The following is a 53,614-nucleotide window of genomic DNA, read 5'->3' on the forward strand; positions in this document are numbered from 1 at the left end:
GGCATGCGCACGGTCGCGCTGGCCGCGCTCGGCTTCGGGGTGACGGTCGGCTTCGTCGAGGTCGCGGTGCCCGCGGCCGCCACGAACGCCGGCCAGGCGCCGCTCGGCGGGCTCATGCTCGCAGGCTGGTCGCTCACCTCGGTCGTGTTCGGCATCTACTACACGATCCGCCCGTGGCCGCGGCCGATGCACCTGCGTCTGCCCGCGATGCTCGGCCTGTTCGCCCTGCTCATCGCGCCGCTGTCGCTGCTCACCGGCCTGCTCGCGCTCACCATCGGGCTGCTCGTGGCCGGCATCTGGATCACCCCGCAGTCGACGGCCCACTCGACGGCGATCGAGCTCGTCGCCCCGCGCGGCACCGCGACCGAGGCGTTCGGCTGGGTCATCACGGCCGTGACGCTGGGGCTGGCGGCCGGGCAGTCGATCAGCGGCTACCTCGTCGAGCACGTCAGCATCGGCGCGTCGTTCCTCGCCTCGAGCGCCGCCGGGCTGGTGCTGGCGGCCGTCGTGTGGGCGCGGCGCGGGACGGTCACCGAGTACCGGCCGGCTCGCGAGCTCGTCTCGGCCTAGGGCGCGTCTGGCGGATCTTGGTCGATGCGATTCGTGATCCAGCCGGTTCCCGGCAAGGCGGAGCGATGGCCTCGTACTGGGCGTACTCGGCCATCGCGACAACGCGGCCAGGGGTCGGCTGGGCGCGAATCGCGCGGCCGGAGATCCGTCAGCCGTGCCCTAGCCCAGGAAGATCGGGTTCGTCAGCGCCACCATCGTGTCCGGAGTCGTCGCCGTGGGGACCGGGCGGCGGACCTCGGCGCGGACCCACGTGCTGTAGCGGGACTGCGTCGTCCACCGCACGGTCGCCGAGCCCGACGCGTCCACCGGCTGACTCCACTGTGGACCGTTCTGGTTCAGCAGCCGGACCGACGTGCCGGGCACGCCGGCCACTGTGACCTCGAGCGTCACCTCGATACCGGTGTCCACCCGCAGCCGCTCGCCGATGCCCGCGGTCCGCCGGCCGTCGGTCGCCGTGTAGGTCAGCGACACCGCGGCCGACTCGGCGATCCAGTTGCGGCCGGCGCGGAAGCCGTCCAGCAGCCGGCGGGTGCGCAGACCGTCCGCGAGGACCACGTTGTGCGGCAGCGCGACGACCTGGTCCGGGTTGTGCGCGTCGCTGTTGCCCACGGCGGGGACGAACTTCCCGTTGCGCAGCAGGCCGTCCCACGTGATCACCGCGGCCTCGTCGTCGAGCGTCCACGGGCCGTTCCACACCTCGACCGCGTCCGCGAGCTCGTAGCTGAACTCCCACGAGCAGGCGAAGCACGGGGCGAAGGGGTGCGCGGCGACCACGAGGCCGCCGGCGTCGTGCACGTCGTCGGCGAAGCGGCGGAAGGCGCGCGGGGCGTCGGCCCGGTAGCGCCAGTCGATCCACTTCCCGACGGGCAGGCCCCACGCGGGCCAGTGCCCGCTGCGGGTGGTGACCTCCTCGCCGTTGACGATCAGCAGGTCGTCGCCGGCGTGCTCGCCCCACTGCAGCGACGCGCTGGACGTGTTGTGCTCGGTGGAGATGAAGAAGTCCAGGCCGGCCGCGCGCGCCGCGGCGGCGAGCTCGGCCGGCGTGCGGCGGCCGTCGGAGTGGACGGTGTGCAGGTGGCCGTCGCCGCGGTACCAGGCCTTGCCGCGGTCCTTGGCGGGCGCGCTGTCCGGCGCCGGGTCGGGCTCGAAGGTCGGCCCCGGCTCGCCGAAGCGCAGCGTCACGTCGACCTTGTAGTTCAGTCCCTGCCGGGCGACCGTGTACGGGCCGAGGATGATGTGCCAGCGGCCGCGCTCGACCGGTCCGGGCAGGTAGCCGGGCGTGGCCTCGGTGGCGCTGATCGTGAAGCGGTCGCGGAACCCGCCGGACCAGCCGCGGAAGCCGCGCTCGTTGCCGAGTTGGTGGCCGGCCGGGTCGAAGATCCCGATGTCCAGCGCGTTCCCCTTGGCGCCGGGCGGCACCTGCGGACGGTCGTAGCTGTACACGACCTCGATCTCGCGGACGCCGCGCGGCACGTCGACGGGCAGGTAGTACCAGTCGGGCACGCCCGGCTCGAGCGTGCCGGTGATCGACTTGGTCTGGTCGCCGGTCTGCTTCGCGTCGCCTCCCGGGTCTGGCTTCGGCTCTGGCTCCGGCTCTGCGAAGGCGATGCCGGGCAGTATCGCGCCGGCCGCGCCAACGGCCAACACGCCGGAGCTGGCGAGCAACGTCCTGCGGCTCATCGTCTCGGACACGCCGGCACCTTAGCCTTTTCACCCCACGGTCGGGTGAACATCGGCTGTCGAGCGCGACTGTCAGACCACGCCGCTACCTTGGCCGCATGAACCTCGATCTCACCGTCGCCACCGGCGAGCTGGCCAGTGCAGCCTCCGCTCTGGTCCGGCTCGTGCCGGGCCGGCTCGTCGACCCGGTGCTGTCCGGGCTGCTGGTCACGGCGGCGGAGGACGGCGTCTCGCTCGCGGCCAACGACCGGGAGCGCGCGGCCCGGCTGCGGCGGCCGGCGGTGGTGCACACCGAGGGGCGGGTGCTGGTGCCGGCCAAGCCGCTCGCCGACACGCTGCGTGCGCTGGAGATGCCCGAGGTGCGGCTGGTGGTGGAGGGGTCGCGGCTCGCGATCCGGGCGCCCGGGGCGCGGTTCGCGCTGCCCTTGCTGGACGCGGAGGTGCATCCGGGGGTCGCGGCACCGCCGGATGCGGTGGGTTCGGTCGACGGTGGACTGTTCTCCTCGGCGCTCGCGACGGTGGCGTCGGCCGCGTCGCGCGACGAGGCGCTGCCGATGTTCACCGGCCTGCGCATCCGATCCGAGGGCTCGAGGTTGGTGCTGCTGGCGACGGACCGGTACCAGATGGCGGTGGCCACGCTGGCGTGGGAGCCGGCCGGTGACCTGGACGCGCTCGTGCCGGCCGGGCTGCTGACGGAGATCGCGAAGCAGGTCGACGGGTCGGTGACGCTGCACGCCGACCGGGACCGCTTCGGGCTGGCGTGGTCCCGCTCGACCGCGACGACGGCCGTGCTGGACGGCAGCTTCCTGCACGAGTCGAAGGTGTCGGTGTCCGATGTGGACACCCGAGTCGAGGTGGACGCCGACACGCTGGCCGGTGCTGTGCGGCGGGTCGGCCTGTACACGGACCCGCGAGGAGTCCTGATGCTGGAAATCGGCGACGGCGAGGTTCGCCTGCGCGGGGCGGACCAGCAGGCCGGCGAGGCGGAGGAGTCCGTGAAGGCAACGGTCGATGGCGGGCGGACGCCGCAGGCCTACCAGGCGCGGTTCCTGTCGGATGCGTTGCGGGCCTTCGGAGGGCGGCGGGTTCGGGTGGAGATTCAGCCTGGGATGCGGGCTACTGTGTTCAGTTCTGTAGAGGAGGATTCGTTGGGGCTGCGTTATGTGGTGATGCCTATGTTGCCGCCTCGCGTCTGAGTTTCTGTTCCGGGTCGTTGGGATCCGGGGCGGGGCCGGGTGCGCTGGGGCGGGTGCGGTTGGGTTGGCCGCCCTCGCTCACCATCCCGTTCGTGAGCCTTCCGTGATTTCGCAACACGAATGCGCTCCCCGGAGCGGGTTCGGTCGCGTGGCCCCGGCCACGCCGGCCGCGTTGCGCGACCCGATTGCGCGACCTTGTTGCGGGATCCCGGGTTCCGCGACTCTGGTTCCTCTAGCCCCCGCCGCTCGATCCCAGTTACGCGGCCCCCAGTTGCGCGACCGGTTTCGCGAACTCAGATCCGCTGGCTCCGGCTGTGCGATCCAGGCCGCGTGGCCCGGTTGCGCCATCTCGGCCGCGTGATGCCGTGCGGGGTTGCGGTTTCCGCGAGCCCAATTCCGCCATCCCGCTGCATTGCTAGTTCCGCGGTGCAGTTCCGCAGCCCGCCGCGCTGGTCCGGCGGGCTCGCTGCCTGCCGACCTTCCGTTCGCGGCGGGCTCGTCAGTTTCCGTTGCCGCGTAGGTAGTCCAGCTGTGCCTTGACCGACCACTCGGCCGGGGTCCACAGCGACCTGTCCACATCGGCGTACACGAGTTCCACGATCTGCCTCGGGGTGGCGTCACCGCCCAGGTGCGCCAGCGCGGCGCTGACCTGGTTCAGGCGTTCCACCCGGTGGGCCAGGTACTCCCTCGCGATGCTTGCCACGTCCGGGAGCTCCGGGCCGTGGCCGGTCAGGGCTACCGTGCCTCGGGGTTCCTCGATCAGGCGGCGCAACGTGGTCAGGTACGGGCCAAGGTCCGCGATCACCGTCGTGCCGCGGCCCAGGACCGAGTCGCCGGTCAGCATCGCCGACTTGCCGTTGTAGCCGGCCCGCACGCAAACCGAGTCCTCGGTGTGTCCTGGCGTGTGCAGCACCTGGAAGCTCAGGCCGGCCGCTTCGAAGGTCTCGCCATCGGTCAGGGGTCGGGCGTTCTGGCACAGCGTCGGATCGAGCGCACGAACGGGCGCACCGGTCCGGGCGGCCAGCCACGGCGCCCCCTCCGCGTGGTCGGGATGGTGGTGCGTCAGCAGGATCAGCTCGATCTGACCTACCTCGGCCACCTTCTCCAGGTGCGGCTCGTCCTCGTAGCCGGGATCGACGACCACACAGGACTCAGCGGCCGGCGTCCGCAGCAGCCAGGTGTTGGTGCCCTCGAGCGTCATCGAGCTCGGGTTGTTCTCCAGCACCACCGACGCAACCGGCGTCACGCGCCGAAGCTCGTCGTACGCGGGGTGGCCGGTCATGTCGGATCGCCCGGGGACAGGTGCGCCGCCGCGGTGTCGTAGCCCGGGTCATCGGGCAGCACGAGGCGCAGCACGTCGCCCTCGCGGGTCACCTTGGGCATCAGCTTCTCGATGGTGCGCTCTCTCGTCATCGCATCCTCGACCGAACCGCAGTCCTCCAGCTCCGCCAGCGTGGTCCAGGTCGGTGGCAACAGCCCGACCCGGCCCGCCTTCCACTCGTCGAGCGTATCGGTCGGCCGTCCCCACCTCGTGTCGGCCGCCTCCGTCGTCGCGCCGTCGGCACGCTGACCGACCGGCAGCCGCGCCAGGAAGAACCTCGTGTCGAACCGGCGCTTCTCCTCCGCCGGCGTCACCCAGTTCGCCCACGGCCGCAACAGGTCCGCGCGCAACACCAGCCCCGACTCGGCCAGGAAACCCGCCAGCGACAGCTCACGGTTCACCAACTGCGCCCGCGCCTCCGAGTACGGCCGAACGTCGAACACCACCGAATCCTCCGACGGCCCCGCCAGCAGCACGCCCGACTCCTCGAACGTCTCCCGCACGGCCGCGCACACCAGCGCCCGCGCAAGCCCGACGTCACAAGAGAAGCGGGACGCCCACCACGCCGGCGGCGGGCCGTGCCAGGCCAGCGACGTGTCCGCGTCGCGCCGGTCCACGCCGCCGCCGGGGAACACCGTCATCCCGCCCGCGAACGCCATGCCCGACACGCGGCGCTGCAGGAAGACCTCGATCCCCACATCCGTGTCTCGCACCAGCATGACCGTCGCCGCGTCCTTCGGTGTCGCGGGCGGATCCGGCAGCTCGGGCGGGATCAAGCCCTCCGGCAGAGTCAGTTCCTTCGGCAGCTCACGCACACGCCGAGCCTACGCAGCGCCTCCACCCGCAGCCGGCAGTATGTGACCATGACCGACACACGGCTGCGCATGGGACTGGTCGGCGCGGGACCTTGGGCACGCAAGATCCACGGGCCGGGAGTGGCCGCGCACCCCGGCACCGAGCTGGTCGCGGTGTGGGCGCGCCGCCCGGAGGCCGCGGCCGAGATGGCCGCGCTCGTCGACGCCGCGCCGGTCGCCGACTTCGACGACCTGCTCGCGACCGTCGACGCGATCACCTTCGCCGTGCCGCCCGCGGTGCAGGCGCCGCTCGCGCTCCGGGCCATCGAGGCCGGCAAGCACGTCGTCCTCGAGAAGCCCATCGCCGGCAGCGTCGAGGAGGCCGAAGAGCTCGTCGCCGCGGCCGAGCGGGCGGCCGTCGCCACGCTGATCATGCTCAGTTTCCGTTACGGGGCCGAGACGATCGAGTGGCTGGAGGACGTGCACCGTACCGGCGGCTGGCACGGCGGCAGCGCGCGGTGGATGTCCGCGACGCTGCTCGACACGAAGTACGAGTTCTCCCGCTGGCGCCACGACGGCGGCGCGCTCGCGGACATCGGCCCGCACGTGTTCGACATGCTCGACGCCGCACTCGGACCGATCACCGAGGTGCTCGGCGCGCACTTCGCCGAGACGGGCGCGGTGTGGCACGTCCTGTTCGGCCACGAAGGCGGCGCGACCAGCAGCGCCACCCTCACCATGCACACGCCGGCCACGCCGCCGATCAACGACTTCGCCGTGTTCGGCGCGCACGGGTACAGCCGGCTGGACGGCTCCGGCGACGCGCAGGTCCGCTACGCCGGGCTGCTGGACGACTTCGTCGCGATGGTGCGCGACAACCGCACGACGCACCCGTGCGACGTCCGCCGCGGCCTGCACATCCAGCACCTGATGCGGGCGGTCTCGGACAAGATCGCCGCCGGTCAGCCCACCGGCGGCTGACCACCACGCCCGTCCTGCTGCGGCGGCATCCCGTTGACCACCGTCGGGGCGCCGGACTTGCCGTGCCGGCCGAACCAGGTGGACGAGGACGTGCCGCCCTGATTCTGCTGCTCGCGGCGGGCCAGCTCGTCCTGGAGCTCGCGCAACAGGCTGCGCTCCTGGGTGTTGAGGATGTCGTCGCCGAAGGTGGCGCCCTGGTTGTCCTTGCCGGCCGGGTTCAGCCGCGGTCGCGTGCCGTCCTTCGGCTTCGCCCGGCGGCGCGGCGAGGGACGCGAGTTGGTCGGCGCATCCGCACCCAACGCGGACGGCGGCTGGCTCGACCGGCTGTCGGGCTCCTCGGGCGCTCGCTCCTGCGCGAAGACGGACGGCCCCTCCGGCGCGACCGACTCGGCCGGTTCGACGGAGGAGGGCAGCGAATGCTCACCGCGCGCCCCACCGCTCGGCTCGGCATCCACGCGACGCAGCTCGACTGGCGGCGGCAGGGCAGAGCCGGCGCCCGACTCACCCAGCTCCGCCGGCGGCGGCAGCGTGGATCCGGAACGCGAGTCGCCCGAACCGCGCAGCTCCACCGGCGGCGGCAACGCGGACCCGGTGCCCGAGTCAGCCGGGCCGCGCCGCTCGGCGGGAGGCGGCATCGAGCCGAGTTTCACGGCGCGGTGCTTCTCGGTCGGCGCGTCGGCGTTGCTCGGGCTCGGACGGCGCAGCGGTACCGGCGCCGGAAGGTCGGAACCGGCCGGTTGGTCGGGCCGGTGCGAATCCACCGGGGCCGGCTCCGCGCGGCGCAGCTCGACGGGTGGAGGCAGCGGCGCGGACGTCGCCGTGTCGGGCACGGCGCGGCGCAGCTCGACCGGCGGCGGGGGCTCCACCGCGTGCACCACCTCCGACCGGGCCGCGCCCGCCTGGGGCAGCTCGATCGGCGGCGGAAGCGCCCGCTGCGGCTCGGTCATCGCCTCGCCGGGATGACGAGGTGGCTCTCCCGGAGCGCGAGGCGGCTCCTCGAGGGCATGCGGTGACTGGGGCGGCTCCCCGAACGCACGAGGCGGCACGCCCAGGGTGTGAGTCGCCTCCCCCACGGTGCGAGGTGCCTCGCCCGGAGCCTGAGGCGGCTCCCCGAGTCCGCGAGGTGCCGCACCCAAGACCTGAGGTGACTCCCCATGTGCGCGAGGGGGCTCCCCTGGAAGTTGAGGTTCCCCGAAACCGCGAGGCGGCTCCAGGCGGGGTGGCTCCAACGGCTCCGGCCGCGCGTGGGCCGGGTCGCGCCGCGGTTCGCCGGCGAACGGTTGGGCCGCCACCCTCGGTGGCTCGAACGGCTCCGCCCGGACCGGCTCCACCGGACTCATCCGCGGCCTGTTGCCCGAGTCCGGCTCAGCGAAAGGGACCTGTCGCGCGCAGCGCATCGCCTCCTGGTGGTAGTCGCCCGGCTGGTTGCCGTCCACCAGCACCTCCACCGACGCCCGCATGCCGGCGCGGCGCAGCGCGTACTCCACGCGGTAGGCGGTCGCCGGGGCGAACCCGCCCGGGCCGACCCCGACCAGCACGAGCCGGTGCGGCACCGGGCCGGACGACGGGCCGGCCGGCGTCAGCCGCCACACGCACCACACGGACCGCACGTCCGGCAGCGCGTCCAGCACCGGCCGGATCGCCTCGGCGACACCTCGGTCCGGCTCCCGGCCGTCGACCGCGCCGACGGCGAAGCGGTGCCGGCTGGTGGGCGCCGGATCCCGAACCACGACCCGGTCGATGACCGACGGGTCGAGGAAGGTGTCCGAGAACAGCGACTCGAGCTCGCCGTGCTGCGCCTTCGCCAACACGACCCGCCCGGCCACGACACAGCCGGCGACGAACTCCAGCGACCGGTCCAGCTCGGCCGACGCGAGCATCTGGCGCGCGTCGGCCAGCGCGTCGTCGTCCAGCCGGCCGGCGAGGCTCAGCAGCAGCTCGTGTATTCGAATCGGCAACGCGACACCCGGCCGGCTCCCCCGGGAAACCTGGGTCACGGTCGGCTCCTTCCGCTCGTCTGTCATCGACGGGCAGCGAGGAGCTGCTCAGCCCTGGGGCACGACCGCTCCGGGCAGCAACGGCTCGGATGCCGCGAAGGCCGCCTGGTGATACGGCGGGAGGTCGAAACCCTCAGGCATGACCTCGACACCCGGCTCGTACGTGCCGAGCGCCCGCAGCACCCGCTGCAGCTCCCCGGTCAATCGAGCGCAGCCGGCTGTAGCTGTGACGAGCACGATCCTGGTGGCCGGTCCCAGGCCGGATCGGTGCCGCCGCCAACTCCCACGCACGTCGACCAGCTCGGGCCGACCATGGAGGACCGCCCCGAGCACTACCGCTTCGGAGTCACCCGCGTTCACCCGTTCGGGCGACTCCGATGTGAATGTGTAGTCGACTTCGTCGATTTGGTCCACCCAGGGCACCGCGTGCAGCCGTCCGGCGTCCGCGCCCGCGTCGAGCAACGCGGCGTTGAGCAGGAGAGACTCCCGGGCTGTGATCGCCACCCGCTCCCTCAGAAGGGTTAGGGGCAGGGCCCGGGCCAGCGCGTCGAGCGCGTCGCCGGCGAGCCAGTCGCGCAGCCGCCACAGCTGGCGGTCCGGCAGCCGGCCGGCGAGCCGGAGGAGCAGCTCGTGGCAGGGATCTTCCATGTCCGGCATTCGCTACCTCCCAGGTCAGGACACCTCGGCTCAGGACACCTCGACGACGAGCTCCACCTCGACCGGCACGCCCAGCGGCAGCTCGGCGACCCCGACGGCGGAGCGCGCGTGCCGGCCGGCGTCGCCGAAGATCTCGCCCAGCAATTCGGACGCGCCGTTGACGACCGCCGGCTGGCCGGTGAAGCCCTCGGCCGACGCGACGAAGCCGACGACCTTGACGACCCGCGCGACCGCGTCGACGCCGACCAGGTCGTGCACCGCGGCGAGCGCGTTCAGCGCGCAGGTCCGGGCGTGCCCCTTGGCCTCCTCGGGGCTGACCTCCTGGCCGACCTTGCCGGTGGCCGCGATCGCGCCGTCGACGAACGGCACCTGGCCCGCGGTGAACACCAGGTTCCCGGTGCGCACGGCCGGCACGTAGGCCCCGGCCGGCACGGGCACGTCGGGCAGCGCGATGCCGAGCTCGGAAAGCCGGTCACTCCACGTCACGCCGCCCCCTCGCAGGCTCGGTCGCGGCCCTCCGGGGGCGCCTGTGTCGATGGTTCGCTCGCAAGCTCGCTCACGTCACTCGCCCTTCGGCCGCTTGAGGTAGGCCACCATCTGCTCACCGGTCGGCCCGGGCAGCACGGTCACGAGCTCCCAGCCGTCCTCGCCCCACTGGTCGAGGATCTGCTTGGTCGCGTGGATCAGCAGCGGCACGGTGGCGTACTCCCACTTCGTCATGAACCGGGACTGTAACCGGCCCTACTGTCAAAGCCATGTCCCAGGTGCGCCCCGCGACCCACGACGACATCCCCGACCTCGTCGAGCTCCGCAGCCTGCTGTTCGCGAGCCTGGAGAGCGGCTGGGGACCGCCCCGCGCCGGCGAGGACTGGCGGGACGCGTGCGCCGCCGCGTTCGCCGACCAGCTGGCCGCCGAGGACATGCGGGTCGTGGTGATCGACGGAGACGGCGGCCTCGCCGCGTGCGGGCTGGGCGTCGTCGACCGGCGGCTGCCGAGCCCGTACAACGCGAGCGGGCTCGTCGGGCACGTCTTCGGGATCGTCACGCACCCGGAGTACCGCCGGCGCGGCTACGCACGGGCGGTCCTGACCGAGCTGCTCGGCTGGTTCGACGAGCGCGGGCTGACCAGGGTCGACCTCAACGCCAGCGCCGACGGGCAGGCGCTATACCGCAGCCTCGGCTTCGCGGTCCACGCCGACGCGGAGATGCGCCGCCACCGCTGAACTGGACCTACGCCGGTACGGTTGCCCGGTGGAAGCCTGGCGAGTGTTCGCGACGGTGCTGCTGGCTGTCGCCGGGATCGTGATCGTGCTGCTCACGATGGCCAAGACCCGCGACCGCACGAACGCGACGAGCGGCCTGGTCGCGCTCAACGGGGCGATCAGCTTCACGATCCTCGCCGTGCTGTGCGTGCTGACGCTGACCGTGCTGGCCCCGACCGTCGCCTGGATCGTCGTCGGGGGCGTCGGCGTGACCGTGACCGTGATGCTGCTCGCTAGTTGAGCTCCTGTCCGGCACGGCTCCAACCAGTCCACATACCCTGAACCGGTGACCACTTCCGCACACTGGCCGGAGCCGGTCGCCCGGGCGCGCTTACACGTGGTCACCGGCAAGGGCGGCACCGGCAAGACCACCGTGGCCGCCGCGCTCGCGCTGGCGCTGGCCACCGGCGGCCGGCGGGTGCTGCTGATCGAGGTCGAAGGCCGGCAGGGCATCGCCCAGCTCTTCGACACCCAGCCACTGCCCTACGCCGAGCAGCGGATCGCGTCCGCGCCCGGCCGCGGCGAGATCCGCGCGCTGCACGTGGACGCCGAGGCGGCACTGCTCGAGTACTTCGCGATGTTCTACAACCTCGGCTTCGCCGGGCGCACGCTGCGCCGGATGGGCGCCATCGAGTTCGCCACCACGCTCGCGCCGGGCCTGCGGGACGTGCTGCTGACCGGCAAGGTCAAGGAGACCGTCGGGCGCACCGACGAGCACGGCCGGCACGTGTACGACGCGGTCGTGCTGGACGCGCCGCCGACCGGCCGGATCGTGAAGTTCCTCGACGTCACCAAGGCGATGGCCGACCTCGCGAAGGTCGGGCCGATCAAGGGCCAGAGCGACGGCGTGGTGCGGCTGCTGCACTCGCAGGACACCGCCGTGCACCTGGTCACGCTGCTCGAGGAGATGCCCGTCCGCGAGACCGTCGAGGCGGTCGCCGAGCTGGCCGCCGCGGACCTGCGGCCCGGCGCGGTGTTCGTCAACCGGGTCCGCCCGCCGCGGCTGCCGACCCGCTCGGTGATCCCGGCCGCCGGCGGCCGGGTCGACGCCTCCCGCGTGCGTGCCGGCCTGACCAGCGCGGGCCTGGACCTCGCGCCAGAGGACGTCGAGGGCCTGGTCGACGAGACGGTCGAGCACGCCATCCGGGTGCTCGCCGAGCAGCACGCCCGCGAGCAGCTCGCCGAGATCGACCTGCCGGTGCTCGAGCTGGAGGACAGCACCGACGGCATCGACACCGCCGCCCTGTACGAGCTGGCCGAGGCCCTGGTGGACCAGGGGGTGCGATGACCAGCGGGCTCGACGTCGACACCTTGATCGACAATCCGGACATCCAGGTGATCGTGTGCTGCGGCTCCGGCGGGGTCGGCAAGACCACCACGGCCGCCGCGATCGCGGTACGGGCGGCCGAGCGCGGTCGCAAGACCGTCGTGCTCACCATCGACCCGGCCCGCCGGCTCGCCCAGGCGCTCGGCCTGCGGGAGCTGGGCAACACACCCAAGGAGGTCGAGGTCGACGGCTTCGAGCCGGTCGGCCAGCTCTCCGCGATGATGCTGGACATGCGCCGCACCTTCGACGACATGGTGCTCGCGCACGCAGGCGAGAAGCGGGCCCAGGAGGTGCTCGCGAACCCGTTCTACAAGACGATCTCCAGCTCGTTCTCCGGCACGCAGGAGTACATGGCGATGGAGCGGCTGGGCCAGCTCGCCGGCGAGGGTCGCTGGGACCTGATCGTCGTCGATACCCCGCCGAGCCGCTCCGCGCTGGACTTCCTGGACGCCCCGCAGCGGATGTCCTCCGCGCTCGACGGCCGGATGATCCGGCTGCTGTCCGGGCCGGCCCGCACCGGCGGCTGGGGCGTCCGCAAGGTTGTGAGCGCCGGGATCGTGCTGTTCGCGAAGGCCGTGTCGACGATCGTGGGCGGCCAGCTGCTGGCCGACGCGTCGGCGTTCGTGCAGGCGTTCGACAGTATGTTCGGCGGATTCAAGCAGCGGGCCAGAAAGACGTACGAGCTGCTCCGTTCGGGCGGTACCGCGTTCGTCGTGGTCGCCACACCCGAGCCGGACGCGCTGCGTGAGGCGAGCTACTTCGTGGAGCGGCTGGACTCGGATGACATGCCGCTGTCCGGCCTGGTCATCAACCGAACACACCCCGTGTTGACGAAACTACCCGCCGGTAGAGCGCTCGCCGCTGCCGAAAACCTGGAGCGTGCCGGCGACGCCCCGCTGGCCACGGCGGTACTGCGGCTGCATGCGGACCGGGTGGCCGTGCACCAGCGCGAGCGGCGCCTGCTCGCCCGGTTCACCAAGGCACATCCGACCGTGCCGGTGGTCAGCGTCCCGGCGATGCCTGCCGACGTGCACGACCTGACCGGCCTGCGCGGCATCGGCGAGCGGCTCACCGGCCGCTGAAACCGCAGGTCAGCTCACTCTTACGGCCTCGTCTTCGTCGGAGTGGTTGCGCTTGGCCGTCTGCAGCAGCTCCAGCCAGGACGTGACGTCGGGCCGGCGACGCAGCAGCGCGCGCCGCTCCCGCTCCGTCATGCCGCCCCACACCCCGAACTCGATGCGGTTGTCCAGCGCCTCGGCCAGGCATTCCGTGCGCACCGGACATGCGATACACACGAGCTTGGCCTTGCGCTGCTCCTTGCCCCGGACGAACAGCTCGTCCGGGTTCTCGTCGCGGCATGACGCATTGACTCGCCAGTCCGCCTGCTCGATGTACATAACCCCCGCCCCTACCTACCGTCGTCGCGACCTACTAACCCGGTCCCCTCGTTCTGCCGGGTGCCGATATGTGGAATACGTGTGAAACACGGTTTCCGTTCGGCTGGTGTCGTTGAGACGTTGACGGACTCTAGGGCCAGACGGTTCCCGCCTGTATGGCGGGGTTCACAGTCGTTACGGATTGTCAATAACTCGGTCGGGGTAACAAGAGCTTGATCCCGCGCCGCGTACCCTGGTCGCCGTGCGAGTGGGAGACGGTCTGCTGAAGCTTCTCGGTCTGTGCCTGCTGGCCGGCGTTCTCGTCGCCGGCATGCTGTTCCCCGTGGTAGGGGCGTTGGGGGTGGCATCCAACCGAGCGAGCGACACCATCGACAGCGTGTCCGCGGACCTGGTCGCCACCGACCCGCCGCTCGCCACCACCATCACCGACTCGCAGGGCAGGGCGATCGCCTACCTTTACGATCAGTATCGGGTGCCGGTCACACCCGAACAAATCTCGCCGACGATGAAGGCCGCGCTGATCTCGGTCGAGGACCGCCGGTTCTACGAGCACCACGGCGTGGACTGGAAGGGCACGGTCCGGGCGCTCATCAGCAACCAGAGCGGCGAGGACGTGCAGGGCGCGTCGACGCTCACCCAGCAGTACGTCAAGAACTACCTGATCAACGTGGTGTACCGGGACCAGGTGGGCGCCGACGAGGCCGATCCGGGCAAGAAGATCGAGCGCGAGCGGGCCCAGGAGCAGACCGTGACCCGCAAGCTGCGGGAGGCTCGCCTCGCCATCCAGCTCGAGCAGTCGATGAGCAAGGAGGAGATCCTCGCCGGGTACCTCAACGTCGTCGAGTTCACCGACCGGGTGTTCGGCGTCGGCGCCGCGGCGCGCGCGTACTTCAAGACCTCGCCGGACAAGCTCACGGTGGCCCAGTCCGCGCTGCTCGCGGGCATGGTGAACAACCCGAGCCTGTACAACCCGTGGCGGCGGCCGAAGGAGACCCTGGACCGGCGCAACTTCGTGATCGACAAGATGGTCGAGACGAAGAGCCTGTCGCCGGAGAACGCCGCGGAGGCGAAGAAGGAGCCGCTCGGCCTGCAGGCCAGGCCCAAGAAGCCCGCCGCGAACTGCGTCGGTGCCGGTCCGCAGTACGGCTTCTTCTGCCAGTACGTCGAGGACTACCTGCGCAAGATCGGGTTCTCCCAGGACCAGCTCTACACGGGCGGCTACACCGTCCGGACGACCTTCGACGCGGCCGCCACTCGGACCGCCAAACAGGCCGCGATGGCCCAGGTGCCGAAGAACACGTACGGCATCAACAACTCCATGGCGATCATCCGGCCGGGCAAGCAGCGCCACGAGGTCACCGCGCTGGTCTCCAACCGCGACTACGGCCTGAACGTCAAGGCCGGCCAGACCCAGCTCGCCTACCCGTACGGGGTCATGAACAAGTTCGGCGCCGGGTCGGTCTTCAAGATCTTCACCGCGGCCGCCTTCCTCGAGAAGGGCGGCGGCATCGACCACCGGATCAAGACACCGGGGTCGTACACCTCGCGCGTGTTCAAGGGCGGCGCGGAGAGCTGCCCGTCCACCGGCGAGCCCTACACGCACTGGTACTGCCTGTCGAACAGCGAGGGCGCGGACTACCCGGGCGAGATGAACCTGACCGACGCGCTCGCCACGTCGCCGAACACCGGCTTCGTGATCCTCGAGGAGCGGGTCGGCATGGGCAAGGTCGTCGACATGGCGAGCCGGCTCGGCCTGCGCGAGACGATGGGCACGAACATGCTCGGGCAGAGGCCGAACCCGAAGTCCGACGACCCGAACATCAACATGAACCAGAAGCAGTTCTTCGGACCCAAGGGCAACAGCCCGGGCAACGCCTCGTTCACGCTGAGCCCGGCCCCGCTGTCCACGCTCGAGCTGGCCAACGTCGGCGCCACGCTGATGAGTGGCGGCGTGTGGTGCCCCCCGACCCCGCTGCTCGAGGTGCTCGACCGCAACGGCAAGAAGATCAACTACAGCGAGCAGCCGTGCGAGCAGGCGGTGTCCGAGGGGCTGGCGAACACGCTGGTCACCGGCATGTCGAAGGATGACACCACGGGCACCGCGGCCAACGCGGCCCGGCAGGTCAGCTGGAACCGGCCGATGCTGGGCAAGACCGGCACCACCCAGCAGAGCAAGTCCGCCGGCTTCCTCGGCGCCACCCCGCAGCTGGCCGGCGCGGTGCTGGTGTTCAACGACGGCCGAAGCCCCGAGGGCATCTGTGACAACACCCCGGGCGAGCCGTACCTGTGCGGCGAGAACGGCAACATCTTCGGCGGCAAGGCACCCGCGCGGACCTGGTTCGACGCGATGACCAAGATCCACCAGGGACTACCGGTCAAGGGCCTGCCACCGACCGACCCGAGATACGTCAAGGGTGGTGACCAGGCGCAGGTGCCCGACGTGGTCGGGTTCAGCGAGCAGGAGGCCCGGGACCGCCTGAGGCAGGCCGGCTACAAGGTCGTCGCCGACGAGATCAACTCCTCGTCGGCTCGCGGGACCGTGGTGAGCCAGTCGCCGCGCGGCTCCGCGCTGCCGGGCGAGCTGATCACGATCCGGGTGAGCACCGGGTACGTGCCGCCGCCGCAGACCTCCGAGCCACCACCCTCCGGGCCGTCCGCGCCGCCCAGCGGCCCCGGTGGTGGCGGCCCAGGTCCGGGCGGCGGTGGTCGACCACCGAACGGCAACCCGGGCGGGCCGGGCTGACGTCCTGACGGCCGCCGGCCTCGTCAGTTCTGGAGCTTCGCGCGCACCGAGGCGGCCACCCGGCCGCCCTCGGCGCGGCCGGCGACCTTCGCGTTCGCGGCCTTCATGACCTGTCCCATCTGCCGCTGGCCGGGGGCGTCGCCGAGTTGTTCGGTGACCTCGGCGACCGCCCCGACGACGATCGTCTCCAGCTCGTCGTCGGTGAGCTGTTGGGGCAGGTAGTCGGTCAGCACCGCGGCCTCGTCACGCTCGGCCTGGGCCTGCTCGGCGCGGCCGGCGCCGGCGAAGGCCTCCGCGGCCTCCTTGCGCTTCTTGACCTCGCGGGTGAGGACCTTCTGGACCTCCGCGTCCGACAGCTCGCGGGCGACGTCACCGGCGACTTCTTCCGTCGTCAGCGCGGCCAGCGCCATCCGCAGCGCGGCCATCCGGGTCGACTCGCGAGCCTTGATCGCCGCCGCGAGGTCGGCCCGCAACCGTGCCTTGAGCTCAGCCATGGAGCGCACACTACTGGCCGTTGCCGGTCACCCGGTGCACGCATCTAGGCTCGGGGTGTGGGTTCTCTGGCGCGAAACATCGGACGGGCGGCGCTCGGCGCCACGGCGGTCGGCACGGCGACCGTGGCGTACGCGGCGGGCTTCGAACGGACGCACTGGAGGCTGCGGCAGGCCACGCTGCCGGTGCTGGCCGAGGGGGCGCGGCCGCTGCGCGTGCTGCACATCTCCGATCTGCACATGATGCCCAACCAGCGGTCCAAGCAGCGCTGGGTGGCCGAGCTCGCCGACCTCAAGCCGGACCTCGTGGTCAACACCGGGGACAACCTGGCGCACAAGCTCGCCGTGCCCGCGGTGCTTCGTGGCCTAGGCCCGCTGCTCGACCGGCCTGGCGTGTTCGTGTTCGGCAGCAACGACTACTACGCGCCGCGACCGAAGAACCCGGCCCGGTACCTGATCAAGTCCAAGCGGCGAGTGCACGGCATCCCGTTGCCCTGGCGAGACCTGCGAGCGGCTCTGATCGAGCGCGGCTGGCACGACCTGACCCACGTAAGGCGCCTGCTGACAGTCGAAGGCCAGACGATCGCGGTAGCCGGCGTAGACGATCCGCACCTACATCGCGACCGCTACACCGAGATAGCCGGCCGCCCCGACCGATCGGCGACTCTGCGCCTGGGCATCACCCACTCGCCGGAACCGAGGGTCCTGGACCCCTTCGCCGGCGACGGCTACGACCTGGTCATGGCGGGCCACACCCACGGTGGCCAGCTCCGGCTGCCGGGCTACGGCGCGATCGTGACGAACTGCGAGCTGGACAGGTCCAGGGCGCGAGGCGCCTCCCGCTGGGGGGCGCACATGTGGCTGCACGTGTCCGCGGGCCTGGGCACGTCGCCCTACGCACCGGTCCGCTTCGCCTGCCCCCCGGAGGCGAGCCTGCTGACCCTCGTCCCCCGCCCCACCGGCAGCAACAGCCCGGACAGCGCCAAACGCGGCGCCCACTTCGGGGCAGGCGCGGACGTCGGCTAGACTCTTCGCGTACTACGGGGTGTGGCGCAGCTTGGTAGCGCGCTTCGTTCGGGACGAAGAAGTCGCAGGTTCAAATCCTGTCACCCCGACCAACATCAGGCCCTGTCCGCGTTTCGCTGTGGACGGGGCCTGGTCTGTGTGTATATGGCATCTCGCCTCAGTCCTGTGGGCGGCGACGAAGTCGCTCGCTTGGAAATACAGCCACGCACAGGCGGCCCGCCAAACGGTTGGTGTGCTTCACCGACTTCGGTGTCCCTTGTATGACGAACAGGAATGAAATTCCAGTGAGGATCGAGCCAACCAAAGCCGGAAGGTCAGCCGAGGACGAGCGGCAACTTCGCCGCCAGGCCGTCCAGTGAGACCTTCTCCGCTCCCGTCGGGGTGCGTCGCCCCGTGCCGACGAGCAGGGTGTCGGCGTCGGAGAATGACGCGGGAAACGGAACCCCGGCGATCTGTTCCAGAAGTTCGCGCGACCGGGCCAAACCATCGGCCGGTGGACCAGCCACCGACGGGAGGTGCGCGATCAGGTCGAGGTGGTGCAGCGTCCACTCCATGACGTACGCCTCGAGGTAGTCGCCCACCGTGAGGATCTGCTCTCGGGTGCTGACCCGAGCCTCGAGTGTGGCAAGTGAGGCGGCTCGCCCCGCGGCGGAGCCGACGTCGTCCAGGTGGAACTTCAGCAGCGCCGGATCCTCGTACGCGGCGGCCAGCCGGACGATCAGCGCGTCGAGTGGGTCGTCGCCGGTCGGTGGGGTGGCGGTGACCTCCCAGTAGGTCGCCGCGTCGCGGGTTGGCGACGCATCAGACGGGGTTGCGAGGGTGATCAGCACGTCCTGGGCGTCGATGACCAGGTGGCACACCAGGTCTCGCACCAGCCAGCCGGCGCAGCCCGACGGGCGGGCGAAGGACTCGAGAGGTACCGACGCCACCGCCGTACGCAGGGCCGCCCAGGTGAGCGCGAACAGGCTCACTCGTAGATGCCCAGGTTGATTCTGTTGTGGACGGTGTCCAGGTAGACCCGCCATTCCGTCAACCGATCGGCCATGACAGTGGCCGACCAGATGGCCGGGCCCGTCAGTTCCGGGTGGTTCGGACATTCCGAGAAGCCCGTGACCGTCACCATGTTGTCGAAATGAAAGAACCGGACGAACGTGTTGCGGTAGCCGGGAAAAGCACGAAAGAAACCACTCCACGCCGCGATACACGCCGGCTTGCCGGAGACCATGTTTCCTTGTGAGTCGATGAATCTGTGGTCTTCCGACATCAGGGAGGCGAGGCCACGTAAGTCCGCGGCGTTGATATGGGTGTTGAACGCCGCGGCCGCGGCGGCGGGGGTGAGCGACATGTCAGTCCAGCTTGCCTTCGCGGCGGCCGCGGGCCACCAGCGCTCGAACATTCGTCAGCGTGCCGCAGTCGTCGTCGATCTGGCGGTTTCGCTCCTTCACGAACGCCTCGCCCAGGTCGGCCCGCGCGCGGGAGCCCAGCTCCGAGCGCGCCGGGTTCAGGATCGTCAGCTCCTCCTCCACCAGGTGGTGACCGACCGTCGCCGAGAGCTCCTCCACCGCGTCGTCGAAGGCCTGCGTGTCGGTGCCCTTCAGCTCGAGCACCTTCAGCAACGCCTCGTGACCCTCCGCGTGCTCCTCCGCGCCGTGCTCGGCCTCATCCGCGCCGACCGCCGCGCGCTTGCGCAGCTTCGGGTACACGAACTTCTCCTCCGCCTCCGCGTGCGCGACCAACACCGTGGCCAGCGCATCGCGCACGGTGGGGCGGTCCGAGCTCGCGTCGCGCAGGTTGCGGAGCAGCTCCTCGAACAGCCTGTGGTCATCCAGGATCAAGTCGATCACGTCGCCCGAGACCGGCCGGTGAACGTCGACGACATGGTTCATACGGACAGTTCTACCGGCCGGCGGCCGATTCGGCTGCACCTGCGGCCAACACGAAGTCCAACCGCGACCGGGCGGCGTTCTCCCACGGCCGCGCCAGCTCCGCGACCAGCTCGTGCCGGCCGGCGGTCGTCACCTCGACCGCCAGGCGGCGCTGCGTCTCCCTGCCCGGCGCGCCCGGCGACATGCCGACCCGCTCGTCCACCAGCACACGCAGTCCCACCGGCACGTGCCACCGCCACGTGAAGCCCGTGGTCGGCGGCTCCGGCAGCAGCAGCGACACCGTGTCGCCGACGTGCACCTCGACCGGCCCCCCGGCGTCGGCGTTCGACAAGCGCACCGCGGCCATCAGACGAGGATCTGGTCGATCTGGCCCGATGCGTCCTCGTGATAGTCGACGGGCTGGTTCCGCTGTGTCGCCAGCGTCGCGAGCACCGTCATGTGCGTGTGCCCGAACTGCGACACCGGGGACAGCCGCTTCCAGCCGATCCCGTCCACCCACACCCACACGCCGGTCGGCGCGTCGTAGGACCACAGGTGGGTGATCATGCGGTTGTTGACCCAGCCGGCGGCGAACGCGTCCGGCGCGCGGACCCCTGCCTCGCGCAGCCCGGGTGGCATCGGCGCGTTCACGTCCGGGTCGCGGACCTCGGTCGCCGTCCGGCTCTTCAGCTCGGCCGGCAGCGGCGGGCGAGTACCGGGCGACCCCACCGTCGACGGGCTGTCCGGGACGGGCGGTGTCTGGTTGGCCTCCATGGCCGTCCTCTCAGTCGGAGACCAGCACGGAGCGCAGCTCCGTGCCGTCGATGAACGGGCTGACCGGCCGCCCGCTGCCCCGCGCGTGCGCCAGCTCGGCCAGCTTGTTGGACGTGGTGTGCGGGCCGCCGCCGAGGTGCGCCCAGCCGTAGTTCTCCAGGTAGGCCCAGCCGTTGGCGTCGTGCGCCGTGGCGAACAGCCGCAGCGTGCGCTGCGCCGGCAGCCACGCCCGCAAGGTCACCGACGTGCAGCCGAACACCGTCGGCCGCGAGCCGGGGTAGTCCTCGATGAACGAGTCGCCGTACGCGATCTTGAAGTAGCCCCCGTCGCCCCAGCCGGTGCCCCACGAGTTCTTCCCGATCCAGCAGCCCAGCTTGTCGTCCCACCCGACCAGCGCGACGCAGTGCCCGCCGGCGACGTCGTCGGTCGTGTGCTTGTAGACGCCGCTGCGGTAGTGGAAGAAGTCGTCGTACACCACGAAACAGGCGACCACCGCGCCGTAGCTGTAGATGTGCTGCTTGACGGCCGGCGGGTTGCCGGTCAGGTCGATCAGCCCGACGGCCTTCGCGAGCCGGTTCGGCCAGTCCGCGGCGAGCGAGCCGGAACCGGTGTCGCTGTAGGGGAAGTAGTCCTCGAACGTGACACCGGTGTTGACGCAGTCCGCGAACAGGTCGTCCGGCCAGGAGCCGCTGGCGCACGTGTAGCCGCGGGCCTTGGCGTGCACGTGGTACAGGTGCGCCTCGGACAGGTTCAGCGACAGGCCGGGCGCGCCGCGGGTGTACGAGGCGGTCGACTCGATCGCCGCGAGCGTGCCGAACGCCACGCACGATCCGCAACCGCCCTGGTCGCGGATCGGGGTCAGGTAGCTGCGCCCGTCGACGTCGCGCAGGTCGAACGCGGGCGGCAGCGACGCGCTCGGCGCCGTCATGGCGCTCACCTGCTGGCCGAGCGCGGACCGGGCGGCGGCTGCCATCCCGTCCGCCTGGACCTCCCGTTCGGCGATCTCCGCCTCGGTCGGCGCGGGCACGCCCAGTCGGGCGGCGCGCCAGTCGGCGGGCAGGCGGCTCATCCGCGTCTCGGCGGCCTGCCAGGGGTAGCCGAGCGCGGCGAGGGACTCCCGAACCGCCGCGAGCTCGGCTGCATGGGGTCTGTCAGGGCTCATCTCTGCTCCCGTCTCAGGGAAGCGGTGGTTGGCAGCCCTATTAGATGCCCGGCCGTTGCCGTCTGGGTACCGCTGCGGGGTCAGATTGTTTGGGCGTTTTCCTTGGCACGATTGGAAAATCCCGAACCCAAGCCTCGGTTCGCAGCCGCCCGCACGCACGGACTGGCGGTGATGAGGCAGGATCGAGGGGTGAGCAACCACCCCATGGCCGAGGTCCCCGAAGCGCTCTTCGCCGACGCGGGCGCGGAGACCCGCTGGCGCGACCGGTTCACCGCCGCCCGGGTCTCGCTGCCGCGGTGGGCGCACGGCGCGCCGGACCGCAACCTCTACCTGTCGAACTCGAGCGGGGTCTGGGAGGTCTACGCGTGGGACCGGGCAACCGGCACCCACCGGCAGGTCACCGACCGGCCGAACGGCACCTCCTACGCCGCGATCGCTCCGGACGGCGAGCACATCTGGTGGTTCGCCGACTCGGACGGCGACGAGTTCGGCACCTGGGTCCGCGAGCCGTTCGCCGGCCGCCCGTCCGACGAGCCGGTCGCCGAGGCCGTGCCCGGCAGCGTGGCCGGCTACCCGGCCGGCGTGGAGATCGGGCGCACGGTCAGCGCGGTGGGCGTCTCCAACGACGACGGCACGTCGGTGTTCGTGGCCCGCGGCGACGGCGAGGCACAGGTCGTCTACCACGACGAACACGACGGCGGGGTGGCCGCGCTCTCCCGCGACGAAACGTTCCTGACGATCGAACACTCCGAGCACGGCGACAACCGGCACCCGGCGCTGCGCGTGCTGTCGGTGGCCGACGGGAGCGTGGTCGCGGACAAGTGGGACGGCAAGGGCAAGGGCCTCGACGCGATCGGGTTCAGCCCGGTCGCGGGCGACCAGCGGCTGCTGGTGCTGCACGAGCGGCGCGGCCGCGAGGAGCTGCTGATCTGGGACGTCGCGGCCGACGCCGAGACCGAGATCACGCTCGACCTGCCCGGCGAGGTCACCGCCGACTGGTACCCGGACGGCTCGGCGATCGGCGTCCTGCACACCCACGAGGCCCGCAACACCCTGCACCGCTACGACATCGCCACCGGTCGACTGTCGTCATTGGACACTCCAAACGGGACGATCGGCGCCGCGGCGATGCGTCCGGACGGCACCGTGGAGTACTCCTGGTCGAACGCCGCGCAGCCGCCGGTGGTGCGCGCCCAGTACGCCGACGGGACCGAGCGGGTGTTGCTCGAACCGCCGGGGCACAAGGCGCCGCCGTCGGTCGAGCTGATGGACGCGTTCGTGCCCGTCCCGGACGCCGGCGACGTGCACGCGCTGTACGCGCGCCCGGCGAACGCCCCGGACGGCCCGCTGCCCACGGTGTTCACGCTGCACGGCGGCCCGCACTCGGCGGACGAGGACCGGTTCTCCGCGTACCGGGCGGTGTGGCTGGACGCGGGGTTCGCGGTGGTGCACGTCAACTACCGCGGGTCGACGGGTTACGGCTCGGCCTGGCGGGACGCCATCGAGGGACGGCCGGGCCTGACCGAGCTGGCGGATGTGGCGGCCGTGCACGCGTGGGCGGTGGAGAAGGGCCTGGCCGACCCGGCGCGGTGTGTGGTCAACGGCGCTTCGTGGGGCGGGTACCTGGCGTTGTTGGCGCTGGGCACGCAGCCGTCGCTGTGGGCGGCGGGCGTCGCGGGCGTGCCGGTGGCGGACTACCTGTCCGCGTACGCGGACGAGATGGAGCCGCTGCGCGCGTTCGACCGGGCGCTGTTCGGCGGCTCGCCGGACGAGGTGCACGACCGGTACGTCGAGTGCTCGCCGATCACCTATGTGGACCAGGTGCGCGCCCCCGCGCTGATCGTGGCGGGCGAGAACGACCCGCGCTGTCCGATTCGGCAGATCAACAACTACCTGGACCGCCTCGCGGCGCGACACGCCGCCTACGAGGTCTACCGGTACGACGCGGGCCACGGCTCACTGGTGGTGGCGGAGACGATCAAGCAGATCGCCATCGAGGTCCACTTCGCCCGCCGAGCCCTGTCCCTCTGACTCATCCGCGCCGAGACAAATAAGAACCCGCGAGTCCCGGGCAGTGGACTCGCGGGTTCTTCGGAGCGGGGTCTCGCCGTCGGGTTTGCGAGACCCCAAGAGTCTCAGGCGGTCTGCGCCTGCCACATCCAGTGCTGCTTCTCCAGCTCGGCGGCGATCTCGATCAGCAGGTCCTGCGTGACCAGGTCCGACTTGTCCGTCTCCTCGATGCGCTTGCGCAGGCGCTTGATCAGCTCGCCGAGGATCTGCACGATCGAGGCGACCGTGTTCTCCACCGACTGCCAGTTGTCCGGAAACTCCGGAACGCCGGAGCTCTCCACGACGGTCCGCACCTTGCCGTTCGGCGAGACTCCGATCGCGTTGGCACGCTCGGCCACGTCGTCGACGTACTGCCGGGCGGCGTTGACCAGCTCGTCGAGCTGGAGATGCGCGCTGCGGAAGTTCGGCCCGACGACGTTCCAGTGCGCCTGCTTCGCGATGAGCGACAGGTCGATCAGATCCACCAGCGTCGCCTGCAGGATCGCGCCGGTCGCCTCGCGCTCGGTGTCCCCGAGTGGGCTGGTAATGGGTGACTTGCTCATTGGAACCTCCCGTCCGCTCATCCCAACGGACGGCGTACCCCGATCAGTCCCACTCACACTCGCGCTGTGGCGAACTCCACGACCTGTAGCCCGATGGTGCGGAGCGTGCCCACGACCTTCTCGTCCGTGCAGTCGCCGTCGGCGCCGAACTCCACCTGCGCCGAGTTCACCGCGGCGCCGAGCGGGGTCGGCCAGCCGCGCAGCGAATGCACGATCGAGCGCAGCGACGTGAGCGTCGTCACGGACGCCTGCCAGCCGCGCGCGATCGCGACGCAGCCGACCGCTCGGCCGTCCAGATACGGGCGGTCGTCGTCGCGCAGGTCCTCGATGTAGTCCAGGACGTTCTTGACCAGGCCGGACACCGCGCCGTGGTAGCCGGGCGAGACCAGTACGACGCCGTCGGCCGCGCGCAGCTCGTCCACCAGCCGCCGCGCGATCGGCGTGCGGTCGGTCTCGGCCGGGTCGTAGAACGGCAGCACCAGGTCAGCCCCGGACACGAGCGTGGTCTTCGCGCCCGCCTGGGCGGCACCCTCGAGCACGATGCGCAACGCGCGCTCTGACTGCGAGTCGGCGCGCAGTGACCCTCCGATGCCCACCACGTTGACCGTCACAGCACCGATCATTCCCCATCGAGTGACACGGCGGGCAGGCGTCTCGGAGGGTGCAGACGAATCACGAGATCGGTGTATAGCCTTCTGTCGGCAAAGCTGGGAGGCCGCCGATGTCAACATTGCTGAACAGGATTCCCCCGTCCGTGCAAGGCGTGGCGCTCCACGCTGTCTTCGCCCTCCCGCTGCCCGCCCGACGCCTGCTCGCCGGCCCGCCGATCCGCAAGGACGGCCTCGAGCTCGCCCTCGACGCGCAGCTGCTGCTGCGCATGGCCTCGCTGAGCGACACCACCAGCAGCCTCACCGGGGCGTCCCCGGCGGCCGCTCGCACCCAGCTCGAGGTCGGCCGTACGCTGCTCGGCGGGCCGATCGTGCCTGGCGTGCGCACCCGCAACCTCAACCTCCCGGCCGTCGGCGGGACCATGCCGGCCCGGCTGTACGAGCCGGTCAACACGCTCCCCGGCTCGCCGCTGATGGTCTACTTCCACGGCGGCGGCTGGGTCGTCGGCAGCCTCGACACGCACGACGGCGTCTGCCGCTACCTGGCCAAACAGGCGAACCTGCGGGTCCTGTCGATCGGCTACCGGCTCGCCCCGGAGTACCCGTTCCCGGTCGCAGCCGACGACGCGTTCGCCGCGTACCGCTACGCCGTCGAGCACGCCGAGGCGCTCGGCGCGGACCCGGCGGCCGTCGCGGTCGGCGGGGACAGCGCCGGCGGCAACCTCGCCGCGGTCGTCTGCCTCGACGCGGTACGCCACGGCGGCCCCCGCCCGGTCTTCCAGCTGCTGTTCTACCCGGCCACCGACCCGTCGGTCCGCCGCCGCTCGCGGGACCTGTTCGCGGACGGCTTCTTCCTCACCGACGACGACATGACCTGGTTCATCGACCACTACTGCCCGGACGTCGAGGCCCGCACCGACCCGCGGATCGCGGTGCTGCTCGCCGACGACCTGCGCGGCGTGCCGCCGACCTACCTCGCGACGGCCGGCTTCGACCCGCTGCGCGACGAGGGCAACGCGTTCGCCGACCGGCTGCGCGAGTCCGGCGTGCCGGTGGTCAAACGCCAGCACGACGACCTCATTCACGGTTTCGCGTCATTCATCAGCCTCGGCACGCGATTTCGGGAAGCCGTCTCGGAAGCGGCCGGCGCCCTGCGTACGGGGCTCGCGCTGCGCTCTCGCGCTAATGTCGTCGACATATTTCGACCGACCGCGTAAATCGTCCAACAATCGCGGGCAAGGCCGCGGTAATCCACCCCTCGAAAGGACTACCGCGGCCTTGCCGGAATTGCCCGTCGCCAGGGATCAGGCGTTGGGCAGCGGCGCCGGGACGTCGGGCGCGGGCACGTCCGGCGCCGGGACATCGGGCGCCGGCACATCCGGGGCCGGCACATCAGGAGCCGGCACATCAGGCGCGGGGACATCAGGCGCGGGGACATCAGGCGCGGGCACGTCCGGGGCCGGGACGTCGGGCGCCGGGACACCCGGGATCTCGGGGGTCGGCACGCCCGGCACCTCGGGCAGCGGCAGCGGCAGCTCCGGCAGCGGAAGCGGCACCGGCAGGCCGCCCAGCAGGCTCGTGACCAGGTCCAACAGTGTGGTGAGCAGCGAGGTGACCAGGCCGGTGACCGGCGCCAGCAGCGTCAGGCCGGGCAGGTCCCGCTCGACCTGGGCGGCCTGCTCGTCGGCCCGGTCGGTCAGCACCAGCGCGGCCCGCTCGACCGGCGCGTCGGCCACCGCGCCCAGCACCGGGCGCAGGTTCTCGACCGCCGCCTGGACGGCCTCGACGTCGTCCTGGTCCACGGCGCCCGAGAGGTAGGCGCGCAGCTGCTGGAGATAGTCGCCGACGGCGTGCGTGCTCGTCTGCCCGGTCGCCGCCGCGATCTCGGATTCGACGCGATCGACCGTGGCGGCATTGGCCATGCCCGCGCCCATGACGGAAACAACGGCCGCGGCGGTAACCGCGGTGATAAGGCGAACTAGTCTTGTGTTCATTCGCGGACTTCTCCTTTGGGGTGTTTGAAAACTCCCTCCGAAAACATCGTTACCGCAGTTGCTCGATGGCGCCATGTAGCGCAGGCACCGTTTCGGCGTTCGATTAGCTATGTGTGCATGAATGCGGCCAGACAGGCGGTTCGGGCCGGTATCGGAAGAGTGGCCCGAGCGGCGAGCGGTTACCACCCTCTCGGTGACCAGCGAAAACGGCTCGCCGCCAGTGACACGATCGAGTCGACGAACAACCCGTGCGACGGATTTACGCGGACGGCGCCGTGTGCCTGCTTGACCGGGCGGCAAGCCCGCAGGCCGACACCTCTTCTGGAACGAGTCAAGAGACAGCCCGATTGTCAGGGGTCATTCGTAAATTGGTTGCGTAGTCGGGTCAGGGGAGGTCACATCCAGCCATGGGGCTCTATCGCAGCACGCTCGCGCTGCCCGGGGTGCGCACGCTGATGGTGTTGGTCTTCTTCGCCCGGGTGCCGGCCGCCGCCGGCGGCATGGTGCTCACGCTGCAGGTGGCGGTCGGGCTGGAGCACGGCTACGGCGCGGCCGGCACCGCGGGCGCGGTGGTCACGATCGGCATGGCCGTCGGGGCGTCGTTCATGGGCCGGCTGACCGACCGGTTCGGCTTACGCCTGGTCCTGGTGATCACGATGATCGGTGAGGCGCTGTTCTGGGGCTTCGGGTCGCAGCTGTCGTACGGGGCGCTGCTGGTGGCCGGGATCGCCGGCGGGTTCCTGACGCTGCCGGCGATGTCGATCGGCCGGCAGGCGATCGCCGCGCTGGTGCCCCCGGACCTGCGGCGCACGGCGTACTCGATGGACTCAGTGTCCACGGAGCTGTCGTTCATGGTGGGACCGGCGGCCGCGGTGCTGATCGCGACGCAGTTCACGCCGGTCACCGCGATGTACGCGATGGCAGCGGCGATCGTGGCGGTCGGCACGTTGCTGCTGGTGGTGAACCCGGCGGTGCGCAGCGAGGAGGAGCGCGCGGCGGACACCGGCGAGCGGGTGCCGCGGCGGGTGTGGCTCGGTCCGCGGATGATCGCGGTGCTGGTGATCGCGGCGGGAGCGGTGTTCATCCTGGCGGGAACCGAGGTGGCGATCGTGGCGGAGCTGCGGTCGACCGACCAGCTGGCGTACACGGGGATCGTGGTCGGCGTGTGGTCGGCGGTGTCGGCCGTCGGTGGGATCGTGTACGGGGCGCTGTCGCGGTCGCCGGGGCAGGTGACGCTGATGGCGCTGCTGGGTCTGCTGACCGTGCCGATCGGTGTCGCGTCGGGCGAGTGGTGGCTGCTGGCGTTGGCCCTGATCCCCGCGTCGGCGCTGTGCGCCCCCACGATCGCCGCGACGGGCGAGGAGGTCGCCCGCCTGGCCCCCGCGGCGGCTCGCGGCGAGGCGACGGGCATGCAGTCGTCGGCATTCACCCTGGGCGCGGCGGCGGGCGCGCCACTGGTGGGCTTCGTGGTGGACCACTCGTCACCGGCATGGGGTTTCGCGGTGGCGGGCCTGGGCGGAGTAGCCGTCGCGGCCGCGGCCGCCCTACTGATCACCCGCCAACGCCGCACGGCGCCACTGACAGTGCCCGTGCCGTAGCCGGTTGTCCACAGGCGCCATCCACACTGTCCACAGGTCAGGCCGTCATGGTTCGGATCCGTGCGACGACGTCTCGGAGTGAAGGGGACAACGGTCGAAGCAAGGACACGGACATGACCGACTTAGTGCAGATCTTCTGGACGCCGGCCGGCGTGAGCATGTCGTCCAACGAGACGCGCCAGCTCGTCGACATCACCGACGGCGACACCCCCAACATCAGGATGCCCGTGCGCATGCTGTCCGTGGACACCCCCGAGGTGACCGCGCGCAGCGCGGACGGCGCGCACCGGGTCGACGAGAAGTTCGCACAGCTCGCCGAGTGGATCGCGCAGGGCAAGGCACCGATCTCCGGCCCCATGGGCGAGTACTTCCGTCCGAAGCTCGCCACCGGGCGGGCCGGCTCGCTGCAGTTCACGCAAGGCAAGGCGGCGTCCGAGTTCGCCAAGAAGAACGCCGAGCGGCGCCTGACCAAGCCCAGTGGCGGCAAGCGGAACCTGTTCGTGCGCATGGACAAGGCGAACGCGTTCGACGACAACGGCAGGCTGCTCGCCTATGTCGCGCCGAACTACACGGCCAAGGAGCGGGAGACCCTGCCGCTCGAGGAGCGGTCGACCTTCAACATGGACATGGTCCGCACGGGCTGGGCGACCACCTTCATCATCTACCCGGCCATCCCGGGCGAGCTCGACCTGCCGCTCCTGGTCGAAGCCGCGGAGTCGGCGCGGACGGGCGAGCTCGGCATCTGGTCCGACCCGCACACGCTGCTCGCCTATGAGTACCGGTCGCTGGAGCGGCTCTTCCAGATCACCGAGAAGATCGTCAAGGGCGAGGACGTGAACGCGGCCGAACGGTTCTCCTGGCGCGAGCGCTACTGCGTAGACATGCGCTCGCGCGTGCTGCACGGCCCGGAGGACTACCTCGACGTCCCGCCCGGGTATCGCCTGTGGCTGTGGCCGCGCGACGTGCAGGCGGCCGTCGCGAGTCTCAACCTGGTGCCGGCCCCCAGGCTCGTCAACGGCTCCCCGGATCAGCCTTCGGCGGCCAGGGCTTCCGCGATCTCGTAGGTGTTCAGGGCCGCGCCCTTGCGGAGGTTGTCGCCGCAGACGAAGAAGTCCAGGGTGTTCGGGAAGTCCAGGGCCTGGCGGATGCGGCCCACGTACGTCGGGTCGTTGCCTACGACGTCAGCCGGCGTCGGGAAGACGCCCGACGCCGGGTCGTCGACCAGGACCACCGACTGGCTGGCTTCGAACAGCGCGTGCGCCTCGGCCACCGTCACGGGGGAGGCGAACGTCGCGTGGACGGCCAGCGAGTGGGTCGTCACCACGGGGACTCGGACGCAGGTCGCGGACACCCGCAGGTCCGGGATGCCCAGGATCTTCCGGGACTCGTTGCGGACCTTCAGCTCCTCGGAGTACCAGCCGTCCCCCTTGTACGAGCCCGCCGACGGGACGACGTTCAACGCCAAGGGCGCCGGGAACGGGGAGTCCGCAATGGACAGTCCGGCCGCCTCGATCGCCTCGCGGACGTCGCCGGCTCGTACGCCGACATCCTTGCCGACCACCGCGGCCAGCTCCGCGTACAGCCGCTCCACGCCGGCCACCCCGGCGCCCGACACCGCCTGGTACGACGCCACCACCAGCTCGCGCAGACCAAAAGACCTGTGCAGCGCGCCCAGCGCGGCCATCATCGACAAGGTCGTGCAGTTCGGGTTCGAGATGATCCCGCGCGGCCGCTCGGCGATCTGCGCGAGGTTGCACTCCGGCACCACCAGCGGCACGTCGTCGGACATGCGGAACGCGCCCGAGTTGTCCACCACGATCGCGCCACGAGCGGCCGCGGTTGGGGCCCACTCAGCGGACACCTCGTCCGGCACGTCGAACATCGCGACGTCGACGCCGTCGAAGACCTCCGGCGCCAGCGCCTGGACGGTCACCGGCGTGCCCCGCACGGTCAGCTGCTTGCCGGCCGAGCGCGGCGACGCGATCAGCCGCACCTCACCCCACGGCCACGATGGCCGCGACGCGAAGATCTCCAGCATCACCGACCCGACGGCACCGGTGGCGCCGACGAGTGCGAGCGTCGGAGCCATCAGCGACCACTCCCCGCGTACACGGTCGCGACCTCGTCGCCACCCAGGTCGAACGCCTCGTGGATCGCGCGTACGGCCTCGTCGAGCTCGGTGTCGCGGATCAGCACCGAGATCCGGATCTCCGAGGTGTTGATGATCTCGATGTTCACGCCGGCCTTTGCGAGCGCCTCGCAGAACGTCGCGGTCACGCCGGGGTGCGAGCGCATGCCGGCGCCGACGAGCGACACCTTGCCGACGTGGTCGTCGTAGAGCACCGCGACGAAACCGAGCTCTTCCTTGATCTTCTCCAGCGCCGCGACCGCCGTCGGGCCGTTGTCCTTCGACAACGTGAACGTGATGTCCGTGCGGCCGGACGCGGTGCTCGAGATGTTCTGCAGCACCATGTCGATGTCGATCTCGGCGTCGGCCACCACTCGGAAGATGCGCGCCGCCGTACCGGCCTGGTCGGGCACGCCGGTCACGGTCACCTTGGCCTCGGACCGGTCGTGCGCGACGCCGGTGATCATCGCCTGTTCCACGGGTATGTCCTCCACTGAGCCGGACACGATCGTCCCCGGCCTGCTTGTGTACGACGAACGAACGTGAATCGGGACGCCGTAGCGGCGGGCGTACTCGACACAGCGCAGCATCAGGACCTTCGCCCCGCCCGCCGCCATCTCGAGCATCTCCTCGTAGGGCACCCGGTCCAGCCTGCGGGCGTTGGTCACGATCCGCGGGTCGGCGGTGAAGACGCCGTCGACGTCGGTGTAGATCTCGCACACGTCCGCGTTCAGCGCCGCGGCCAGCGCCACCGCCGTGGTGTCCGAGCCGCCGCGGCCGAGGGTCGTGATGTCCTTCGTGTCCTGGCTGACGCCCTGGAACCCGGCGACGAGGCAGATGAAGCCGTCGTCGAGCGCGGCCTGCACCCGGCTCGGCGTCACGTCGATGATCCGCGCCTTGCCGTGCGTCGAGTCGGTGATGACACCCGCCTGCGAGCCGGTGAACGACAGCGCCTCCGCGCCGATCGCGCTGATGGCCATCGCCACCAGGGAGTTCGAGATCCGCTCGCCCGCCGTGAGCAGCATGTCCATCTCTCGCTCCGGCGGCACCGGGTTCACCCGCTGCGCCAGGTCGAGCAGTTCGTCGGTGGTGTCACCCATCGCCGAGCACACCACGACCACGTCGTTACCGGCCTTGCGGGTCTTCACGATCCGCTCGGCCACCCGCTTGATCCGGTCCGCGTTCTCCAGCGACGAGCCGCCGTATTTCTGGACCACGAGCGCCACTTGTCCGAAACCTCCTCAGCCGACCACGGCGAGCCTAACGGAGAGGGTGAATGGTTACGGTCGCGTGTGTGGCCGCCGCCACGTGCGCAGATGCGGGTTCTAGGCTGTAACGCGCCGAGCAGGTGACGCAGGAAGGATCGGGGTGTCTGCGACGGACGTGACCCGTGCCGACTCGAAGGAGGAGGCCAGCACCGAGACCGAAGCCGGTCCGGCCGAGTCGCCACGATGGACGGTCCGCCGGGTCGGTGCGCTGCTCGCGCCCGCGCTGATCTTCCTCGGCATCCGCGAGTTCGGCCTGCTCGTGCTCACCTGGATGGCGGCGGTGACCGACCGGTCGGTGACCGAGGCGCTCCGCTCGTGGGACGGCCAGTGGTTCCTCGCCATCGCCGAGGGCGGCTACCGGGGCGTGCCGGAGAGCCTCGTCGACGCGTTCGGCCAGCGCAGCGCCGAGACGCCGCTCGCGTTCTTCCCCGGCTACCCCTCGGTCGTGCGCTGGTTCGCCGGGATCGACGGCGCCGGCGGGATCGGCCTGGTCAGCGCGTCGTTCACGGTGACGACCGTGTCCGGCGTCGTGTGCGCCTACGGGCTGGCCCGGATGGGCCAGCACATTCGCGGCGGCTCGCGGCGGACCGGCCTGATCCTGGTGGCGCTGTTCGCCGCGACCCCGATGTCGATCGTGCTCTCGATGGCCTACTCCGAGGCGATGTTCTGCGCGCTCGCCGCGTGGTCGCTGGTCGGCGTGCTGGAGCGGAAGTGGCTGCTCGCCGGCATCTGCTGCGCGCTCGCCGGGCTCGTCCGCTCGACCGGTGCGGCGCTGGTCCTGGCCGTCGGGATCGCCGTGGTCGTGGCGATCGTGAAGCGGCGGGACGGCTGGCGGCCGTGGGTCGGCGGCCTGATCGCACCGACCGGACTCGTCGGCTACCTCACCTGGGTCGGCGCGCAGACCGGCGAGTGGGACGGCTGGTTCGCGCTGCAGGAACGCGGCTGGGGCACCGGCTTCGACGGCGGCGCGGCAACCGTGAAGTTCAGCCTCGAAGCACTCGCCGACGCGCGCTCGGTGCTGGAGGTGGCCACGGTCGGACTGATCGTCGTCGGCATCGTGCTGCTGGCGATCGGCATCGTGCGCAGGGTGGAGTGGCCCCTGATGACGTACGCCGCCGCGGTGCTGGCGATGGACCTGTTCGCGAACGGTCTGATGAACTCGAAGGCCCGGCTGATGCTGCCGGCGTTCACCCTGCTCATCCCGGTGGCGCTGGCGCTGGCCAGACGAAGGCCGTCGACCGCGGTGCTCACCCTGTGCGCGCTGGCGGTCGCGGGCTCCTGGTTCGGCGCGTACTCGATCACCTCGTGGGGCTACGCGATCTGATGGACGACAAGCTCGCGGACACCAGCGTGCCCGTCCACCCGCTCATCGCCAGGCGCTGGAGCCCGCGGGCGCTGGACCCGAGCGGCGAGGTCGGCGACGCCACGCTGCGCGCGATGCTGGAGGCCGCGCGGTGGGCGCCGTCGAGCGGGAACACCCAGCCGGCGCGGTACCTGATCGGCCGCCGCGGCGACGACACGTTCGCCCGGCTCTTCGAGCTGCTCACGCGCCGCAACCAGGGCTGGGCGGGCGCCGCGGCGGTGCTGTTGCTCTGCTGCATGGTCACCACGAACGAGAAGGGCCGGCTGCCGGTGCCGGAGTACGGCACGGGCCTGGCGTCGGCGAACCTGGTGCTGCAGGCGGTCGCCGAGGGCGTGGTCGCGCATCAGATGGGCGGGTTCGACCGCGCGGGGGCGAGGGTGGCGTTCGCGCTGCCCGAGGACGTCGAGCCGCTGACGGTCATCGCGGTCGGGACGCCTGGCTCGCCGGAGCTGCTGGACGAGGAGCGGCGGGCGAAGGAGCTCGCGCCGCGCCGGCGGATCCCGCTCTCGGACATGGCGTTCGGCGGCGAGTGGGGCAAGCCGGCGTTCTAGACACCGGCATGATGCGCTCATGATTCTCCGCGTGCGTGGCGTCCGCGTTCGCTGGTGGGTGGTCGGCGTCGTGGTCGCGTTCGCGCTCACCGTGGCGGCGACGTGGCTGGCGCTCGACCTGCTGCTCGGGGAGGCTGACCGCGCGGGCGCCGCGGACCGGCCGGCGGCGCGCATCGACGCGATCCGCACCGGGCTGACCGTGGCCGCGGGCGCCGGTGCGCTGGTCGCGCTGGTGCTGGCGCTGCGCCGCCAGTGGCACACCGAGCACGACGCGACCGAGCAGCGGATCACCGAGCTGTACGTCAAGTCGGTCGAGCAGCTGGGCTCCGAGCACGCACCGGTCCGCCTCGGCGGCCTGCACGCGCTCGCCCGCCTCGCCGAGGACAACCCCACGCAGCGCCAGACGGTGGTCGACGTCATCTGCGCCTACCTCCGCATGCCGTTCACCGTGCCGGCGCCCGACGACGCGGTGGGACAGCAGGAACGGCAGGTCCGGCTCACCGCCCAGCGCCTGCTGGCACGGCACCTGTCGGGCCCCACCCCATGGCGAGACATCGACCTCGATCTGAGTGGCGCCACGTTCCATCGGTCCGCGGTGTTCCGCTCGGCGATGTTCACCGAGTCTGCCGAGTTCGACCGCGTCGACTTCCACGATGGCATCGACCTAACCGATGCCGTGATCCGCAAACCCGTCGACCACTCGAGTCCGCCGGAAGGCTGGGTGACCACAGCACACGGTCGCGATCGGATCTTCGTGCGGTCAGGCACCGTAGACGGGGACCGGGCCGGCGGCGCCGGCGAGTAGCTCCTCGACCGCCATGCCGACGTCGGCGGGGTCGCGGCGGGTGCTCGGGCCCCGGGCGTGGCCGTCGACGATCGTCAGGCGGTCGCCCTCCACCTCGAAGACGCGGCCCGTCACGTGCGCCGACTCGGGGCCGCCAAGCCAGACGACCAGCGGCGCCACGTCCTCCGGGCCCGGCAGGTCGGGGAAGAGCTCCTCGGTCATCCGGGTGCGCGCCGACGGGGCGATCGCGTTCACGGTGACGCCGTAGCGGGCCAGCTCCGCGGCCGCGACCAGGGTCAGCCCGAGGATGCCGGCCTTCGCCGCGGCGTAGTTCCCCTGGCCGACGCTGCCCCACAGGCCCGCGCCGGAGCTGGTGTTGATCACCCGGGCGTCGACCGCGGCGCCGGACTTCGCCCGCGCGCGCCAGTGGGCGGCGGCGTGGCGGATGGTGAGGAAGTGTCCCTTCAGGTGCACCCGCACCACGTCGTCCCACTCCTGCTCGGACGTCGACACGAGCATGCGGTCGCGGACGATGCCGGCGTTGTTCACCAGCACGTCCAGCCGGCCGAACGCGGACAGCGCGGTCTCGACCAGCGACGCCGCTCCGTCCCATGTGGACACGTCGGCGGTGTGTGCGACAGCCGAGGAACCGAGCGGCGCCACCACCTCCTCGGCCAGCTCAAGATCGTTGACCACCACCGACGCGCCCAGCCGGGCGAACTCCAGCGCGTGCGCCCGGCCGAGGCCCTGACCCGCGCCGGTCACCGCGACCACCCGGCCGGCGAGGCCCGTCATCGGGTCGGCGCCGCGTTCGAGGCGGCCAGGAACGCCGGGCGCTCGCCGCCGCCGTGCACGGTCAGCGTGCTGCCGCTGACGTAGGAGGCCGCCGGCGAGGCCAGGTACAGGCACGCCTGCGCCACGTCCGCCGGCGTCGCCAGCCGGCCGGCCGGGATCGTCTCGCCGACCGCGGCCACGCCGTCCTCGTCGCCGTAGTGCAGGTGGGACAACTCGGTGTGGACCGGGCCGACGACGACCGTGTTGACCCGCACCTTCGGCGCCCACTCCACGGCCAGGCTCGACGCCAGGTTCGCGAGGCCGGCCTTCGCCGCGCCGTACGCGGCCGTGCCGGGCGAGGGCCGGGTGCCGGACACGCTGCCGATCATGACGATGACGCCGCCGGACTCCTGCTGTTGCATCACGGTGTTCGCGCGCTGCGAGACGTGCAGCGGGGCCACGAGGTTCAGCGCGATGATCTTCTCGTGCAGCCGCGGCGAGGCGGTCGCGGAGTCCGCGGGCGGCGCGCCGCCCGCGTTGTTGACCACGACGTCGAGCCGTCCGAACTCCTCGACCACGGCCGACACCAGACCGTCCACTTGCGACGAGTCGCGAACGTCGGCCTGGCGGTAGCGGACGTCCAGGCTCGGGTCGGGAGTCCGGCCGCAGGTCACCACGGTGTCCCCGGCCTCGACGAACCCACGCACGATGCCGAGCCCGACCCCGCGCGCCCCGCCTGTCACCAACACAACCCGGCTCATAGTCGCTCCACGATGGTCACATTGGCCTGGCCGCCGCCCTCGCACATCGTCTGCAGGCCCCACCGGCCGCCGGTGCGCTCGAGGTTGCCGAGCAGTGTCGTCATCAGCCGGGCGCCGGTCGCGCCGAGCGGGTGGCCCAGCGCGATCGCACCGCCGGTCACGTTCACCCGCGCCGGGTCCGCACCGGTCTCCCGCTGCCACGCCAGCACCACGCTCGCGAAGGCCTCGTTGATCTCCACGAGGTCGATGTCCGCGATGGACAGTCCGGCGCGGGACAGCGCGTGCGCGGTGGCCGCGATCGGCGCGTCCAGCATGATCACCGGGTCGCCGCCGCGCGCGCTGAGGTGGTGCACCCGGGCCCGCGGCGTGAGCCCGTGCGTGCGCAGCGCCCGCTCGGAGACCACCAGCAACGCCGCCGCGCCGTCGCAGATCTGGCTCGCCAGCGCCGCGGTCAGCCGGCCGTCCGGCACCAGCGGCGCCAGCGCGGCCATCTTCTCCAAGTTCGTGTCCCGGGGACACTCGTCCGCCGAGAGCCCCGCGAGCGGGGCGAGCTCGCCGGCGAACCAGCCCGCGTCGCGCGCCGCGATCGCCCGGGAATGGCTCCGCAGCGCGAACTCCTCCATCTCCGCCCGCGAGATCCCCCACTTCGCCGCGATCAGCTCCGCCCCGCGGAACTGCGAGATCTCCTGGTCGCCGTACCGCGCGAGCCAGCCCTTCGAGGTGGTGAACGGGTCGGGGAACCCGTGGTCGCGCCCGGCCAGCATCGCCGCCGAGATCGGGATCGCGCTCATGTGCTGCACGCCGCCGGCCACCACCACGTCCGCCGTCCCGGACATGACCGCCTGCGCCGCGAAGTGAACCGCCTGCTGCGACGACCCGCACTGCCGGTCGACGGTCACCCCGGGCACCTCTTCCGGCAGCCCCGCGGCGAGCCAGCAGGTGCGCGCCACGTCGCCGGCCTGCGGCCCGATCGTGTCCACGCACCCGAAGATCACGTCGTCGGTGACCGCCGGGTCGAGCGGGACCCGGCCGAACAGCTCCGCCAGCACGTGCGCGCCCAGGTCGGCCGGGTGCACCGCGGCGAGCCCGCCGCCGCGCCGGCCCACCGGCGTGCGCACCGCGTCGACGAGGAAGGCGTCAGCCATGGCTGATAGGCTACCAAGCTAGCGCTTGGGTGTGGGAGACGAGAGACATGGCAACCAGAGGCAGGACCTCCGAGCGGCGCGACGCGCTGGTGCGGATCGCCGCCGAGCTGTTCGCCGAGCAGGGCTACCGGGCCACCACGGTCCGGCACATCGGCGACGCCGCGGGCGTGCTGTCGGGCAGTCTCTACCACCACTTCGACTCGAAGGAGACGATCCTCGACGAGCTGCTCTCCAGCTATCTCGAGGAGCTGCTCGACACCTACCGCACGATCGTCAAGGCCGGCGACGATCCCGCGGACACGCTGCGCGAGCTCGTCCGTGCCTCGTTCCGGTCACTGTCCGAACACCGCGCGGCGATCACCGTGCTGCAGAACGAGCGCAACTACCTCCGCACGCTCCCCCGCTTCGGCTACCTCACGAAGTCCGAAGAGGAGGTTCGGCACAGCTGGATCACCGTGCTGCGCGACGGCACGAAGTCCGGCGAGTTCCGGGCCGACCTGGATCCCGTTGTCACGTACCGGTTTCTGCGCGACTCGGTGTGGGTGGCCGTGCGCTGGTTCCGGCAGGACGGTCCGCTGTCGGCGGACGGACTCGCCGACCACTACCTGACCCTCGTCCTCGACGGACTCCGGGCGGCCTGACCGGAGGGACAACAAGTCTGACGGAGCGTGATTAGAGCGCTCCCATTCGTGGTAACCGTACGTCAGCAGCACCGAACACGAGCCCGCGATGCGGGCGGTTGGGAGGTCCATCATGGGAAAGCTGCGGAAGATTGCGGGATTGGCCGCCGGTGCGGTGGCCATGGGTGCGGCGGCGATGGTCGTGGCTCCGGCCACGGCGGACGCGGCACCGGTGCCCTGTGGCCGCAAAGTGGCCGCGTGCATCGACCTGAGCGCGAACCGGGCCTGGTTGATGGATGCCGGACAGGTCACCTACGGCGGGGTGCCGATCACCAGCGGACGGCCGGGCTACGAGACGCCGGTCGGCACGTACAAGGTGATCTGGAAGGACATCGACCACTGGAGCAAGCCCTACAACGGGCCGATGCCGTACTCGGTGTTCTTCACGGACAGCGGCATCGCGTTCCACGAGGGAAGCCTGTCGGAGCTGTCCCACGGCTGTATCCATCTCTCCCACGCGGCGGCGGTGAAGTTCTTCAACGTGCTGCAGCCGGGTGAGACCGTGGCGGTTCAGCCGTAACCTCAACCCGCGAGCGGCGGGGTCGGCCGACGAACAGCCCTGGCCGGCCTCGCCGCTGTTTGCCAGGTGCCGGAAGGGGTAGGCGAGAACGATGCGGACACACACCGAACGAGAACGCAAGTACGAGCTGCCAGCAGACGCGGAGCTGCCGTCGCTCACCGCGCTCGCGACGTCGATCGGACCGCGAGACGAGCAGCTCGACGCCCTCTACTACGACACCCTGAACCTGCGGCTGATCCGCGCCGGCATCACGCTGCGCAAGCGCACCGGCGGCAAGGACGCCGGCTGGCACCTCAAGACCCCGGCCGGCGCCGACGCGCGCGAGGAGATCCACTTCCCGCTCGGCGACTCGAACACGCCGCCGGACGAGCTGGTCGCCCTCACACTCGGCTACACCCGCGGCGTGCCGCTGGTACCGGTCGCGCGCATCGCGACGCGCCGGGCGAGCTGGCGCCTCGTGGACGAGTCCGGTGCCGAGCTCGCGGAGCTGACCGATGACCACGTCGAGGCCGAGAACCTCAACTCGTCCACAATGGACAACTGGCGTGAGCTCGAGGTGGAGCTGGCCGAGGAGGCCGACGCCGCGCTGCTCGACCGCGCGGAGAAGCGGCTGCGCAAGGCCGGCCTCCGCCCGGCGAGCTACCGCTCGAAGCTGGCCCGCGTGCTGGCCACCCCGCGCGGCGACGAGCCCGGCCACACCGCCGGCGACCAGCTCATGGCCTACGTGACCCGCCAGCTGGACGCCCTGCTGCGCCACGACCTGCTGGCCCGGCGGGACGCCCCGGACGCCGTGCACCAGATGCGGGTGGCCACCCGCCGGCTGCGTGCTGCGCTGCGGGCCTACCGTCCGCTGCTCGACCGCGAGCGCGTCGAGCGGCTGCGTGCCGAGCTGAAGTGGCTCGGCGGGCGCCTCGGGCCGGCCCGCGACCTCGAGGTGATGGACGCCGAGCTGAAGAAGGCCACCGACGAGCTGCCCGGCGAGCTGGTGCTCGGCCCGGTCGCCGCGCAGCTGACCAGGCACTTCTCCCCGGCCCGGGCCGAGGCGCAGCGTGCCGTGGTGAAGACGCTGGGCACGAAGCGCTACCTGCGCCTGCTCGACCAGCTCGAACGGCTCGTCGCCGACCCGCCGCTGACCGAGCGGGCGGACCGGCGCGCGGGCAAGGAGCTGCCCAAGCACGTGCGCCGCACCTACCGCCGCACCGCCCGCAAGGTGGCGAACCTGGACGGCACCGACGAGGCCCTGCACGACGTGCGCAAGGCGGCCAAGCGGATCCGCTATGCCGCCGAGGTCGCCGTGCCGGCGGTCGGCAAGCCGGCCGACCGGACCCGCAAGCGCGCCCGCAAGGTCACCAAGATCCTCGGCGACCACCAGGACAGCGTGGTCGTCCGGCCGGTGGTGCGCGCGGTGGGCGCGCAGGCCCACGCGGCCGGCGAGAACGGGTTCACGTTCGGGTTGCTCCACGAGCGCCAGCGGATGCGCGCCGACGAGGCGGCGGACCGGTTCGACGGCGCCTGGGACCGGCTCGAAGCCAAGAAGCACCGACAGTGGCTGAAATGACCACTGTGGTCACACGGCCGGGTGGATCACCCGCCGCACACGCATAACCGCAGGCAGTTCGGGTCAACTCCTTCTCCCGCAGGATCCAGCATCGAAGGGAGCGGGAGAACCATGATCGGCCAGAACATGATCGACCGGTTGTACGACTGTCAGGTCGTCGACCCGCGCGGAGAGAAGATCGGTTCGGTCAAGCAGGTGTGGCTGGACGGGCAGACCGGCGATCCGGTGTGGGCTTCGGTCCACACCGGACTGTTCGGCCTGAAGGAGACGTTCGTGCCGCTGCAGCGCGCCGAGATGCACGACGACCAGGTGCAGGTGTCGGTGCCCAAGGAGCAGGTCAAGGACGCGCCGCGGATCGAGGCCGCGGGCGACCGGATGAGCGAGGCCGACCAGGCGGCGCTGTACCAGCACTACGGCGTTGCCGGGCCCGGCAATGGTGGACGCGGCGCCGGTGGACGCGGCAACGGCGGACCCGGCAACGGCGGGCGCGCAGGCCGGCCAGGCGAACAGCAGCCGCCCGGCGGCGGCCGGATGGGCCAGCAGGGCGGCCGGATGAGCGGGGACCTGTCCGGTCGGCACGCCCGGTCCGGGCACGAGACCGCGATGACCCGCTCCGAGGAGCGGCTGAAGGTCGGCACCGAGCAGGTGGAGACCGGGCGGGTGCGGCTGGTCAAGCACGTCGTCACCGAGAACCAGCAGGTCACCGTGCCGGTGTCGCACGAGGAGGTCCACCTCGAGCGCGAGCCGATCACCGACGGGAAGCCCGGCCAGCGCCTCGCCGACGGCGAGCAGGAGATGCGGCTGCACGCCGAGCGGCCGGTGGTGGACAAGGAGGCCGTGGCGGTCGAGAAGGTGCGGCTGGCCAAGGACACCGTCACCGACGAGGAGACCGTCCGCGGCGACGTCCGCAAGGAGCGGATCGACGTCGACGACCCCGCCGGCCGGCTGGGCAAGCGCTAACGCAACAGTCGCTTGAGGACCTTGCCCGACGGGTTCCGCGGCAGCTCGGTGGGGAACTCGACCACCCGCGGCACCTTGTAGTTCGCGAGCTCGCGCCGGCAGTGCGCCAGGACGTCGTCGCTCGACAGCGCGGCGCCGTCCTGGCGCACCACGTATGCCTTGCCGACCTCGCCGAGCCGCTCGTCCGGCATGCCGACCACGGCGGACTCGGCCACCCCGGGCAGCCGGGCGAGCGCCTGCTCCACCTCCGCGGGGTACACGTTGAACCCGCCGCAGATGTACATGTCCTTCAGCCGGTCGGTGATCGTCAGGTAGCCCCGCTCGTCGACCCGGCCCACGTCGCCGGTGTGCAGCCAGCCGTCCGCGTCGATCGCGGCCGCGGTGGCCGCCGGGTCGTCGAGGTAGCCGAGCATCACGTTCGGTCCGCGCAGCAGGACCTCCCCCGCCGGCGGCTCGATCCGCAGCTCGAAGCCGGCGGCCGGCCTCCCGCACGTGTGCGCGACCGTGGCCGCGTCGTCGTCGCGGCGGCACATCGTCGCCACGACCGCTTCGGTCAGCCCGTACGCGGTGAGGACGGCGTCGAGTTCCAGCTCGTTCTGCATCCGCTCGACCAGTACCACCGGCACGGTCGCCGCGCCGGTCACCGCGAGCCGCAGGCTGGACAGGTCCATCTCGGCGCGGTCCGGGTGGTCGAGCATGGTCTGGTAGATCGTCGGCGGGCCGGGCAGCACGGTGATCCGCTCGGCGGCGACGAGGCGCATCGCAGCGGCGACGTCGAACACCGCCTGCGGCACGATCGTGGCCCCGGTCAGCAGGCAGACGAGGATGCCGGCCTTGTACCCGAAGCTGTGGAAGAACGGGTTGATCACCAGGTAGCGGTCGGCGGCGGTGACCCCGCCCAGCTCCGCCCACGCACGCGCCACGCCGAGTGCCTGGCGGTGCGCGCTCATCGCGCCCTTGCTGCGTCCGGTGGTGCCGGAGGTGAAGAGGACGTCGCTCACGTCGTCCGGTCCGACCGCGGCCGCCCGCGCGTCGAGGTCCGGCACATCGGCGCCCCGCTCCTCGAGGTCGGCCCAGGCGATCGCATCCGACGGTCGTGCGTCGCCGAGCGGCACGTGCACGACGGTCGGCGGGAGTGGGTGGCCGCCGGCACGCAGCTCGGCGAGGCGGTCGCGGCCGAGGAACTCGCCGGCCACCACGAGCGCGCTCGCGTCCGTGCGGGACAACAGGTCGGCGGTCTCCGTCGCGGTGAACCGAGTGTTGACCGGGACGAGCGCGGCGCCCGCGTAGGTGACCGCGAGCGCGGCGATCACCCAGTGATGCGTGTTCGGCGAGCACAGGGCGACCCGGTCACCGGGCGCGACACCCTCCGCGACGAGCGCGCGGGCGACCGTGTGGACCTGGTCGCGCAGCTGCCACCAGGACAGCCGGCGGGCGCCGTCGACGACCGCCTCGGCGTCGCCGAACCGGCTCGCCGCGCGGTCGAGAGCGACCGGGATGGTGTCCACCCGGCCATACTAGAACAGGTTCTAGGACCGTCAGCCCAGCCGGCGAACGATGCGGGCCAGGACGGCCGAGGCGATGAGCCAGAACAACGCGGCGAGGCCGTAGTTGACCAGCACGCGCAGCTCGGCGTTCTCCGGGGTGAACAGGCTCCGGAAGGCCAGCGCCAGCGGCTGCGCCGCGTCGGCGAAGAAGACCGTGATCCCGTTACCCGAGTTGGCGTTGCCGACGGTCAGCAGGATGTGCGCCACGAGGACGATCGCGAATGCCAGCCCGACCCAGCGGATCAGGCCCGCCACGACTCCCACCACGGACGCGCGCACCTCTGCGGGACTGCGGCGCGGTGTCCGCGCCGGTTCCTGCTTCAGTGCCTGCTCGACGTCCTCCGGACGCTCGGCTTTCGCGGCCATGATGGGAGTCTGGCACGGTACGCCCCCGGCTGGCTACCAGCGGGTAGACAGCCGGGAGGCAAGGGTTACCGGGAAACCAGCCTGGCGAGGAACGCGGCTACGACGATCCAGAACACGGCGGCGAGGCCGTAGTTCACGATCACTGACAAATTGTAGTTGCCGAGATCGAACAGACCGGGGAAGAACAGGGCGAGCGGTGCGGCGAGCGACTTGATGAACAGGAAGAACGAGTTCGCCTGGTTCGCGCCGAACAAGATCATCAAGATGTAGACGACCTCGATCAGGGCGAACAGGACGCCGATGCCGGTGATGACTCGCGCTGCTGTGCCTCGGCCGGAACTGACGGCCCATCGAGAAGTAGTCATGGGGAGTGAATGCCCACACGGCCGTGTGACGAAACCGCTGTGGGGGACCAATCGCTTGGCCCGTTCGGCCCACTATGTGGAATGACGATTACCGAGTGCTGGACACGGTCGCTACGCTGACGGCCGTGGCGCGCGCTCTCCTGCTTCGTTGCCGCGACGGGGCCTGACCAGACCGGCTCCCCGCCGCGGGGCGAAGCCTTGCCGGTCGTCGACAGTCACGATTCCGGCCAGGAGACCCGCACATCATGACCATTCCGGACACTCAACGCGCTGCGAGTAGCAGCCTCCGCGTCCCGTCCCGCCCGGCACCCGCCGACCAGCCCGCCTGGAACACCCAGCGCGGCTCGGCCATGCCGATCCACCGCTACCGCCCCTTCGGCGAGCTCGTCGAGCCGGTCTCGCTGCCCGACCGCACGTGGCCGGACAAGGTGGTCGCCCGCGCGCCGCAGTGGTGCGCGGTGGACCTGCGCGACGGCAACCAGGCGCTGATCGACCCGATGTCGCCCGCCCGCAAGCGCAAGATGTTCGAGCTGCTGGTTCGCATGGGCTACAAGGAGATCGAGGTCGGCTTCCCAGCGGCGTCGCAGACGGACTTCGACTTCGTCCGCGAGATCATCGCCGACGGCGCGGTACCCGACGACGTGTCGATCCAGGTGCTCTCGCAGTGCCGGCCCGAGCTGATCGAGCGGACCTTCGAGTCGTTGCAGGGCGCGCACAAGGCGATCGTCCACATCTACAACTCGACGTCGATCCTGCAGCGGCGCGTGGTGTTCCGCGAGGAGCGCGAGGGCATCAAGAAGATCGCCACCTCGGCGGCGGAGATGGTGCTCGAGTACGCGGGCAAGTACACCGACACCGACTTCCGGTTCGAGTACTCGCCGGAGTCCTACACCGGAACCGAGCTGTCCTACGCGGTCGAGGTGTGCAACGCGGTCACCGAGATCTGGCAGCCCACTGTGGACCGTCCGGTGATCATCAACCTGCCGGCGACGGTCGAGATGGCGACCCCGAACGTCTACGCCGACTCGATCGAGTGGATGCACCGCAACCTGGAGCGCCGCGACTCGGTCGTGCTGTCGCTGCACCCGCACAACGACCGCGGCACCGCGGTGGCCGCCGCCGAGCTGGGCTACCAGGCGGGTGCGGACCGGATCGAGGGGTGCCTGTTCGGCAACGGCGAGCGGACCGGCAACGTCTGCCTGGTGACGCTGGGCATGAACCTGTTCAGCCAGGGCATCGACCCGCAGATCGACTTCTCCGACATCGACGAGATCCGCCGCACGGTCGAGTACTGCAACCAGCTGCCGGTCGCCGAGCGGCATCCGTGGGGCGGCGACCTGGTGTTCACCGCGTTCTCCGGCTCGCACCAGGACGCGATCAACAAGGGCTTCGACCACCTGCGCGAGCAGGCGTCGCGGGGCGGCCACCCGGTCGACGAACACCCGTGGGAGGTCCCGTACCTGCCGATCGACCCGAAGGACGTGGGCCGCACGTACGAGGCGGTCATCCGGGTCAACTCGCAGTCCGGCAAGGGCGGCGTGGCGTACGTGATGAAGACCGAGCACCAGCTTGACCTGCCGCGCCGGCTGCAGATCGAGTTCTCCCAGGTGATCCAGCGCTACACCGACAACGACGGCGGCGAGGTCTCCCCCACGCTCATGTGGTCCACGTTCTCCTCGGAGTACCTCTCGCTCGCCTCGCCGCTGGGGCTGCACGAGCACCGCATCAGCGATGACGGCGAAGGCCACGACGAGATCGTGGCCTCGGTCGAGGTGGAGGGCGACCGGCACGAGATCACCGGCTCGGGCAACGGCCCCATCGCGGCCTTCGTGGACGCGCTGGCCTCGGTCGGGTACGACGTGCGGGTCCTCGACTACACCGAGCACGCCCTCACCGCCGGCGACGACGCCCGCGCCGCGGCGTACGTGGAGTGCACCGTCGGCGACCGCGTCCTGTGGGGCGTGGGCGTGCACAGCTCGATCGTCACGGCCTCGCTGCGCGCGGTGGTCTCGGCGATCAACCGCGCACACCGGTGAGACGACCACGCACCGTCCGACGCGACTCTTCGTGAACCGGACGCACCGGTGACGGTTGGCCCGGCAAGATGGCTGCCATGGACCCCGTCTGGCTGATCGTGGCCAACGTGTGCCGGGCCCGCCCATACGGCGAGTCGCACGCGCCGAAGGCCGGTCTGCGCTGGCTGAACGCTGGCGCGAAGGTGTTCGTGCCTGGCGGTTTCGGCGGAATGGGGTTCGAGTCGGTCACGGTGATCGGCCGGCACCGGCTGCAGCGGCGGCTGTTCATGCAGCACGTGCAGTCCCGGTACCTGGTGAGCTGGCGGGTCAAGCTGGTCTACCAGCCGGCTGTGCTGCGCCTGGTGGCCGAGGGCGACTACGACCCGTTCGCCTACGGCGATCATCGAATGCCGGACGACTCGCCGGAGTATCGGGCAGGGCTGGAGAAACTGGCCGGCTCGTTCGCCGCACGGGAGGTGACCGCCAGGCTCGTCGCCGGGCCGTGCGACGGCGAGGAGATCACACTCGGCCCCGGCGAGGCGCCGGCACAGTTGCTGGTGCCGCTGCAAGCTCACCCGGTGGACGGCGTGCGCTACCTGCGTCGCGCCTGGGACGGGGAGGTCGCCTACTACGACCACGCACCGTCCGAACGCGACAGTCCGCAGGGCTAGGAGTCGGAGTCGCCGTTCGGCTCCGGGTCGGCGGCCGCGGCGATGCCGGCCGGGTCGATGGTCAGTTTCTCGACGTTCTCCGGGAAATGGCACGCCACCTGGTGGCCCGGCGCCAGCTCGGCCAGCGGCGGCTCCTCGGTGGAGCAGATCTCCTGCGCCTTCCAGCACCGGGTGTGGAAGCGGCACGCCGGCGGCGGGTTGATCGGGCTCGGCACGTCGCCGGTCAGCCGGATGCGCTCGCGGCGGCGGCGGCGGGTGGTGTCGGGGATCGGCACCGCGGACAGCAGCGCCACCGTGTACGGGTGCATCGGCCGCTCGTACAGGCCCGTCCGGTCGGCCAGCTCGACGATCTTGCCCAGGTACATGACCGCCACGCGGTCGGACACGTGGCGCACCACCGACAGGTCGTGCGCGATGATCAGGTACGTCAGGTCGAGCTCGTTCTGCAGGTCCTCCAGCAGGTTCACCACCTGGGCCTGGATGGACACGTCGAGCGCGGACACCGGCTCGTCCGCCACGATCAGCTTCGGGCGCAGGGCGAGCGTGCGGGCGATGCCGATGCGCTGGCGCTGCCCGCCGGAGAACTCGTGCGGGTAGCGGTTGTAGTGCTCGGGCGACAGGCCGACCAGCTCGAGCAGCTCCTGCACGGCCTTCTTGACGCCGTGCTCGGTCTTGACCTTCTGCAGCTTGAACGGCGCGCCGACGATCGTGCCGACCGTGTGCCGCGGGTTCAGCGACGAGTACGGGTCCTGGAAGATCATCTGCACGTCGCGGCGCAGCGGGCGCATCTTGCCGGCCGAGATGTGGCTGATGTCGCGGCCGTCGAACACGATCTTCCCGGCGGTCGGCTCGAGCAGTCGGGTGATCAGCCGGCCGGTGGTCGTCTTGCCGCAGCCGGACTCGCCCACCAGCGACAGCGTCTCGCCCTTCGTCACCGCGAAGTCGAGTCCGTCCACCGCCTGTACCGCCGCCACCTTGCGCTGCAGCAGGCCGCGCCGGATCGGGAAGTGCTTCTGCAGCCCGGAGACGGACAGGAGCTCCTCGCCCGACGGCTCGGCGGGCGCCGGGGTGGCCTCAGCTTCGGCAGTCACATTCTCCCCGTTCTACAGCTTTGGCTTGATCTCGTCGTGCCACAGGCGCAGCCGGTTCTCCGCGGACAGGTGGCAGGCGATCTGGTGCCCGGACCCGTCGGAACCGCCGACGTCGCGCAGCTGCGGCCGCTCGGTCTCGCTCAGCCCGTTGTTCAGGTTGTCGTAGGCGCACCGCGGGTGGAACGGGCACCCGTCGGGCACGTTGATCAGGCTCGGCGGCGTGCCCGGGATCGGCAGCAGCCGCTCGGTCCGCTCCCGGTCCAGCCGCGGCATCGAGCCGAGCAAGCCCCACGTGTACGGGTGCTGCGGCTCGGTGAAGATGTCGTCCGCGTTGCCGTACTCCACCGCCCGGCCGGCGTACATCACCAGGATGTCGTCCGCGAGCTCGGCGACCACGCCCAGGTCGTGGGTGATGATGATGACCGCGGAGTTGAACTCCTGCTGCAGGTCCCGGATGAGGTCCAGGATCTGCGCCTGCACGGTCACGTCCAGCGCGGTCGTCGGCTCGTCCGCGATCAGGAGCTCCGGGTCGCAGGACAGCGCCATCGCGATCATCGCGCGCTGGCGCATGCCGCCGGAGAACTGGTGCGGGTAGTCGTCGAGGCGCGAGTCCGGGTTCGGGATGCCCACCCGGTCCAGCATCTCGATGGCGTGCTTGCGCGCGACCTGCTTGCTGACGTCGTGGTGGATCCGGTACGCCTCGACGATCTGGTTGCCCACCGTGTAGTACGGGTGCATCGCCGACAGCGGGTCCTGGAAGATCATCGCCATGTCCTTGCCGCGCAAGGCGCGCACGGACTCCTTGCCCATCCCGACGAGGTTGCGCCCGTTCAGCATGATCTCGCCGGAGATGTGGGCGGTGCCCTCCTTGTGCAGGCCCATGATCGACAGGCTGGTCACGCTCTTGCCCGACCCGGACTCGCCGACGATGCCGAGCGTCTTGCCCCGGTCGAGCTGGAAGGACAGCCCGTCGACGGACTTCACCACACCGTCGTCGGTCGGGAAGTGAACCCGCAGGTCGCGCATCTCCAGGTACGCGCCGGAGACCGGCGGCTCGGACGCGGCCGGCAGCCCGGTGTCCGGCTCGAGATAGATGTCTTCCTCACTCACGATGTCCGCACCCTCGGGTCGACGACGGCGTAGAGCAGGTCCACGATCAGGTTCGCGATGACGATGAACACCGACGCGCACAGGACCACGCCCATCACCTTCGGCAGGTCGTTGTCGTTGATCGCCTGCACGGCGTACTGGCCCAACCCCTTGAGCGAGAACGCCGACTCGGTCAGCACCGCGCCGCCGAGCAGCAGGCCGACGTCGAGCCCGAAGATCGTCAGGATCGGCGTCAGCGCGCCCCGCAGGCCGTGTTTGACCACGACGGTTCTCTCCGGCAGGCCCTTGGCCCGGGCCGTGCGGATGAAGTCCTCGTTCATCGTCTCCAGCATGCCCGCCCGGGTGAGCCGGGCGTACTGCGCGGAGAACAGGAAGGCAAGCGTTATCCACGGTAGTAACAGCGAGTAGGCCCATTCGCCCGGGTTCTCTTCGAAGGGCACGAATCTGCCGGCCTTGGCCGTCCAGTCCAGGCCGTAGCTGAAGATCGTGAGCGAGATCAGGCCGGTGTAGAAGATCGGCAGTGACACACCGGCCAGCGCGATGCCCATCGCGCCACGATCGAAGACAGTGCCTCTCCGCAGTGCGGACAGGACGCCGATGGACACGCCGGCGACGACCCAGATCAGGGCGGCTCCGACCGCGAGGGAGAGCGTCACGGGTATTCGGTCGATCAGCTCCGGCCACACGGGACGGTTCGTGATGAACGAGTAGCCGAGGCACGGTGCGGGGCAGTGCTCGACCTCGCCGCCGAGGTCGTAGTCGGCGCCGGCGACGACGCCCTTCGCCCACTGGCCGTACTGCGTGAAGATCGAGTCGTAGAACCCCAGCTTGTCGGCGATCGCCTTGACGGTCTCCTCGGTGGCGGTACGCCCGACGTAGCGGGTGGCGAGCGTCTCGGGGGTGGCCCCGGTCAGCCGCGGAACCAGGAAGAAGATCGAGAACGTCACCGCGCTGACGATGAACAGCAGCACCACGGCGGCGACGAGCCGCCTCATGATGTAAGTAATCAACGGAAGTCATCCAATGCGGTGAACGGTCTCGTGCGCGAGGCGGCCGGTCCGGGGACCGGCCGCCTCGCGGTCGGACTAACGAGAGACGACTAGCCCTGCTCGACGCCGAGCGCCAGGTAGTCGTACATGCTGAACGCCGGGCTGATGAACACGTTCGTCAGACCCTTGCCGCGGAACAGCAGGCTCTTCGCGTAGACGCCCGGGAGGATGACCGCCTCCTCCATGACTCGGCGGTCGATGTCACCCCACAGCTGCTCGCGCTTCGCGGTGTCCTGCTCGTTGACGGCCTCGTCGATCAGCTGGTCGACCTCGGGGATCCGCACGCTGGTGTTCGACGAGCCACCGGTCTCCCGGATGACCCGGCTGTCCACGATCTGGCCGAGGAAGCCGAAGCCGTCGTTCCAGTCCGCGCCCCAGCCGTTGATGACCAGGCCCAGCTTGTTGGCGACCACGAACGGCGGGTTGCCGGCGAACTGGGAGTAGTAGTCACCCTGTGCGAAGCCCTTGAGGGTCACCTTGATGCCGACCCGGCCGAGCGACTGCTGCAGCGACTCCGCGGCGGCCTTCTCCTTCGGCCGCTCGTTGCGGTAGGAGATGTTCGTCTCGAAGCCGTTGGGCTGCCCGCACTTGGTCAGGGCGTCCTTGGCCTTGTCGACGTCACCCTTCATGTCCGGGGTCTCGTAGAGGTTGAACTTCTTGTACCCCGGGATCAGCGGCGGTATGACCGTCGTCGCGATGTCGCCACCGGAGAACGGACCGCCGTACGCGGTCTGGTAGCCGGTCATGTCGGCCGCGTACAGCACGGCCTTGCGGCACTCGATGTTGTCGAACGGCTTCACCGTCGGGTTGATGCCGGTGTACCAGAGACGCGCCAGCTCGGCGTTGTCCGCCTGGGACTTGAGCTCCTGGTCGGGCAGGATCGTGCCCTGCGCGGCCGGCTCCACACCGTCACCCACCACGTCGAGGTTGATCGAGCCGTCCATGACCGCCTGGTCGAGCGAGTCGGCGTTCATGTTCAGCGTGACCTCGTACCGGTCCGGCAGCGCCTTGCGGTACTCGTCGGTCTTCGCGTCCCACTGGTCGTTGCGCACCATCGCGAAGCTCTTGCCCGGCTGGTTGTCCTCGAACTTGTACGGACCGGAGGAGATGATGTGGTCCTGGTACTTCGCGCCCTTGTTGCCGCCCTCGTCGGCCGGCACCGGCGCGGTCGCGACCAGCTGGGCGAAGTAGTCGAAGCTGGACAGCGGCTGCTTGAGGTGGAAGACGATCGTGTAGTCGTCCGGCGTCTCGATGGCCTGGTCGGTGTTCATGCTCGCCGACTTGTACGGACCCTCGTAGCCCTCGGGCAGGTCGAGGAAGTCGTTGAAGTACGTCGGGCCGTCCGGGAACGTGACCTTGTCGAGGGAGCGGAGCACGCCGTACTTGACGTCGGCCGCCTTGACCTCTTCGCCGTTCTCGAACTTGACACCCTTCTTGATCTTGTAGGTCCAGGTCTTCTGGTCCTCGCTCGCGGTGCCCATGTCCTCGGCCAGGTCGGGCACGAGCTCGTTGCCCTCCTCACCCGGTGCCGGCTTGAACATCAGCAGCGTGCGGGCGTAGAGCCGGGAGAAGTTCCAGGCGTAGCCGTAGTACGTGTCGGCCGTGTCCAGCGAGTCCCACTCGCCGTTGTTGGCGAACTTGATCGTTCCGCCCTTCTTGTCAGAAGGGTTGAAGATCTTTTCGACACCGGCGTTGAACGCGGCTTCCGTGGTGGACTCGGGACCTCCGCCACCGTCACCGTCGCCGCCGCTCTCGGAACCGCCACATGCGGATGCGGCGAGCGCGACCGCCATGGCGGCGGCGATCGCGGGAAACAGGCGCTTTCTCTTCATCTTGCGGGTGCACCCCTTCTCGTTGGGAACCTCATCGCGATCGCGGATCCAGAGCGTCGCGCAGCCCGTCCCCGAACAGGTTGAACGCGAGCACGGTAATGAAGATCGCCAGACCGGGCCAGAGCATGAAGTGGGGAAGCGTGTAGAACCGCACGGCTTCCGACAGCATGCCGCCCCACGTCGCGGTCGGCGGTCGGATGCCGACCCCCAGGAACGACAGGGCCGCCTCGAACAGGATGTTCGTGGGGATCAACAGCGTCGCGTAGACGAGGATCGGCGCCACGAGGTTCGGCAGCAGCTCGCGGAACAGGATGTACGGGCCGCGGCCGCCCAGGCTGCGCGCGGCGTCGACGAACTCGCGTTCGCGCAGCGACAGCGTCTGGCCGCGCACGATCCGGCCGATGTAGGGCCAGTTGAAGAAGCCGATGACGAAGATCAGCAGGACGATGCGCAGGCTGTCACCCTCCAGCCCGAAGGCCTGGTCGGGCACGACGCCGGCGAGCGCGATGGCGAACACCAGGATGGGGAAGGCGAGGAAGACGTCCATCGTGCGACTGATGATCGTGTCGACCCAGCCGCCGAAGTAGCCGGAGACGACACCCATGATGGTGCCGATGGTGACCGAGAGCATTGTCGCGGAGACCGCGATCAGCAGGGAGATCCACGAGCCGGCGTAGACGCGGGTGAGGATGTCGCGGCCGTTGACCGGTTCCACACCCAGCGGGTGGGACCCGGTCATGCCGCCGAACGTGCCCTGTGGGCTCAGCGTCTCCGGGTTGATCAGGTCCTGGTGGAACTCGTTCGGCTGGATCCAGCCGAACACCCGGTCCACGAGCAGCGCGGTGATCGCGATGATCACCAGCAGGATGATGAAGATGCCGCCGCCGACCGCGACCTTGTCGCGCTTGAGTCGCATCCAGGCGATCTGGCCGAGCGAGCGACCTTGGATCTTCGCGCCGCTGAGTCCGGCCAGCGCGGCTTCCGGAGGTGCACCGGCAGCGGCGTCGGTGACTTCGAGTGGTGTGGTCATGCGGCCCGCTCGCTAGCCCGCCCCGAACCAGCCGGCTGCACGCCGGCTCGTCGCCGCGTCGATGCACGCGTCGGGCCGGGTCGTGCGGATCGCGGGTAAGCCATCACGCACTCCTCAGGTTTGTCGGGATCTCACCGCTCGGTGGCAGACCCTAGCCCCTGTGTTCCACATGCTTTAACCAGGTGAGGTTACGATCCGGGAACACGAGCGCAGATTGTGCACGGTGCGGCCGGTCTTGATCACATTCTGTGGTCGGCGGCGGCCTTCGTACCGTCTATCGCGAACCAGCCGTCCTCGAACCGTTGCCACGCCGTTAGCGGAGTACGCGAGCCTTCTCCGTCCCGCGCGACCGCCCGTTCCAGTCGCTCCGCGTGGTCGGGGAGCTCCCGCCAGACGAGCGCGGAGAGTAGGCGGCGGACCGATCGTCGTCCCGCGGAGACACCCTCCAGCAGCAGGACTTTCGGCGGGTTGACAGTGATCACGGCACCCGGCCGCGGCACGCCGTCGATCCACTCGGTTCTGGTGTACGTGCCGGGGCGGCCGGCCGCGAGTGGTTCGAGGACGCCGTCGCGCAACCGGGGCCACCACGCGACGGGGTCGTCCCAGGTGGCGAAGTCGTCCGTCCGGATGATCACCGCGTCGAGGTCCGCGGCGAGCTCGTCCGCCAGCGTCGACTTCCCGGACCCCGACGGGCCGTCGACCGCCACGAGCGTGACGGCGCCGAGCCGCGGCGGCCCGAGCCTCACACGGTTCGCCGGCCGGACAGTGCGCGGCCCAGCGTCAGCTCGTCGGCGAACTCGAGGTCGCCGCCCATCGGCAGGCCGGACGCCAGGCGGGTGACGGTGAGGCCCGGGAAGTCACGCAGCATGCGGACGAGGTAGGTGGCGGTGGCCTCGCCCTCGGTGTTGGGGTCGGTCGCGAGGATGACCTCGGTGACCTCCTGGTCGGAGATGCGCGCGAGCAGCTCGCGCACCCGCAGCTGATCGGGCCCGACGCCGGACAACGGGTCGAGGGCCCCGCCCAGGACGTGGTAGCGCCCCTTGAACTCGCGGGTCCGCTCGATCGCGAGCACGTCCTTCGGCTCCTCGACCACGCAGACCGCGCTCACGTCGCGGCGGACGTCGCGGCAGATGCGGCAGGTGGCCTCCTCGGAGACGTTGCCGCAGATGTCGCAGAAGACCACGCCCTCCTTGACCCGCTGCAGCGCCTGCTGCAGCCGGGTCACGTCGGCCGGGTCCGCGCCGAGCAGGTGGAAGGCGATGCGCTGGGCGCTCTTCGGCCCGACGCCGGGCAACCGGCCGAGCTCGTCGATCAGGTCCTGGACCGGGCCCTCGTACATCTACATACCAGGCAGGCCGAGCCCACCCAGCCCGCCGGCCAGGCCACCCATCCGGTCCGCGGCGAGCTGCTGCGCGCTGCTGCTGGCGTCGCGCACGGCGGCGACGATCAGGTCGGCCAGCGTCTCGGTGTCCTCGGGGTCGACCGCCTTCGGGTCGATCGTGAGCGACCGGAGCTCGCCGGAGCCGGAGACCACCGCGGTCACGAGGCCGCCGCCGGCGCTGCCGGTCGTCTCGGCGTTCGCCAGTTCCTCCTGAGCCGCCGCGAGCTGCTCCTGCATCTTCTGGGCCTGCTGCAGGATCTGCTGCATGTCGGGTACGCCACCGGGTTGCACGCCGGCTCCTCTCGTCCTGTGTCGTGTCCCAGCGTAGTCGTGTCTTCGTTGTGGGATCGTGAGCGCCGTGCGTAGTGGCCTTCTCGCGGTGACCTGTCTGCTCGTCGTCGCCGGTTGCGGCTCGGCCGAGGCGGGCCGGCCCGTGGCGGCCACCGAGCCGCCGCCCGCCTCGACCACGTCTCCGCCGCCCACCACCTCCTCGGCGCCACCGTCCTCCACGGCCGCCCGCACGGCCGCGAAGCCGCCGCCGCCGAAGCCCGCGCCGCGGCCGGTGTCCGGCGTGGTCGTGCTCGACCCGGGCCACAACGGCGGCAACGCT

The 53,614-nt window shown here is 70.9% G+C and carries 55 protein-coding genes, 1 tRNA gene and 2 pseudogenes; 24 read left to right on the forward strand and 34 right to left on the reverse strand.

The features are described 5' to 3' along the window. Positions 1-570, forward strand: a pseudogene (locus ACRDSK_RS04945) (MFS transporter); the annotation flags it as partial. 159 nt (positions 571-729) lie between these two features. Here the strand turns inward: ACRDSK_RS04945 and ACRDSK_RS04950 are convergent. Beyond that, positions 730-2,262, reverse strand: coding sequence for a CehA/McbA family metallohydrolase (locus tag ACRDSK_RS04950; protein WP_431438706.1), 1,533 nt, complete (start codon positions 2,260-2,262; stop codon positions 730-732). Between the two features lie 86 nt (positions 2,263-2,348). On the opposite strand from ACRDSK_RS04950, the gene dnaN reads away from it, so the two are divergent. Then, positions 2,349-3,446, forward strand: coding sequence for a DNA polymerase III subunit beta (gene dnaN / locus ACRDSK_RS04955; RefSeq protein WP_431438707.1), 1,098 nt, complete (start codon positions 2,349-2,351; stop codon positions 3,444-3,446). A 499-nt stretch (positions 3,447-3,945) separates the two neighbouring features. Here the strand turns inward: dnaN and ACRDSK_RS04960 are convergent, their stop codons facing one another. Together ACRDSK_RS04960 and ACRDSK_RS04965 are read right to left on the reverse strand one after the other, a co-directional pair. Continuing rightward, a complete protein-coding gene (locus tag ACRDSK_RS04960) occupies positions 3,946-4,728 on the reverse strand; it encodes an MBL fold metallo-hydrolase (protein WP_431438708.1) in 783 nt (260 codons plus the stop codon). Beyond that, positions 4,725-5,573, reverse strand: coding sequence for an NUDIX hydrolase (locus ACRDSK_RS04965; protein WP_431438765.1), 849 nt, complete (start codon positions 5,571-5,573; stop codon positions 4,725-4,727). The genes ACRDSK_RS04960 and ACRDSK_RS04965 overlap by 4 nt, the downstream gene beginning before the upstream one ends. A 57-nt stretch (positions 5,574-5,630) precedes the next feature. Here ACRDSK_RS04965 and ACRDSK_RS04970 point away from each other — a divergent pair, with 57 nt between their 5' ends. After that, the gene (locus ACRDSK_RS04970; RefSeq protein ID WP_431438709.1) at positions 5,631-6,542 is read left to right on the forward strand and encodes a Gfo/Idh/MocA family protein; all 912 of its coding nucleotides are present in this window, start codon (positions 5,631-5,633) and stop codon (positions 6,540-6,542) included. Here ACRDSK_RS04970 and ACRDSK_RS04975 read toward each other — a convergent pair. The 4 genes from ACRDSK_RS04975 to ACRDSK_RS04990 form a co-directional block, all read right to left on the reverse strand. After that, on the reverse strand, positions 6,524-8,539 hold the full coding sequence (locus tag ACRDSK_RS04975) for a hypothetical protein (protein WP_431438710.1): 2,016 nt from the start codon (positions 8,537-8,539) through the stop codon (positions 6,524-6,526). The genes ACRDSK_RS04970 and ACRDSK_RS04975 overlap by 19 nt on opposite strands. 48 nt (positions 8,540-8,587) lie before the next feature. Next, positions 8,588-9,196 carry a hypothetical protein gene (locus ACRDSK_RS04980; protein ID WP_431438711.1) on the reverse strand — a complete coding sequence of 203 codons (609 nt, stop codon included), beginning with the start codon at positions 9,194-9,196 and terminating at the stop codon, positions 8,588-8,590. 30 nt (positions 9,197-9,226) lie between these two features. Then, positions 9,227-9,682 (reverse strand): RidA family protein, encoded by a 456-nt coding sequence (locus tag ACRDSK_RS04985; RefSeq protein ID WP_431438712.1) that lies wholly within the window; start codon positions 9,680-9,682, stop codon positions 9,227-9,229. A gap of 75 nt (positions 9,683-9,757) precedes the next feature. Next, positions 9,758-9,916, reverse strand: a complete 159-nt coding sequence (locus ACRDSK_RS04990) for a hypothetical protein (RefSeq protein ID WP_331973580.1) — start codon at positions 9,914-9,916, stop codon at positions 9,758-9,760. Between the two features lie 35 nt (positions 9,917-9,951). Here ACRDSK_RS04990 and ACRDSK_RS04995 point away from each other — a divergent pair, with 35 nt between their 5' ends. From ACRDSK_RS04995 to ACRDSK_RS05010, 4 genes are read left to right on the forward strand one after another with little or no spacing between them, the layout of a single operon-like run. Further along, the gene (locus tag ACRDSK_RS04995) at positions 9,952-10,419 is read left to right on the forward strand and encodes a GNAT family N-acetyltransferase (RefSeq protein ID WP_431438713.1); all 468 of its coding nucleotides are present in this window, start codon (positions 9,952-9,954) and stop codon (positions 10,417-10,419) included. 28 nt (positions 10,420-10,447) lie between these two features. Further along, positions 10,448-10,699, forward strand: coding sequence for a hypothetical protein (locus ACRDSK_RS05000; RefSeq protein WP_431438714.1), 252 nt, complete (start codon positions 10,448-10,450; stop codon positions 10,697-10,699). A gap of 45 nt (positions 10,700-10,744) precedes the next feature. After that, on the forward strand, positions 10,745-11,746 hold the full coding sequence (locus ACRDSK_RS05005; protein ID WP_431438715.1) for an ArsA-related P-loop ATPase: 1,002 nt from the start codon (positions 10,745-10,747) through the stop codon (positions 11,744-11,746). Then, positions 11,743-12,867: an ArsA family ATPase gene (locus tag ACRDSK_RS05010; RefSeq protein ID WP_431438716.1), complete on the forward strand. Its 1,125-nt coding sequence runs from the start codon at positions 11,743-11,745 to the stop codon at positions 12,865-12,867. Before ACRDSK_RS05005 ends, ACRDSK_RS05010 begins: the two co-directional genes overlap by 4 nt. A 9-nt stretch (positions 12,868-12,876) precedes the next feature. On the opposite strand, the gene ACRDSK_RS05015 is transcribed toward ACRDSK_RS05010, so the two are convergent. After that, positions 12,877-13,182 carry a WhiB family transcriptional regulator gene (locus ACRDSK_RS05015; RefSeq protein ID WP_431438717.1) on the reverse strand — a complete coding sequence of 102 codons (306 nt, stop codon included), beginning with the start codon at positions 13,180-13,182 and terminating at the stop codon, positions 12,877-12,879. Positions 13,183-13,423: 241 nt separating this feature from the next. Between ACRDSK_RS05015 and ACRDSK_RS05020 the strand changes: the two genes are divergently transcribed. After that, positions 13,424-15,925: a penicillin-binding protein gene (locus tag ACRDSK_RS05020; protein WP_431438718.1), complete on the forward strand. Its 2,502-nt coding sequence runs from the start codon at positions 13,424-13,426 to the stop codon at positions 15,923-15,925. A gap of 23 nt (positions 15,926-15,948) precedes the next feature. On the opposite strand, the gene ACRDSK_RS05025 is transcribed toward ACRDSK_RS05020, so the two are convergent. Next, positions 15,949-16,419 carry a GatB/YqeY domain-containing protein gene (locus ACRDSK_RS05025; protein WP_431438719.1) on the reverse strand — a complete coding sequence of 157 codons (471 nt, stop codon included), beginning with the start codon at positions 16,417-16,419 and terminating at the stop codon, positions 15,949-15,951. Between the two features lie 57 nt (positions 16,420-16,476). Here ACRDSK_RS05025 and ACRDSK_RS05030 point away from each other — a divergent pair, with 57 nt between their 5' ends. Together ACRDSK_RS05030 and ACRDSK_RS05035 are read left to right on the forward strand one after the other, a co-directional pair. Further along, complete coding sequence (locus ACRDSK_RS05030; RefSeq protein WP_431438720.1) at positions 16,477-17,442, forward strand: metallophosphoesterase; 966 nt, start codon at positions 16,477-16,479, stop codon at positions 17,440-17,442. 15 nt (positions 17,443-17,457) lie between these two features. Further along, a tRNA-Pro gene (locus ACRDSK_RS05035) sits at positions 17,458-17,534 on the forward strand. A 222-nt stretch (positions 17,535-17,756) separates the two neighbouring features. On the opposite strand, the gene ACRDSK_RS05040 is transcribed toward ACRDSK_RS05035, so the two are convergent. The 6 genes from ACRDSK_RS05040 to ACRDSK_RS05065 are packed head-to-tail and all read right to left on the reverse strand — an operon-like array spanning position 17,757 to position 21,243. After that, positions 17,757-18,413, reverse strand: coding sequence for a maleylpyruvate isomerase N-terminal domain-containing protein (locus ACRDSK_RS05040; RefSeq protein WP_431438721.1), 657 nt, complete (start codon positions 18,411-18,413; stop codon positions 17,757-17,759). Further along, positions 18,410-18,838, reverse strand: coding sequence for a nuclear transport factor 2 family protein (locus ACRDSK_RS05045; protein WP_431438722.1), 429 nt, complete (start codon positions 18,836-18,838; stop codon positions 18,410-18,412). Before ACRDSK_RS05045 ends, ACRDSK_RS05040 begins: the two co-directional genes overlap by 4 nt. Continuing rightward, positions 18,789-19,328: a hemerythrin domain-containing protein gene (locus ACRDSK_RS05050; protein WP_431438723.1), complete on the reverse strand. Its 540-nt coding sequence runs from the start codon at positions 19,326-19,328 to the stop codon at positions 18,789-18,791. Before ACRDSK_RS05050 ends, ACRDSK_RS05045 begins: the two co-directional genes overlap by 50 nt. Positions 19,329-19,338: 10 nt before the next feature. Beyond that, positions 19,339-19,674, reverse strand: coding sequence for a protease inhibitor I42 family protein (locus ACRDSK_RS05055; RefSeq protein ID WP_431438724.1), 336 nt, complete (start codon positions 19,672-19,674; stop codon positions 19,339-19,341). After that, positions 19,674-20,081: a hypothetical protein gene (locus ACRDSK_RS05060; protein WP_431438725.1), complete on the reverse strand. Its 408-nt coding sequence runs from the start codon at positions 20,079-20,081 to the stop codon at positions 19,674-19,676. The genes ACRDSK_RS05055 and ACRDSK_RS05060 overlap by 1 nt, the downstream gene beginning before the upstream one ends. Positions 20,082-20,091: 10 nt before the next feature. Then, positions 20,092-21,243, reverse strand: a complete 1,152-nt coding sequence (locus tag ACRDSK_RS05065) for a C1 family peptidase (RefSeq protein ID WP_431438726.1) — start codon at positions 21,241-21,243, stop codon at positions 20,092-20,094. Positions 21,244-21,447: 204 nt separating this feature from the next. Between ACRDSK_RS05065 and ACRDSK_RS05070 the strand changes: the two genes are divergently transcribed. Continuing rightward, a complete protein-coding gene (locus ACRDSK_RS05070; protein WP_431438766.1) occupies positions 21,448-23,274 on the forward strand; it encodes a prolyl oligopeptidase family serine peptidase in 1,827 nt (608 codons plus the stop codon). Between the two features lie 104 nt (positions 23,275-23,378). Here the strand turns inward: ACRDSK_RS05070 and ACRDSK_RS05075 are convergent, their stop codons facing one another. Together ACRDSK_RS05075 and ACRDSK_RS05080 are read right to left on the reverse strand one after the other, a co-directional pair. After that, on the reverse strand, positions 23,379-23,855 hold the full coding sequence (locus ACRDSK_RS05075; protein WP_431438727.1) for a Dps family protein: 477 nt from the start codon (positions 23,853-23,855) through the stop codon (positions 23,379-23,381). Between the two features lie 53 nt (positions 23,856-23,908). Beyond that, the gene (locus ACRDSK_RS05080) at positions 23,909-24,478 is read right to left on the reverse strand and encodes an NADPH-dependent FMN reductase (protein ID WP_431438728.1); all 570 of its coding nucleotides are present in this window, start codon (positions 24,476-24,478) and stop codon (positions 23,909-23,911) included. 140 nt (positions 24,479-24,618) lie between these two features. Here ACRDSK_RS05080 and ACRDSK_RS05085 point away from each other — a divergent pair, with 140 nt between their 5' ends. After that, positions 24,619-25,680, forward strand: a complete 1,062-nt coding sequence (locus ACRDSK_RS05085) for an alpha/beta hydrolase (protein ID WP_431438729.1) — start codon at positions 24,619-24,621, stop codon at positions 25,678-25,680. Between the two features lie 87 nt (positions 25,681-25,767). On the opposite strand, the gene ACRDSK_RS05090 is transcribed toward ACRDSK_RS05085, so the two are convergent. Further along, positions 25,768-26,457, reverse strand: coding sequence for a hypothetical protein (locus ACRDSK_RS05090; RefSeq protein ID WP_431438730.1), 690 nt, complete (start codon positions 26,455-26,457; stop codon positions 25,768-25,770). A 407-nt stretch (positions 26,458-26,864) separates the two neighbouring features. On the opposite strand from ACRDSK_RS05090, the gene ACRDSK_RS05095 reads away from it, so the two are divergent. Beyond that, positions 26,865-28,055 carry an MFS transporter gene (locus ACRDSK_RS05095; protein WP_431438731.1) on the forward strand — a complete coding sequence of 397 codons (1,191 nt, stop codon included), beginning with the start codon at positions 26,865-26,867 and terminating at the stop codon, positions 28,053-28,055. Positions 28,056-28,168: 113 nt separating this feature from the next. Then, positions 28,169-29,119: a thermonuclease family protein gene (locus ACRDSK_RS05100; protein ID WP_431438732.1), complete on the forward strand. Its 951-nt coding sequence runs from the start codon at positions 28,169-28,171 to the stop codon at positions 29,117-29,119. Here ACRDSK_RS05100 and ACRDSK_RS05105 read toward each other — a convergent pair. Continuing rightward, positions 29,083-30,144 (reverse strand): aspartate-semialdehyde dehydrogenase, encoded by a 1,062-nt coding sequence (locus ACRDSK_RS05105; protein ID WP_431438733.1) that lies wholly within the window; start codon positions 30,142-30,144, stop codon positions 29,083-29,085. The genes ACRDSK_RS05100 and ACRDSK_RS05105 overlap by 37 nt on opposite strands. After that, the gene (locus tag ACRDSK_RS05110; RefSeq protein WP_431438734.1) at positions 30,144-31,409 is read right to left on the reverse strand and encodes an aspartate kinase; all 1,266 of its coding nucleotides are present in this window, start codon (positions 31,407-31,409) and stop codon (positions 30,144-30,146) included. The genes ACRDSK_RS05105 and ACRDSK_RS05110 overlap by 1 nt, the downstream gene beginning before the upstream one ends. A gap of 142 nt (positions 31,410-31,551) precedes the next feature. On the opposite strand from ACRDSK_RS05110, the gene ACRDSK_RS05115 reads away from it, so the two are divergent. From ACRDSK_RS05115 to ACRDSK_RS05125, 3 genes are read left to right on the forward strand one after another with little or no spacing between them, the layout of a single operon-like run. Then, entirely contained in the window at positions 31,552-32,775 is a 1,224-nt protein-coding gene (locus tag ACRDSK_RS05115) for a hypothetical protein (protein WP_431438735.1), read from the forward strand. Then, complete coding sequence (locus tag ACRDSK_RS05120; protein ID WP_431438736.1) at positions 32,775-33,365, forward strand: nitroreductase family protein; 591 nt, start codon at positions 32,775-32,777, stop codon at positions 33,363-33,365. The genes ACRDSK_RS05115 and ACRDSK_RS05120 overlap by 1 nt, the downstream gene beginning before the upstream one ends. 31 nt (positions 33,366-33,396) lie before the next feature. Continuing rightward, a complete protein-coding gene (locus ACRDSK_RS05125; protein ID WP_431438737.1) occupies positions 33,397-34,170 on the forward strand; it encodes a pentapeptide repeat-containing protein in 774 nt (257 codons plus the stop codon). On the opposite strand, the gene ACRDSK_RS05130 is transcribed toward ACRDSK_RS05125, so the two are convergent. Genes ACRDSK_RS05130 through ACRDSK_RS05140 form a run of 3 tightly spaced genes read right to left on the reverse strand, consistent with a single transcriptional unit; the run spans position 34,126 to position 36,829 of the window. Continuing rightward, positions 34,126-34,944 (reverse strand): SDR family NAD(P)-dependent oxidoreductase, encoded by an 819-nt coding sequence (locus ACRDSK_RS05130; RefSeq protein ID WP_431438738.1) that lies wholly within the window; start codon positions 34,942-34,944, stop codon positions 34,126-34,128. The genes ACRDSK_RS05125 and ACRDSK_RS05130 overlap by 45 nt on opposite strands. Then, positions 34,941-35,684 carry an SDR family oxidoreductase gene (locus ACRDSK_RS05135; protein WP_431438739.1) on the reverse strand — a complete coding sequence of 248 codons (744 nt, stop codon included), beginning with the start codon at positions 35,682-35,684 and terminating at the stop codon, positions 34,941-34,943. The genes ACRDSK_RS05130 and ACRDSK_RS05135 overlap by 4 nt, the downstream gene beginning before the upstream one ends. Continuing rightward, positions 35,681-36,829: an acetyl-CoA C-acetyltransferase gene (locus ACRDSK_RS05140; RefSeq protein WP_431438740.1), complete on the reverse strand. Its 1,149-nt coding sequence runs from the start codon at positions 36,827-36,829 to the stop codon at positions 35,681-35,683. The genes ACRDSK_RS05135 and ACRDSK_RS05140 overlap by 4 nt, the downstream gene beginning before the upstream one ends. Positions 36,830-36,876: 47 nt before the next feature. Between ACRDSK_RS05140 and ACRDSK_RS05145 the strand changes: the two genes are divergently transcribed. From ACRDSK_RS05145 to ACRDSK_RS05160, 4 genes are all read left to right on the forward strand, one after another. Beyond that, entirely contained in the window at positions 36,877-37,470 is a 594-nt protein-coding gene (locus ACRDSK_RS05145; RefSeq protein WP_431438741.1) for a TetR/AcrR family transcriptional regulator, read from the forward strand. Positions 37,471-37,582: 112 nt separating this feature from the next. Next, positions 37,583-38,029, forward strand: coding sequence for a L,D-transpeptidase (locus ACRDSK_RS05150; protein WP_431438742.1), 447 nt, complete (start codon positions 37,583-37,585; stop codon positions 38,027-38,029). 91 nt (positions 38,030-38,120) lie between these two features. After that, positions 38,121-39,587, forward strand: coding sequence for a CHAD domain-containing protein (locus tag ACRDSK_RS05155; RefSeq protein ID WP_431438744.1), 1,467 nt, complete (start codon positions 38,121-38,123; stop codon positions 39,585-39,587). A gap of 111 nt (positions 39,588-39,698) precedes the next feature. Continuing rightward, positions 39,699-40,547 (forward strand): DUF2382 domain-containing protein, encoded by an 849-nt coding sequence (locus tag ACRDSK_RS05160; protein ID WP_431438745.1) that lies wholly within the window; start codon positions 39,699-39,701, stop codon positions 40,545-40,547. On the opposite strand, the gene ACRDSK_RS05165 is transcribed toward ACRDSK_RS05160, so the two are convergent. The 3 genes from ACRDSK_RS05165 to ACRDSK_RS05175 all read right to left on the reverse strand — a co-directional run bounded on the left by ACRDSK_RS05165 (position 40,544) and on the right by ACRDSK_RS05175 (position 42,825). Continuing rightward, a complete protein-coding gene (locus ACRDSK_RS05165) occupies positions 40,544-42,055 on the reverse strand; it encodes a FadD3 family acyl-CoA ligase (RefSeq protein ID WP_431438746.1) in 1,512 nt (503 codons plus the stop codon). The genes ACRDSK_RS05160 and ACRDSK_RS05165 overlap by 4 nt on opposite strands. Before the next feature lie 30 nt (positions 42,056-42,085). Further along, positions 42,086-42,460 (reverse strand): hypothetical protein, encoded by a 375-nt coding sequence (locus ACRDSK_RS05170; RefSeq protein ID WP_431438748.1) that lies wholly within the window; start codon positions 42,458-42,460, stop codon positions 42,086-42,088. A 65-nt stretch (positions 42,461-42,525) separates the two neighbouring features. Beyond that, complete coding sequence (locus tag ACRDSK_RS05175) at positions 42,526-42,825, reverse strand: hypothetical protein (RefSeq protein ID WP_431438749.1); 300 nt, start codon at positions 42,823-42,825, stop codon at positions 42,526-42,528. A 245-nt stretch (positions 42,826-43,070) separates the two neighbouring features. Here ACRDSK_RS05175 and leuA point away from each other — a divergent pair, with 245 nt between their 5' ends. Next, positions 43,071-44,861: a 2-isopropylmalate synthase gene (leuA, locus tag ACRDSK_RS05180; protein ID WP_431438751.1), complete on the forward strand. Its 1,791-nt coding sequence runs from the start codon at positions 43,071-43,073 to the stop codon at positions 44,859-44,861. A gap of 77 nt (positions 44,862-44,938) precedes the next feature. Beyond that, on the forward strand, positions 44,939-45,511 hold the full coding sequence (locus tag ACRDSK_RS05185; RefSeq protein WP_431438753.1) for a hypothetical protein: 573 nt from the start codon (positions 44,939-44,941) through the stop codon (positions 45,509-45,511). Here ACRDSK_RS05185 and ACRDSK_RS05190 read toward each other — a convergent pair. From ACRDSK_RS05190 to ACRDSK_RS05225, 8 genes are all read right to left on the reverse strand, one after another. Continuing rightward, positions 45,508-46,602: an ABC transporter ATP-binding protein gene (locus ACRDSK_RS05190; protein WP_431438755.1), complete on the reverse strand. Its 1,095-nt coding sequence runs from the start codon at positions 46,600-46,602 to the stop codon at positions 45,508-45,510. The two genes, ACRDSK_RS05185 and ACRDSK_RS05190, sit on opposite strands and share 4 nt — an antisense overlap. Before the next feature lie 12 nt (positions 46,603-46,614). Next, positions 46,615-47,712, reverse strand: coding sequence for an ABC transporter ATP-binding protein (locus tag ACRDSK_RS05195; RefSeq protein ID WP_431438757.1), 1,098 nt, complete (start codon positions 47,710-47,712; stop codon positions 46,615-46,617). Continuing rightward, on the reverse strand, positions 47,709-48,707 hold the full coding sequence (locus ACRDSK_RS05200; protein ID WP_431438758.1) for an ABC transporter permease: 999 nt from the start codon (positions 48,705-48,707) through the stop codon (positions 47,709-47,711). Before ACRDSK_RS05200 ends, ACRDSK_RS05195 begins: the two co-directional genes overlap by 4 nt. Positions 48,708-48,811: 104 nt before the next feature. After that, the gene (locus ACRDSK_RS05205) at positions 48,812-50,593 is read right to left on the reverse strand and encodes an ABC transporter substrate-binding protein (protein WP_431438760.1); all 1,782 of its coding nucleotides are present in this window, start codon (positions 50,591-50,593) and stop codon (positions 48,812-48,814) included. Between the two features lie 31 nt (positions 50,594-50,624). After that, a complete protein-coding gene (locus ACRDSK_RS05210) occupies positions 50,625-51,623 on the reverse strand; it encodes an ABC transporter permease (RefSeq protein WP_431438761.1) in 999 nt (332 codons plus the stop codon). A 239-nt stretch (positions 51,624-51,862) separates the two neighbouring features. Continuing rightward, positions 51,863-52,369 (reverse strand): uridine kinase family protein, encoded by a 507-nt coding sequence (locus ACRDSK_RS05215; protein WP_431438763.1) that lies wholly within the window; start codon positions 52,367-52,369, stop codon positions 51,863-51,865. Next, complete coding sequence (recR, locus tag ACRDSK_RS05220; protein ID WP_431438764.1) at positions 52,366-52,962, reverse strand: recombination mediator RecR; 597 nt, start codon at positions 52,960-52,962, stop codon at positions 52,366-52,368. The genes ACRDSK_RS05215 and recR overlap by 4 nt, the downstream gene beginning before the upstream one ends. Then, positions 52,963-53,271, reverse strand: coding sequence for a YbaB/EbfC family nucleoid-associated protein (locus ACRDSK_RS05225; protein ID WP_431438767.1), 309 nt, complete (start codon positions 53,269-53,271; stop codon positions 52,963-52,965). It lies immediately after the preceding gene. 91 nt (positions 53,272-53,362) lie between these two features. Between ACRDSK_RS05225 and ACRDSK_RS05230 the strand changes: the two are divergent. Continuing rightward, positions 53,363-53,614, forward strand: a pseudogene (locus tag ACRDSK_RS05230) (N-acetylmuramoyl-L-alanine amidase); the annotation flags it as partial.

Source organism: Actinophytocola sp. (assembly GCF_050699915.1).
GTDB lineage: Bacteria > Actinomycetota > Actinomycetes > Mycobacteriales > Pseudonocardiaceae > Actinophytocola.

Bases quoted from the DNA above. Each gene is read 5' to 3' on its own strand.
- ACRDSK_RS05090 (WP_431438730.1), bottom strand. From the start codon at position 26,457: ATGAACACAAGACTAGTTCGCCTTATCACCGCGGTTACCGCCGCGGCC.
- ACRDSK_RS05205 (WP_431438760.1), bottom strand. From the start codon at position 50,593: ATGAAGAGAAAGCGCCTGTTTCCCGCGATCGCCGCCGCCATGGCGGTC.
- dnaN (WP_431438707.1), top strand. From the start codon at position 2,349: ATGAACCTCGATCTCACCGTCGCCACCGGCGAGCTGGCCAGTGCAGCC.
- ACRDSK_RS05175 (WP_431438749.1), bottom strand. From the start codon at position 42,825: ATGACTACTTCTCGATGGGCCGTCAGTTCCGGCCGAGGCACAGCAGCG.
- ACRDSK_RS05045 (WP_431438722.1), bottom strand. From the start codon at position 18,838: ATGTTCGAGCGCTGGTGGCCCGCGGCCGCCGCGAAGGCAAGCTGGACT.
- ACRDSK_RS05050 (WP_431438723.1), bottom strand. From the start codon at position 19,328: ATGAACCATGTCGTCGACGTTCACCGGCCGGTCTCGGGCGACGTGATC.
- ACRDSK_RS05120 (WP_431438736.1), top strand. From the start codon at position 32,775: ATGGACGACAAGCTCGCGGACACCAGCGTGCCCGTCCACCCGCTCATC.
- ACRDSK_RS05160 (WP_431438745.1), top strand. From the start codon at position 39,699: ATGATCGGCCAGAACATGATCGACCGGTTGTACGACTGTCAGGTCGTC.
- ACRDSK_RS05140 (WP_431438740.1), bottom strand. From the start codon at position 36,829: ATGGCTGACGCCTTCCTCGTCGACGCGGTGCGCACGCCGGTGGGCCGG.
- ACRDSK_RS04960 (WP_431438708.1), bottom strand. From the start codon at position 4,728: ATGACCGGCCACCCCGCGTACGACGAGCTTCGGCGCGTGACGCCGGTT.
- ACRDSK_RS04970 (WP_431438709.1), top strand. From the start codon at position 5,631: ATGACCGACACACGGCTGCGCATGGGACTGGTCGGCGCGGGACCTTGG.
- ACRDSK_RS05100 (WP_431438732.1), top strand. From the start codon at position 28,169: ATGACCGACTTAGTGCAGATCTTCTGGACGCCGGCCGGCGTGAGCATG.
- ACRDSK_RS05080 (WP_431438728.1), bottom strand. From the start codon at position 24,478: ATGATCGGTGCTGTGACGGTCAACGTGGTGGGCATCGGAGGGTCACTG.
- ACRDSK_RS04980 (WP_431438711.1), bottom strand. From the start codon at position 9,196: ATGCCGGACATGGAAGATCCCTGCCACGAGCTGCTCCTCCGGCTCGCC.
- ACRDSK_RS05145 (WP_431438741.1), top strand. From the start codon at position 36,877: ATGGCAACCAGAGGCAGGACCTCCGAGCGGCGCGACGCGCTGGTGCGG.
- ACRDSK_RS05055 (WP_431438724.1), bottom strand. From the start codon at position 19,674: ATGGCCGCGGTGCGCTTGTCGAACGCCGACGCCGGGGGGCCGGTCGAG.
- ACRDSK_RS05130 (WP_431438738.1), bottom strand. From the start codon at position 34,944: ATGACGGGCCTCGCCGGCCGGGTGGTCGCGGTGACCGGCGCGGGTCAG.
- ACRDSK_RS05015 (WP_431438717.1), bottom strand. From the start codon at position 13,182: ATGTACATCGAGCAGGCGGACTGGCGAGTCAATGCGTCATGCCGCGAC.
- ACRDSK_RS05185 (WP_431438753.1), top strand. From the start codon at position 44,939: ATGGACCCCGTCTGGCTGATCGTGGCCAACGTGTGCCGGGCCCGCCCA.
- ACRDSK_RS05025 (WP_431438719.1), bottom strand. From the start codon at position 16,419: ATGGCTGAGCTCAAGGCACGGTTGCGGGCCGACCTCGCGGCGGCGATC.
- ACRDSK_RS05075 (WP_431438727.1), bottom strand. From the start codon at position 23,855: ATGAGCAAGTCACCCATTACCAGCCCACTCGGGGACACCGAGCGCGAG.
- ACRDSK_RS05225 (WP_431438767.1), bottom strand. From the start codon at position 53,271: ATGCAGCAGATCCTGCAGCAGGCCCAGAAGATGCAGGAGCAGCTCGCG.
- ACRDSK_RS05150 (WP_431438742.1), top strand. From the start codon at position 37,583: ATGGGAAAGCTGCGGAAGATTGCGGGATTGGCCGCCGGTGCGGTGGCC.
- recR (WP_431438764.1), bottom strand. From the start codon at position 52,962: ATGTACGAGGGCCCGGTCCAGGACCTGATCGACGAGCTCGGCCGGTTG.
- leuA (WP_431438751.1), top strand. From the start codon at position 43,071: ATGACCATTCCGGACACTCAACGCGCTGCGAGTAGCAGCCTCCGCGTC.
- ACRDSK_RS05155 (WP_431438744.1), top strand. From the start codon at position 38,121: ATGCGGACACACACCGAACGAGAACGCAAGTACGAGCTGCCAGCAGAC.
- ACRDSK_RS04995 (WP_431438713.1), top strand. From the start codon at position 9,952: ATGTCCCAGGTGCGCCCCGCGACCCACGACGACATCCCCGACCTCGTC.
- ACRDSK_RS05135 (WP_431438739.1), bottom strand. From the start codon at position 35,684: ATGAGCCGGGTTGTGTTGGTGACAGGCGGGGCGCGCGGGGTCGGGCTC.
- ACRDSK_RS05060 (WP_431438725.1), bottom strand. From the start codon at position 20,081: ATGGAGGCCAACCAGACACCGCCCGTCCCGGACAGCCCGTCGACGGTG.
- ACRDSK_RS05210 (WP_431438761.1), bottom strand. From the start codon at position 51,623: ATGACCACACCACTCGAAGTCACCGACGCCGCTGCCGGTGCACCTCCG.
- ACRDSK_RS05170 (WP_431438748.1), bottom strand. From the start codon at position 42,460: ATGGCCGCGAAAGCCGAGCGTCCGGAGGACGTCGAGCAGGCACTGAAG.
- ACRDSK_RS04990 (WP_331973580.1), bottom strand. From the start codon at position 9,916: ATGACGAAGTGGGAGTACGCCACCGTGCCGCTGCTGATCCACGCGACC.
- ACRDSK_RS05065 (WP_431438726.1), bottom strand. From the start codon at position 21,243: ATGAGCCCTGACAGACCCCATGCAGCCGAGCTCGCGGCGGTTCGGGAG.
- ACRDSK_RS05200 (WP_431438758.1), bottom strand. From the start codon at position 48,707: ATGAGGCGGCTCGTCGCCGCCGTGGTGCTGCTGTTCATCGTCAGCGCG.
- ACRDSK_RS05105 (WP_431438733.1), bottom strand. From the start codon at position 30,144: ATGGCTCCGACGCTCGCACTCGTCGGCGCCACCGGTGCCGTCGGGTCG.
- ACRDSK_RS05010 (WP_431438716.1), top strand. From the start codon at position 11,743: ATGACCAGCGGGCTCGACGTCGACACCTTGATCGACAATCCGGACATC.
- ACRDSK_RS05095 (WP_431438731.1), top strand. From the start codon at position 26,865: ATGGGGCTCTATCGCAGCACGCTCGCGCTGCCCGGGGTGCGCACGCTG.
- ACRDSK_RS05070 (WP_431438766.1), top strand. From the start codon at position 21,448: ATGGCCGAGGTCCCCGAAGCGCTCTTCGCCGACGCGGGCGCGGAGACC.